A 57,671-nucleotide genomic window follows, 5' to 3' on the forward strand; every position below is an offset into this window, starting at 1 on the left:
CTCGACAAGTACGCCGACGTCGTGATCAGGCCGAATCTGGCCGCGATGAGCGGCAGCGATTTCTCGCAGCGCAACGCAGCGATCCTGGCCGGCGAGGAAGCCGTGGCGAAGATGATGCCCGAGTTGCAACGCAAGATGGCCGCGAGCCGCGCCGCGGTGTAACCCGGCAGGATCGAGCCGGTTATACCGGCCGGGGCGCGGGAGCTGCAGTTGTCGTCACGCACGCAGCGCCTACCCAACCCGGCGTGCCACGCGGAAGATTCCGTGCCATATCGGTCAGCGCCCAAACGCAAAAAGCCTGCTTCGAACGAAGCAGGCTTTTTTGTCGCACCAAAACCGCCGGTGCGGGCTGAATCAGTTACTGGTTGCCGCCGATCGACGCATTCACGCGCTTACGCAGATCTTCGCCTTCCTGATAGGACGTCTCGATCCGGCGTGCACCAGTAAAGCGCTTTTCCCAATACCCGCTATCCATATCGTCGACGCGGATCGTGCTGCCCGTGGAAGGCGAATGCACAAACTTGTTGTCACCGATGTAGATGCCGACGTGCGAGAACGTGCGGCGCATCGTATTGAAGAACACCAGATCGCCCGGCTTCAGGTCGCTGACGCGAACCTTTTCGCCGACGCGGCTCATTTCCTCGGCGCGACGCGGCAGCGCCATACCGAGCGTGTCCTGGAACACGTAGCGAACGAAGCCGCTGCAATCGAGCCCCGAATCGGGCGTATTACCACCCCAACGGTAGCGAACGCCGATCATGTTCAGCGCGCCGACCACCACGTCGCCCGCTTTGCCGGCCATGCCGGACAGGAACGATTTGGCGCTGCCGTCGCTGTCAGGAGCGGCCGATTGCGAATTGAGGGGGGACAAAGAATTCGACCCGCTGGGGGTCGAATATGAGGCATTCTGATTAAAACTGCTTACTTCGTCGGCGAACGCGCCGGGAGCTGCTGCCATCAAGACGCCAATGAACATCCCGGCGACGACGCGCGTGCAAGCCTGGGTTAGGTTTCTGTGCTGCATTGGTCGGTATTTTTTGCCTAAAAATCAGTGGGCTACGGAAAAAAGTTTGGTCGATACTAGCCAGTAAGTATTCACGTGTCAAAACAAATAGAAAAATACAATCGAGACACGCACCCAATTGGTGAAAGAGTGCAAAATCAGTGATCAAGCGCCGCTTTCAGCAGCTTTCGGGTGTAAGGGTGCGCCGGTGTCGCAAAAATCTGCTCAACGTCGCCGCTTTCGACGATCGATCCATTTTGCATGACCGCGACACGATGCGCCATCGCCCCGATCACGGCCAGATCATGACTGATGAAAACGAAGCCGAGGTTGTACTTCTGTTGCAACCCGGCGAGCAGTTTCAGCACCTGCTGCTGGATCGACACGTCGAGCGCGCTGGTCGGTTCGTCGAGTATCAGGATGCGTGGTTCCAGCACCAGAGCGCGCGCGATCGCAATCCGCTGACGCTGGCCGCCGGAAAATTCATGGGGATAGCGGTACAGCACCGTGCGGTCCAAACCGACTTCGCGCAGGACCGACACCACCTTGTCGCGCTGCGCCTCCTGGCTCATTTGCGGCCGGTGCAGCGCAAGTCCTTCGCCGACGATCCGCTCGATGGTTTGCCGCGGCGAAAGCGAGCTGAACGGGTCCTGAAAGACAACTTGCATATTCGAGCGTAAGGCGGTTTGTTCGGCGCCGCGATAGCTGCCGAGCGCCCTGCCCTGAAACTCGATCTCGCCGTGCACCGTGCGTTGCAGACCGAGCAGGGCCATTGCCAACGTCGATTTACCCGAACCCGATTCGCCGACGATCCCCAGTGTCTCGCCCTGGCGCACCGACACGTTCGCATCGGCAACCGCGTGGAAGTGTCCCGAGCGAAACCAGCCGCTCACGCCCGGAAGTTTCGTTTTGAAATCGACCGAGACGTCGCGCGCTTCGAGCAGGACGGGCGAGATCGGCAGCACGGGGACCACCGTGCGCTGCGGGCGGCTCGCCAGCAGACGTTGCGTGTACGGATGCTGCGGCGACTCGAACACCTGCTCGACCGACCCGCTTTCCACGAGTACGCCCTGCTCCATCACCGCGATGCGTTGCGCGAAATGGCGCACCAGATTCAGGTCGTGCGTGATCAGCAGCACGGCCATACCGCGCTTCTCGGCTTCGTCGCGTTGCAGCTCCAACAGCAGCTCGACGATCTGCGCGCGGATCGTCACGTCGAGTGCCGTCGTCGGCTCATCAGCCAGCAACAGGCGTGGACGGCACGCGAGCGCCATCGCGATCATCGCGCGCTGCCGCTGACCGCCCGAGAGCTGATGCGGATAGCTGTTCACACGCTTGCCGGGCTCGGCAATGCCCGTGCGCCCTAGCAACGCCACTGCGCGCTTACGCGCCTCGTTCGCCGTGACGCCGTCGTGTACGACGATCGTCTCCGCAATCTGGTCACCGACCGTATAGAGCGGATTAAGGGCCGTCATCGGCTCCTGGAAGATCATCGCGATGTCCGAGCCGCGCATGCCGCGCATCTCACGCTCGCTTTTCGCAAGCAGGTCCTGGCCATCGAAACGAATCGCCCCGCTCACCTGCGCGTCGCTCAACAGACGCAGGATCGAGAGCGCGGTCACGCTCTTGCCCGAACCCGATTCGCCGACCAGCGCGACCCGCTCGCCGCGTTGAATCGCGAGCGTCACGTCGTTCACCGCGACCGTGTCACCGAAGGTCACGTGCAGACGATCGAGTTCCAGCAGCGGCTGCGTTATAGCCGGTTTTGCGTCGTTCTCCACCATGGCGCTCACTGGTTGCCTCCTGCACGCATGGCATCGGAAATGCGGGTGTCCAGCGCGTTGCGCAGGGCATCGCCCATGAACGTCAGCAGCAACAGCATCGCAACCAGCACGCCGAATGTGGACAACGAGATCCACCATGCGTCGAGATTCGCTTTGCCTTGCGCGAGCAGTTCGCCGAGACTTGGGGTCGGCGACGGCACGCCGAGGCCGAGAAAGTCGAGGCTGGTGAGCGCGAGAATCGCGCCACTCATGCGGAACGGCAGAAACGTGATCACCGGCGTCAGACTGTTGGGCAAGACGTGCCGCCACATGATCTGCCAGTTCGAGAGGCCCATCGCTCGTGCCGCACGCACATAATCCTGGTGGCGGTTGCGCAGAAACTCCGCGCGTACGTAATCGGACAAGCCAATCCAGCCGAACAGCGACAGCAGCACAATCAGCAGAATGAACCCCGGCTCGAAGATCGACGAGAAAATGATCAACAGGTAAAGCTCCGGCATGGCGCTCCAGATTTCGATCAGGCGCTGCCCGATGATGTCGATACGTCCTCCGAAGTAACCCTGCACGGCGCCCGCGGCAATCCCAAGCACGGTGCCGATCAAGGTCAGCACCAGCGCGAATTCCACCGACACGCGAAAACCGTACAGAAGACGCGCGAAGAGATCGCGACCACGGTCGTCGGTGCCGAACCAGTTATCGCGCGACGGCGGCGCCGGGTTCGGTGCCTTCGAGAAGTAATTCAGCGTGTCGTAGTAGTACCGGTTCGGCGGATACACGGCGAAGTTGCCCGGCGTGTCGAAACGATGCTTGATATACGGATCGAGATAGTCGGCGGGCGTCGGGAAGTCGCCGCCGAAAGTGGTCTCCGCATAGGTCTTGAACATCGGAAAATACAACTGCCCTTCATAACGCACCACAAGCGGCTTGTCGTTCGACCACAACGGCCCGGCGAGGCTCGCTGCAAAAGCCACGACGAAGATGATCAGACTCCAGTAGCCAAGACGCTGCTGGCGAAAACGCTGCCAGACGCGACGCGCGGGCGTGGGTGACACGAACGCGCGAGCCGGTTCGGTGCGCGCCGCCGCATCGGCTGAAAGACGGGCTCGATTCATCAGCGCTCCAGTTGTTCGAATTGGATGCGGGGATCGACCCACACATAGCAGAGATCGGAAATCAGCTTGGTCGCAAGACCGATCAGCGTGAACAGATAAAGCGTGCCGAGCACGACCGGATAGTCCCGCCGCACCACCGATTCGTACGACAGCAGGCCGAGTCCGTCGAGCGAAAACAGTGTCTCGATCAGCAGACTGCCGGTGAAAAACGCACCGATGAATGCCGCCGGGAAACCGACGATCAACGGCAGCAACGCGTTACGAAACACATGCTTCCACAGCACGCGCTTTTCCGACAAACCTTTGGCGCGCGCGGTCAGCACGTATTGCTTGCGAATCTCGTCGAGGAAGGCGTTTTTCGTCAGCATCGTGACGACCGCGAAACTGCCCACCACCGAGGCCGTGATCGGCAACGTGATGTGCCACAGATAGTCGACGATCTTGCCGCCAAAACTCAATTGCGCCCAGTTGTCTGAGGTGAGATTGCGCAGCGGGAACAACTGCAGGAAACTGCCGCCGCCAAACAGCACCAGCAACAGCACGCCCAATACAAAGCCCGGAATCGCATAGCCGACCAGCACGACGAGGCTCGTCGCGATATCGAAGCGCGAACCGTTGCGCACCGCTTTGGCGATGCCCAAGGGCACCGATATCAGATACGTCAGAAAGAACGTCCATAAGCCGATGCTGATCGACACCGGCAACTTCGAAACGATCAGCGACCACACGCTCTGGTGGCGGAAATAGCTCTGACCAAGGTCGAACGTCGAGAAGCGTTTGAGCATCAGGCCATAGCGTTCGAGCGGCGGTTTGTCGAAGCCATACAGCACTTTCAGTTGCGCGATCTGCTGCGCGTCGACACCGGTATGCGCGCGCAGGCCGAACGGCGCGCCATTCTCCGCGCCTTTGCGCAGCTCGTGCTGCATCTGCTCGACCGGGCCGCCCGGAACAAACTGGATCACGACGAAGGTCAGCGTCAACACGCCGAGCAAGGTCGGGATCATCAACAGCAGGCGTTTGAGGATGTAGCTCCACATGGCGTCGTTTCCGGTGCGAAGGCGGTGAATGAATGGACGCGTTCAGTGCGACGGTGCTTGCGGCGGTTGCGGCGGTTGCGGCTGGGCATACCACCACATCGACGTGATCCAGCCTTCCGCGCCATAGTACAGAGGCAGCGTCTTCGGCCAGGCGAGACCGCGCTTGAACGCCACCCGGTGCGAAGCGCTGTACCACTGCGGAATCACATAGTAGCCATGCATCAGCACGCGGTCGAGCGCGTGCGTAGCGTCGATCAGCTGCGCGCGCGTCTGCGCATGCACGAGCGCGCTCAGGATCGCGTCGACGGCCGGCGACTTTATCCCGATCACATTGTCCGAACCGTTGGTGTCCGCAGCCTTGCTACCAAAACGGTCGATCTGCTCCGAACCGGGCACCTGCACGTCTCCCATACGAATCGTGGTCGCATCGAAGTCGAATGCGTCGAGTCGCTTCTGATAGACCGCGAAGTCGGACGCTCGAAACCTCGCGGTGATGCCGAGCTTCTGCAGATTACGGACGAGGGTCGCGACGATCGGCTCAAACTGCGCGGACGAGCCGGAGTCGTCGAGTATCTCGAACTCGAATGGCTCACCTTTGGCATTACGCAGTGCATTGTCGCGATAGGTCCACCCCGCCTGCTGCAACAACGCGCGCGCTTGCAGCAGATTGGCGCGCAGCGAGCCTGGCGGATCGGTGTCGGGCTGCTTCGGCGGCAGACCGAACAAAGCCGGATCAAGTTTGGCGCGCCACGGGTCGAGCAGCGCCAACTCGCCAGGCGTTGGCATACCCTTCGCCTGCAATTCTGTATTGGCGAAGAAACTGTCGATGCGCGTGTACTGATTGAAGAACAGTTGCCGGTTCAGCCACTGAAAGTCGAGTGCGAGATCGAGCGCCTTGCGCACGCGGACGTCCTGAAACAATGGCCGCCGTGTATTGAGCACGAAGCCTTGCATGCCAATGCCGTTATGTTGCGGGAATTCGCGTTTGATCAACTCACCGCTATCGAACTTCTTGCCGACGTCGCGCCGCACCCAATTGCGCGCGATATATTCGACCAGTGCGTCGTACTCGCCCGCCTTGAATGCCTCGAGCCGCGCTGTGCTATCCGAATACAGCTTGTAGACGATCCGATCGAAATTGTTCATGCCGACCCGCACCGGCAACGTCGCACCCCAATAATTCGGATCGCGTCGATAGGCAATCGTGCGACCGTTCTCATACTGATCGATCAGATAAGGCCCGCTGGCGATCGGCTTCTCGAACGCCAACTGGTCGAACGCGATGCGGCTGCCGTCCGGCTTCATCCCCCACTTGCGCGAAAACACCGGCATGCCGCCCGCGAGCAGCGGCAACTCGCGATTGCGTTGATGAAACTCGAAGCGGATCGTATGCGGATCAACAACGACTGCGCGTGTGATCTCGCCAAAAAACGACGCGAATTGCGGCGCGGCCTGCGGGCTTTTCAGCGTGTCGAGCGAAAACTTGACGTCGTCCGCAGTAACCGGATCGCCGTTCGAAAAGCGCGCGCGCGGGTTGATGTGAAAAGTGGTCGACAGGCCGTCGGGCGCGATCTTGATGTCGTCCGCGAGCAGGCCATAGGCGGACGCCACTTCGTCGCTGCTGCCGATGGTCAGACTCTCGAACATCAGGTCGACGCCCGGTGCGGTGTTACCGCGCAGTGTGAACGGATTGAATTTATCGAAGCTGGTGAGCCGGCTCGGATTGGCCAGCACCAGCGTGCCACCCTTCGGCGCATCCGGGTTGACGTAGTCGAAGTGCTTGAAATCCGCGGGATATTTCGGCTCGCCGTATTGCGCGATCGCATAGACCGCCTGGGCCTCGGGCGCCGCGAGCAAACCGGCGAGAAGTGACACGCCGCACAGCGCAACAGCGCACGCCGAGCGCGAGGAGCGCGGCACAACCGGTAGACCGACACGCGATAGCCTATGAATCACGCTGCACCAAAGTGCACGAGGCGTTTGAACCCATCGCGAGCCAGTTGTCATAGGGGCCTTGTTGGTCAGTGGGCAATTGCGGCGTGAGGGAATTCTACCCAATAAACCCGCGCAGTCCGCACATCTCATCTGCAAGACATTCACGCGCGTGGTGCGCAAACCTCATTGGGAGAATTCATGGGCGTCCTCGCTGGCAAACGCATCCTGCTGACCGGCTTGCTCTGTTGACTCGGCGTTTTCAGCCCAGCCCGCAGGTTTCGCGAGCGCAATAACAAAACCGCCCTTTTTGGGGCGGTTTTTTCAACGCGGCAACTGCGTCAACTGTGGCTTTTTGATGGCTTAGTGCCAGCCACGACGATTGTCGTAGTGGTCACGGCCGTAATCGTAGCGGCCAGGGGGATGACGGCGATACCAGTCGTCACGCGCCCAGTAGCGGCGGCCGTCCCAGTAGCGGTCGCCGTGCCAGCCGATCACGATCGCCGGGCCGCCGTAGTACACGGGAGCCGGTTGATAGACGACGGGCGGCGGCGGGGGCGGCGGCGGTGCGTAGACCGGAGCCGGCGCCACGTAGACCGGCGCGGGAATGCCGATGTTGACACCAATGTTGAGCCCGCCGGCCATTGCAGCACCCGACGCAGCCAACCCGAGAACCCCGATCAGAAGTGGAACAAGACGTGCGGACTTCATTGATCACCCTTTTGAAGAATGTGTGTTGTTGGCCGAAATATAGCGCACGGCAGCCATCCGCGTATTTCAACTTTGTAATAACTGATGCACAAGATCGCATGGGTGCTCGCCTCGTTACGTCTCGTTACATTGGACGAAGGTTTGGTGAAAAAGTAGTGGCGGCGTAATCGAGCCGCCTTGTTGTTAGTCGCCCATCTGTCGGCAAGTTGCTCATCTTTCACCGCCCTCGCCGCGGCAGGGCGACTCTGGCCGCCGCTTTCGCACGCACCTGGTAATCCGGTCGCCGGCTTCACGATCCGCCTTGTGGCTGCGGCAATGGCGGCGCACTCAAATCAGTAGGATGTCGAAGCATTCTTGCGGCACGTAGCGGGCCTAACCTGACTGCAAAAACCGTCCGCTCCATTCGCCTCAATCGCCACTGCCTTCCCGTGCGTTCGCGCTGCGCCAGCAGGTGATTCATATCGGATCGCAAGAAGACAACGCGGCGCTGCCAAGCGTCGCCTCTCATCTCAGCAACCTCGCCACCTCTCCGCCGCGATAACCGCAGATCAACCACGCTCATTCGCATCGGCCGCCAAAACGAACATCGAATGTTCGAAAGAACATTCAAATAATATCCAGAAGTCACCGGTCGTCCGACCTCATCACCTTAAAAGCATGGTGCAAAGGCCAAATTCAATAGATATTTCAAGCAACTCAACCACTTAATCCATGGTTTTCCCTAGTATCCGGCCTCGCTACCAGTGATACGATGACTGACACTAAACGAAGATAAATGTTCGAATTCGCGCATGCCTGCCGTCCAGCGGCCAGTCAGCGGACACATTGGGTACGGAGACAGATTTTGAAAACAATCATTGGTTTGCGCTGGTGGATCATCGCGCTCGTATGCGTCGGGACGATCGTCAACTATCTGTCGCGCAACGCCCTCGGTGTGATGGCGCCTCAGTTGACGCAGTTGCTGCACATGAGCACCAAGCAGTACTCGTACGTAGTCGGTGCGTTCCAGGTCGGCTACACGATCATGCAGCCGGTATGCGGCCTGATCATCGACCTGATCGGCCTGAGGCTCGGCTTTGCGCTGTTCGCCTGCCTCTGGTCGCTGACGGGCGTGCTGCACGGTTTCGCGACTGGCTGGCTTTCGCTCGCAGCCTTGCGCGGACTCATGGGGTTGACTGAGGCCGTCGCCATCCCGGCAGGCATGAAGGTGGTCGCCGAATGGTTTCCCAATCGCGAGAAGTCCGTGGCCGTGGGCTACTTCAATGCAGGCACGTCGCTCGGTTCGCTGCTCGCCCCGCCGCTCGTCGTCTTCCTGTCGCTGAGATATGGCTGGCAAAGCGCGTTTGCGGTGACCGGTGCGCTCGGCTTCGTGTGGGCCGCCGCCTGGTATGTGCTGTATCGCTCGCCGGCCGATCACGCGCGCATCAGCGCGGCCGAGCGCGAGACAATCGTCAGCGGACAAACCCCTGGTGCGCCACAACGGCGCAGCATCCGCGAAGTGCTCCGCACGCGCCGCTTCTGGGCGATCGCACAAGCGCGCTTCTTCGCCGAGCCGGCGTGGCAAACGTTCAGCTTCTGGATTCCGCTTTACCTCGCAACGCAACGTCACATGGATCTGAAGCAGATCGCGCTGTTTGCGTGGCTGCCGTTTCTTGCCGCCGACCTCGGCGGCCTCTTCGGCGGCTACCTGTCACCGTTCCTGATGAAGCACTTGCGCATCCCGCTGATCGGCTCGCGCATCGCAGGTGTCGTGCTCGGCGCTTTCATGATGCTCGGACCGGCCTGTATCGGCCTCGTCGCGTCACCGTATCAGGCGATCGCGCTCTTCTGCGTGGGCGGCTTCGCGCATCAGATGATCTCGGCGCTCGTCAATACTCTTGCGGCCGACGTATTCGACCCCAGCGAAGTCGGCACCGTCGCCGGATTTGCCGGGATGTCCGCGTGGATCGGCGGCCTGGGCTTTTCGCTGCTTGTCGGCGCGCTGGCCGATACGATCGGCTACACGCCGCTCTTCGGCGCCCTCGGCGCGTTCGATCTCATCGGCGCCACGCTGCTGATCATTCTGATGCGCGGCGTCAAACGCGACGCACGTCCGCATCAAGTCGACAACAACGCCAGCCCTGCTGCGTGACCTCACTCGAAGACCCATCATGCGTTCACTGACGAATCTGAAGCACCCGCCGCTTTTTTCACTGTCTTCCCATGCCGGCAACCACGTCGTTCTTGCCGCGCAGGAAAACTGCCGGATCGAACTGTTCGTTCTCGCCGACGACATCATCCGCGTACTCGTGCTGCCGGACGGCGAAACGCGAGGTCCGCGTACCTGGTCTCTCGCGCCGGGCGCTGACGACGTTCCGCTCGAAGGCCGCGATCGCCGTGACATGAGCGGCTTTACGCCACCACCGTTCACGCTTTCAAGCGACGCCGGGCACGTCGTGGTCGAAACAGCGCGCATCCGTTTGACGGTCACGCTGGATGGCGGATTCTGCGCGTGGGACATCCTGCACGACTCGGCCTGGCATCGCGTGATGAGCGATCGGAAGACGCAGGCGTATAACTTCGGCTGGTGGGACGAGCGCGTGTACCACTACATCGAGCGTCGCAAGGACGAAATGTATGTGGGCCTGGGCGAGCGCGCCGGTTCGCTGAATCGCGCGGACCAGTCCTACGAAATGCGCAATATCGACGCGATGGGTTATAGCGCACGCACGACCGATCCGCTCTACAAGCACATCCCCTTCTACGTGACCTGGCAGCCGGAAAGCGCCACAGGATTCGGCCTGTTCTACGACACGCTCGCCGACTGCCGCTTCGATATGGGCCGCGAGCTCGACAACTATCACGGGCACTACCGGCACTTTGTCGCCGAGCATGGCGATCTCGACTATTACTTCATCGCATCGACGGGCACGCCCTTGCATGCAGTGCGCCGCTTTACGTGGCTGACCGGGCGTCCGGCCTGGATGCCGAAATGGGGACTCGGCTACTCCGGCTCGACGATGAGCTACACCGACGCGCCCGACGCGCAGCAGCGCATGGGCGAATTCATCGATCGATGCAGCGAGCACGACGTGCTGTGCGATTCGTTCCACTTGTCGTCGGGCTATACCTCGATCGGTCCGAAGCGCTACGTGTTCAACTGGAACCACGAGAAGTTTCCGGACATCGACGGCTTCGTGCGTGGCTATCTCGGGCATGGCGTGCGTCTGTGCGCGAATATCAAACCGTGCCTGTTGCAGGATCATCCGGCCTTCGACGAAGTGGCGCGCGCCGGTTTGCTGATCGCGTCGAGTGACGGCGATCCGGCGTGGGTACAGTTCTGGGACGAAGTCGGCGCATATCTGGACTTCACGAATCCCGCCACCATCGACTGGTGGAAAGCCCGCGTGAAAGACAGCCTGTTGAAACACGGTATCGCCGCAACCTGGAACGACAACAACGAATTCGAAATCTGGTCGCCCGACGCGATTGCCCAGGGCTTCGGCCAACCGTCTCCCGCACGCGAGGCGAAGGTGCTGCAAACGCAGTTGATGATGCGCGCGTCGCACGACGCACAGCGCGAATACGCGCCGGACCGCCGGCCATTTCTCGTGTCCCGCTCAGGCGGCGTCGGTATGCAACGCTATGTGCAAACCTGGTCCGGCGACAACTACACCTCGTGGGAAACGCTGCGTTTCAATCTGAAGATGGGCCTCGGACTCGCGATGTCCGGCGTGTCGAACAGCGGCCACGATATCGGCGGATTCTCGGGTCCGGCGCCGGGTCCGGAGTTGTTCGTCCGCTGGGTCGCCTTCGGCATCTTCCTGCCGCGCTTCAGCATTCATTCCTGGAACGACGACGGCACGGTCAATGAGCCGTGGATGTATCCCGAAGTCACGCAGCAGGTCGCGGCGCTGATCAAACTGCGCTACCGGCTGATTCCCTACCTGTACGAGTTGCTATGGCAATCGCACAGCGCGTACGAACCGGTATTGCGTCCGATGTTCGCGGAGTTTCCGCACGATCCGCGTTGCCTCGCGGATGGCGACGACATGATGCTGGGCTCGTCGATGCTGGTTGCACCGGTGGTGGAGGCGGGCCAGTCGACGCGCGACATCTATCTGCCGACCGGTGCACGTTGGGCGTCGTACTGGAGCGGCGAGGTGTTCGAAGGCGGCCAGACGGTGACGCTGCCTGCCCCATTCGAGCAGCCCGTGACCTTGCTTCGCGAGGGCAGCGTAATTCCGCTGAACATCGCTGAACAACACTTCGGCCGTCCCGCCGACGAACGTGCGTTCATTGCCGTGCCACACGTCGGCACAGGCATCGCTCGCGGCGGCTGCGTCGAAGACGACGGCGAAAGCGAAGCCTGGCGCACAGGCGCGCAAGGCCACTGGCAGGTCACGATTACAAGCGATGCGAGCACGCTGCGCATTTCGATCGTGCGGGAAGGCTGGGTCCAGCAGCCGCAGCAGGAAATTCGACTGTTCGTGCCGGCCAGCGAGGTGCGCGCGGTCGTCTGCCTCGACGGCGCGCTGGTGGCCGACCACACCGCCGACGGCTGGCGATGCCTGTCGATTGCCATCGCCCCCTAACCCAGCATGCATCACCGACCTGAAGACCAACGACCACCTATCCAATCCGGAGACCCGTTAGCCATGAACTCATTGAAGCGCGCGCGTACACGCGCACTCGTCCTCTCGTGCCTGCCGTTTGCGGGCATCGTGCTGTCAAGCGGCGCGTCGGCGCAAAGCAGCGTGACGCTGTACGGCGTCGTCGACAACGCGTTCACCTATGTCAGCAACCAGAAGGGACACTCCAACTTCTACATGAGCCAGGGCAACCTGCAGGCGAGCAAGTTCGGCCTGCTCGGTGCTGAAGACATTGGCGGCGGCACGAAGGTGATTTTCAGGCTTGAAAGCGGCTTTAACTCGCTGACCGGCGCACAGAGTAGCGCAGGCTTCATTTTCAATCGGCAAGCGTACGTCGGGCTCAACAACGACCGATACGGAACGGTGACACTCGGCCGCCAGTACACGCCCTACTTCCAGATGGTCGGCGCACTAGGGCCGACAGGCGTATTGACGGGCGCGACAGGTGCGCATCCGGGCGACCTCGACGCGCTCGACACCACGTTACGCCTCAACAATTCGGTTACCTATCTTTCGCCGAACCTCGCCGGTTTGCAATTCAGCGCGCAGTACGGCCTGGGCGGTGTGCCGGGCAGCGTGGCCAACGGCAGCCAATTCAGCGCGGCGGCCCGCTACGACTACCAGCCGATTGCGATCGCGGTGGGCTACGTGAAACTGAAAGACATCGCGACGAGCCAGGCGCTCGGCACCTACGCGGTCAACTCACCGGTCAACAGCGGCTATGCGACGGCACGCAGCGCGCAGTTGTTCGCCGCAGCGGCTCGCTACACCCACCAGGGCCTGATGGTCGGCGTGAACTATTCGAACGTACAGTACGCGCCTGGCTCCGGTTCGCTGTTCACCGGCGAAGGCGTGTTCAATACGTACGGCGTGATTTCCACATACCGGATCACGCCGGCCGTGACGGTCGGCGCCGGCTACAGCTACACGCAAGCGAGCAAAGCGAATGGCATCAGCGATGCAGCGCGCTATCAGCAGGTCTCGCTCGAGCAGACGTACAACCTCTCCGCCCGCACGACGCTATACGCACTGGAGGCCTATCAGCATGCGAGAGGCAAGACGCTGGTCGCGTCGGGCAGCACGGGCACGAGTATTACTGACGCAGTGGCTGTGGTCGGCGACTCGCAGAATACGACGCCGTCGTCAGGGCCGTCACAATTCGTCGGCATGGTGGGGTTGCGGCACGCGTTTTGATGCGGTCAGCGTGTTGCCTCACGCAAACCACGCACACGGTAGGCGGAAACCGGCTCAGTCTGCCCGTTCCCCCAGCTATGCCGGATGTACGTAACGACGTCAGCGACTTCCTGGTCACTGAGTGTCCCACGATAGGCAGGCATCGGATACGGCGCCGGCACCCCCTGAATCTTCAACGCACCGGTTCCGTTCAGGACGACGTTGATCAGCGAAGACGGATCCTTCTCCAGTGCGTTCGGATTGCCAGCCAGTGGCGCCAGCAGCGGAGCATAGCCTCGTCCCGTCACTCCGTGACAGTGCAGGCAGTAGGTCGCGTACGTCGCCGCCCCAAGCTGGCCTCCGGCCATCGCATGCGCCATTGCTCCCGTCGTACTGCCGTCGTAAGGTGCGCCATCACCAGAGCTGCGCGTTGGCCCAAGCGACTTCAGATAGTGCGCCATCGCGGCCCGATCCGCATCGCTCAGATACTGCGTGCTGTGATTGATCACATCGGTCATTGGACCAAATGCAGTCGCATGCCGGTTGGCACCGGTCCTCAGGAACAAGGCCACGTCTTCCTCGCTCCAGCGGCCAAGCCCGGTGTTGCTGTCGCCCGTCAGGTTCGACGCGAACCACCCGTCGAGCGCAGCACCGCCAAGGAATGCCGTACCGCGCTCATTGAGCGCCTTCTCCTGGAACGCGATCCCACGCGCGGTATGGCATGCACCGCAGTGGCCGAGCGTCTGGACGAGATAAGCCCCACGATTCCACTGCGCATCCTTGCCGGGGACTTCCTGATAGGGCGCATCGTCGACGAACAGCAGATTCCAGAACTTCAGCGGCCAGCGCGCATTCAGCGGCCACGGAATATCCGGCTTGCGGTTCGGTTGACTCACCGGCTGCACGCCGCGCATGAAATACGCGTACAGCGCATGGATGTCGGCGTCGCTCGTCCTCGCGTACGACGGGTACGGCATCGCCGGATAGAGATTGTGACCGTCCTTTGCGACACCCTTGCGCATCGCAGCGGCAAAATCCGCTTCCGAATAACGGGCGATGCCGGTCTCGGCGTCCGGTGTGATGTTGGTCGAATAGATCCGCCCCATCGGCGTGTTCATCGGCAGGCCGCCCGAGAACGGCTTGCCGCGTGCCGCGGTGTGGCAGGCAATGCAGTCGCCGGCCTTCGCGAGATACGCACCGCGCGCGATCAGATCGGCGTCGGCGGCTGGAGCCGCACTGGCCGAAACGGATAGCGCCAGCAGCGCGGCCCCTACCGCGATGGAGGCAAGACGGGACACACCCGTAGCAGGAATCGAACGCTTCACGATCATGCCCCTCATGCCGCGTTGAGCTGGTTGCCGACCGGCAGCGTACGCAGACGCTTGCCGGTCGCCGCGAAAATCGCATTGGTCACCGCCGGTGCCACCACCGCGGTACCCGGCTCGCCGATACCGCCCGACGCTTCGGTACTTTTCACGATGTGCACCTCGATCTTCGGTGCCTCGTGTATCCGCAGCATCCGGTAGTCGTTGAAGTTCCCCTGCTCGACCCGCCCGTCCTTGAGGGTGATCTCACCATGCAGCGCCGCGGTGATCCCGAAGATCAGACCGCCCTGCATCTGCGCCTCGATTGTGTCGGGGTTGATCACCTGTCCGCAGTCGACCACGCAGACCACACGATCGACGCCGACCTTGCCGTCGATCACGGTGACCTCCGCCACCGCGCAGAAAAAGCTGCCGAATGCGCTCATCACCGACACGCCCCGCCCAGCGTGAGTGCCCAGCGGCCGACCCCAGCCCGACACCCGTTGCGCCACCTCCAGCACGTTCTTCGTGCGTGGAGACTTGCCGAGCAGCGCGAGCCGATAGGCGACAGGGTCCACCTTCGCCAGCCCCGCCAGTTCGTCGATGAAACTTTCGGTCACGAACGTGCTGCGCATCGGGCCGACACCACGCCAGAAACCGGTCTGTACACCGCGCGGCTCCTGCCGCACGTAGTCCACCTTCTGATTCGGCAGGTCGTACGGAAGGTCCGACGCGACTTCAATCGCGTCGAAATCCAGGTTGTTCCTGAAGAGCGGCGGAGCGAAGCGCGCAACGACCGACGAGCCGACCACACGATGCGTCCATGCCACGGGTTTCCCATGACCGTCCAGGCCGGCCGAGATCCGGTCGTAGTAGCACGGCCGGTACAGGTCGTGCTGGATGTCCTGTTCGCGTGTCCACGTCATCTTGACCGGTGCGTCGACGTGCCGGCCGATGAGCAGTGCCTGCGCGATCGTATCCGGTTCAAGCCGGCGCCCGAAGCCACCTCCGAGCAGATGGTTGTGCAGTGTGATCTTCTCCGCCGGCAGGCCGGTGACGGCCATCGCCGCACCCATCGCCCGCGTCGGGCTCTGGGTGCCGACCCAGATATCGCATGCGTCAGCGCGCACGTGAACCGTGCAGTTCATCGGCTCCATCGGCGCATGCGCAAGGAACGGTTGCCGGTAGACGGCATCCAGCTTCTTTGCCGCGCCACGAAACGCCTGTTCGACGTCACCCTGATGGCGCGCAACCGCGCCGTCGCGATGCGACGCGCGCTCAAGGTCATCGAACAGCATTTGCGACGACAGGTCTGCATTTGCGCCCTCGTTCCATTCAATCTCAAGCGCGGCCGCACCGCGCATCGCCGCCCACGTATGATCGCCAATTACCGCTACCGCATTGTCGAGTTGCACCACCTCGCGCACACCGGACATGCGACGGGTGGCCGCGTCATCGACATGAGCGACCTTGCCGCCAACAACTGGACAGTTCACGACTGCGGCATACAGCATCCCCGGCACCTGGACGTCAATGCCGAACTTCGCCGTACCGTTGGTCTTCTCAACAGAATCCAGCCGATGCGCCCTCGTCCCGATGAGTCTGAAATCCTGAGGTTTTTTCAGCGTGACACCCGACACCAGTGCGTCGGTCACCGGCTCCTTCGCTGCCGCGTCGACGAGCGCACCATAGGCGAGCCGGCGACCGCTTGCAGGGTGGATGACCATACCCGCTTCTGCACGACACGACGCCGGGTCCACGCTCCATTGCCGCGCCGCCGCGTTGACCAGCAGCGTGCGCGCGACCGCGCCAGCCCGGCGCATGCGCTCCGAACTTGAGCGCACCGACATCGACAGACCAGTGGTCTGTTCGTGCATCAGCGGATCGGTATAGAGATCGGGATTGGCTGGTGCATGTTCGAGCGTGACCTGTGACAGCGGCACCTCCAGCTCTTCCGCGATCAGCATCGGAAACGCGGTGTAGATGCCCTGCCCCATCTCCACCTTCATCATCACGAGCCGGACCTGGCCTGCCTGGTCGATACGCACGAAGGCGTTCGGCGTGAATCCGCTGTCGTGCGGCACCCGTTGCACGGCCTTGCCCGCTCGCCGCTCCTCGCCATGGCCGCTCACGCTGAAGCCGAGCAGCAGCCCGCCCCCGGCAACCGCACTCACGGCAAGGCCCAGCTTCAGGAACTGGCGGCGTGCCAGCGGATCCCTGTCCCGTAGCGCCGGTTGCAGGCGCTCGTCCAATGATTGACGCGTCATCTCATACCTCCCGCGCCGCGCGATGGATTGCTGCACGAACCCGCACGTAGGTGCCACAGCGACAGACGTTACCTGCCATCGCAGCGTCGATGTCGCCATCGGTCGGATTCGGGTTCGCCGCGATCAGCGCCGCCGCGGCCATCACCTGGCCCGACTGGCAGTAGCCGCACTGCACGACGTCAAGATCCACCCATGCCTGCTGGACCTTCCGGCCCGCCGACGTTGCGCCGATCGCCTCGATTGTCGTGACGCGGCGGGTGCCCACCTGGGCCACCGGCGTCACACACGCGCGCGCCGGCTCACCGTCGAGATGCACCGTGCACGCGCCGCACTGCGCGATCCCGCAGCCAAACTTCGTTCCAGTCAAGCCGACGGTATCCCGTAGCACCCACAGCAGTGGCATGTCCGGGGGAGCGTCGACCATGTGATCCTGTCCATTGATATTGAGCGTGATCATCTGTCGATTCTTGTTGGAAAATCAGGTGTGGGGAATTCGCTGCGGGGAGCAGCGGTACGGGCATACGAGCCAAAACAGGGGCTGCAAACCAGCCGGCCGCGGCGTGTAAAGCCGGGCGTTCATCGGGACTGAAACACCATTCGCAGTCCTGAGCCAGACGACCCGCCGGTTCTACCGACGGGCCATCCTCAAACGATCAACCGTTGAGCTTCGGCGAAAGCAGGTCCTGCAGACCGATCGCGTAGTACATCTCGCGGCGCATCCGGTCCGCCACGCCATTGACGATCTCCGCGCCGTCCTGCGACGGATCCACGTGCACGCGGAACGGCCGCTTGCCGAACGGCAAACCCACTACGCGAACGATCTCCGCGGCGACCTCCGCCGGATCCGCATCCGCCGGCTCCAGGCTTGCCAGCCCCTTCAGCGCCTGATCCGTCACGCCAGCATACGGGCCGTTTTCGTATTCGGCCGCGACATGCGCATCGGCCGGCTTGCCCGAGTGCGCGAAGTGGTTCGTGCCCTTGGTGAACGCGCCCGGCACCATGATCGTCGTCTCGATGCCCCAGCGCGCCAGCTCCGTCGAGTACGACACCGCAAGCGCATCCATCGCCGCCTTCGCCGCGAAATACGGTGCGAGGAACGGCGGCGTGCCGCCGCGCGTGGACGACGAGCCGACCCACACCAGCAGCCCCTTGCCCTGCTTGCGCAGATACGGCAGCGCCGCACGGTTCACCCGCTGCGCGCCGAGCACGTTGACGTCGTACTGCTGGATCATTTGCTCGGGCGTAAACGCCTCGGCCGGGCCGAACACCATGTGACCGGCGTTGTGCACGATCACATCGAGACGACCGGAGTCCTTCAGGATGTGCGCAATGGCGTCGGCAACCGACGCCTCGGACTGCACATCCAGTTCGGCCGTGCGCAAATCGAGCGATTTTTCCTTCGACCACTGTGCGATTTCCGCGACGCGAGGCGCGTTGCGGCCCTGCGTTTCGCGCATCGACGCGTAGACGGTATGGCCCGCTTCGGCCAGCGCACGGGCCGTCATTAAACCGAAACCGGATGATGCGCCAGTCACGAGAATGGTGTACGTCATGAGTTATCTCCTGGATTCAATGTCCGACTACGGGTTGCGAAGGCTGGACCACCCGGACCCGGCCTGTTCCGGTGCGATCGCCGAAAATCGACCGGTAGAGGTCAATCCCGCTATCCAGATGTGTGCGGAATCCGAACTGCTGATCCAGCATTGCCAACATGTCGGCACGCTCAATGCGCATCACATAGCTGTGCTCGTTCGTCACAAACACACACGATTCGCCGTGCGCCTCAGCAGCACTGAACCACTTGCCCGGGTCCGCATGGCCACTTCTTACGGTGCGTCCGGCATGCTCGACCTGCCAACCACCGTCGAGCAGGATCCAGTACGGCGCATCCGGCTCGACACCGTGATCGCACGTTGCGATCACGGCACCGGCATCCGCTTCCCACTCGCGTGAGTGGTCGATCACCCACCGGAGCTGCGCCGTAGACAGTGCAGTGAAAAACGGCGTATGTCGCAGAAGGTGCAAATACGTAACAGAGGGTCTCATCGTCATCTTCTGTGCAGCGTCCGGCTCCCGCTTTCCGCCGCATGATGCCAATCCCAATACTGCGATCAGCGTCAGGATGGAGGTGGAGAGACGCAGGCGCCAACGCGCCGCGCCTCCCGGAGCCTGAAAGGTCACCATGTCAGGTTCCACTATCGGCTCGCCGGTACGTCAGGCAATGCCGCCGTTGGCACGCAGCACCTGGCCGTTCACCCATGCACCATCCGGGCCGGCAAGGAACGCCACCGCGTTCGCGATGTCTTCCGGTTGGCCCAGACGTTCGAGCGGCGGCATCTTCGAGAACTGTGCGATCTGCTCGTCGGTCTTGCCGTTCAGGAACAGGTCCGTTGCCACCGGACCCGGCGCCACGCAGTTCACCGTAATGCGACGGCCGCGCAGTTCCTTCGCGAACACGCGCGAGAACGCTTCCACCGCCGCCTTCGTGCCGTTGTAAATCGAGTAGCCCGGCAGGTTCAGCGCGAGCGTCGTGCTCGACAGATTGATGATCCGCCCACCATCGTTCAGGCGCGTCGCTGCCTCGCGCAGCATGTTGAACACGCCGCCAACGTTGATCGCAAACGTCTGCGCGAACACCTCGTCGGTGGTCTGCGCGAGCGGCACCGTCTTCAGGATGCCGGCGTTGTTCACCACCACGTCGATCTTGCCGAGTTGCTGCTCGACCGTTTCGAACAGACGGCGCACGTCTTCGACCTTCGAGACGTCGCCCTGAACCGCCACCGCCTTGCCACCGGCCTGTGCCAGCTCGGCGACGAGCTTGTCCGCCTCGGCGGAGCTCGACGCATAGTTGACCGCGACCGCGAAACCGTCACGGACGAGGCGACGCGCGATGGTTGCGCCGATGCCACGGGAAGCGCCGGTCACGATCGCGACGCCGGATTGATTTGCTGCACTCATCGAAAATCTCCTATTCAGGTTGAAACCTGAGCAGGATATTGACCGACATCGCGACAAAGATAATTAGCTATGTTTTGCCATCACTGTTTCATTTGCTTTAACTATTGACAAAGGAATCATACCGGTAAACACCGATACAAAAAACCCGTATTTTGATAATAATTGACAGTATGTGATTGTCCGATTAGCACAATTAGAGAAATATAGAATGACGCACTTCGTTACCGTCTCCACGGCGACGATCCCACCCGAAGGGCAGGCAGCCGAATGGGCTCGCACAATTAGTGAGCGCTTCAGCGAATGCTTCGATAAACAGCGTCGCCGTACCGCCAGCGGCGAACCCTTTACCGGCAGGATCGGTTACGCACGTATTGGACAGATCCAGTTATGCCGACTTGCCGCGCAAGGACATCAGGTAGAAAACGCGCCGCGAAGCAGCAGTATTCACGCCAGCCACTACAAGATCACCCTCCAGCTTGAGGGTCACTCTGACTTTGAGCAGGATGGGTTGAGGGCGAGACTGTCCCCCGGACAGTGGGCCATCTACGATACGGCGAGACCGTATCTGATGAGCGCGCCACATTCCATTCACGTGGCCATCGCAACCATTCCGAAGGAACTCGTTCGCCTCACGCTCGCCGAGCGTTGTGCGCTCGTGCAGCCCCTGACTTCCCTTAGCGGCGCAGGCCGTCAACTTCGACAGTACATCGTTGATCGCCTGGACGAACTCGAAATCTCGGCGGGATGTGACGCGGTCGAAACCGCCCCGTCAATTGAATGGGAACTGGCAAGCCAGATCAAGGTTGCCCTGCAGGACCAGATTGCCGAAACGAGAAGGAACCTGCACCCGAGGATGCTACGGGCTCGCATCGTGGAATACATCGAACAGAACCTGTCCGATCCGGAACTCACCGTTGACCGGATCGCACACGACCTGCACTGTTCGAAACGTTATCTGCACACGGTATTCGATACCGCGGACAACACGCTCGGGCGCTACATTCTGCAACTGCGACTCACGAACGTCTGTCGTGCCTTCAGCAATCCATCGCTGCAACAGTGCTCGATCACCGAGCTTGCGATGAAGTGGGGCTTCGTCAGCCCCGGCCATTTCAGCCGAACCTTCAAGGAAACGTTCGGCATCACGCCCCGCGACTACAGGGCGAGCGTGGCTCAGTCGATACCCGCCTGCTGACACAGGATATGTGCCGCCATCCCGCCGTCGCACGGGATGTTCACCCCGCGTATCCAGCGACTCCCCTCGCCGCAAAGAAACACCACGAGAGGAGCAATATCCTCCGCTTGTCCCGCGCGCTCCAGGAGCCGCATATCCTCCTCGGCACGCTCGCCGAGTGTCTGCAGGAAATCCTGGTGAATCGGCGTTTCCACCGGCCCGGGGCTGACGGCATTCATGCGGATCCCACGCGCGCGCCACTGCCAGCGCCTCTGCAGCGTCCACGTGATCAAGGCTTCCTTCGACAGGAAATATGCGCGCGCATCGTCGACCCCGTGCTGCGTGCAGAACGTCGCGACATCGTCGAGGCTGTCGACGTCGAGCAAGGCGCGCACCTGGTCGACCTGCTCGGCCCAGCCGAAACCGGCCAGTGAGCCCAGATTGACGATCGACGCGCCGTCGTTGAGCTTCGGCAGCAGCGACAGCGTCAAACGACGCAGGCCGACGAAATTCACCTGCAACACCAGCGCGCCGCCCCTGGTCGGCGGCAGACCCGCGATATTGCACAGTGCGTCCACGCCGCCCTGAATTTCTCCCGCGACCGCATCGATCGAATCCGCGCGCGAGAGATCGGCGCGGATGAACTGATCACACAAACCTGCCGTCGGTTCGTTGCGATCGACCGCGATCACTTTCGCACCCAACGACTTCGCTTCTGCGGCGCACGCTGCGCCAATTCCCGAAGCTGCCCCAGTTATCACTATGGTTTTACCTTGCAACGACATGCTCGTCATCTCCTTGAGTTGTCTCCCTGGCACCAACTCTGCGGCACCGGATGGCCCAACTCTATTCGCAGAACAACGCTTACGTCTTGCCTGAAAGTGCAGTGTTGGCCCGGCAGCAAATCTCCCTGGCGAAATTGCACTGTCAGGCAAGAGATCTCGCTGCCGTTCCCGTACATTCGGCGCCACAGTGTATTTCCAATGGAGACATTTAACTTGAGATCTGTCCAGTTGCTCATTGGGGGACGTGCGCAGCCGGCCGCGTCCGGCGCCACATTCGCGCGCATCAACCCGCAATCGAATCAGGCCGTCACGGAAGCATCCGCAGCCTGCGCAGAAGGCGCCCGGCTTGCCGCGGATGCGGCAGAAGCCGCCTTTGCCCAATGGTCCCAGACCGGCCCGTCCGAGCGTCGCGCCAGGCTCTTGCGTGCCGCAGACCTGATGGAACAGCAGGAAGGCCAATTCGTCGAGATCATGCAGGCGGAAACCGGCGCGACGCGCGTCTGGGCCGAGCACAACGTGTTCGCCGCGGCCGCGATCCTGCGTGAAGCCGCGAGCATGACTACCCAGATCAGCGGCGAAGTCATTCCCTCCGATGAAGGCCGCCTGTCGTTCGCGGTGCGCCAGCCCGCCGGCGTGGTGCTCGGCATCGCGCCGTGGAACGCACCGATCGTGCTCGGCACGCGAGCCATCGCGATGCCGCTCGCCTGCGGCAACACGGTGGTACTGAAGGCCTCAGAACTGTGCCCGGCAACCCACGCGAAAATCGCCGAGGTGCTGGTCGAGGCCGGCCTCGGCAATGGCGTGGTCAACCTGATCACCCATGCACCCGCCGCAGCACGTGAAGTGGTCGGCGCGCTGATCGAGCATCCGGCCGTGCGGCGCATCAACTTCACGGGTTCCACCCGCGTCGGCCAGTTGATCGCCGAGCAGGCCGCGCGTGTGCTCAAGCCGGTCCTGCTCGAACTGGGCGGGAAGTCCCCGCTGATCGTGCTCGACGATGCCGACCTGGAACGCGCCGTTCAAGCCGCGGCATTCGGTGCGTTCTTCAATCAAGGGCAGATCTGCATGTCGACCGAGCGGATTGTCGTTACGCCCGGCATCGCCGCCGCGTTTGTGCGACGCCTTGGCGACAAGGCCAATAGCATCGCCGTCGGTGATCCGCGCGTGAGCGACGCGCCGCTCGGCGCACTGGCCAGCGCCGCGGCCGGCGCGCGCATCAACGAACTGATCGACGATGCACTGAGCAAGGGTGCCGCCCTGGTGGCGGGCGGCAAGGCCGAAGGCGTGTTTATGCCGGCAACGGTGCTCGACGGCGTCACCGCGGACATGCATATCTACCGTGAAGAGACCTTCGGCCCGATCGTCTGCGTGCTGCACGCCGACCACGACGACCACGCGGTGACGCTAGCCAACGACACGGAATTCGGCCTGTCCGCCGCCGTCTTCAGCCAGAACATCGAGCGCGCGTTCTCAGTCACGAAGCGCATCCGCTCGGGTATCTGCCACATCAACGGCGCGACCGTCAGCGACGAACCGCAGATGCCGTTTGGCGGCACCGGCCGCAGTGGTTACGGCCGCTTTGGCGGCAAGGCCGGGATCGCGGAGTTCACCGAGCTGCGCTGGATAACGGTGGCATCCGATGCACCGCACTTCCCGATCTGATCAGCGAATCGCCAGCGGGCGAGCGCCATCAAGCGTTCGCCCGATACAAAAATCAAGCAAGGAGATAAACATGAGTATTCACGCAACCGACGCACGGGCGCACGCGCTGCAGGCGGGATGGACCCGCTTCGATCACGGCGCCTTCGAATGCACGGTCGTCACCGATGGTCTCCTGCATCTCGGGCCGCCACGCACCACGTTTCCGGAGGCCGACGTCGAGGAACTCGACGATCTGCTGATCCGTGCCTTCCTGCCCACCGAATCGATTGCGCTCGATCAGAACGTCCTGCTCGTCAACACCGGCGAACAACTGATCCTGTTCGACACCGGCGTCGGCATCAATGCCGATCTCGGCGTCAAGACCTTCGGACCGCTGACCGGCCAGGTGATCGCCAACATGCGCGCCGCCGGCATCGAACCCGAGGCAATCGACATAGTGGCGCTCACCCATACGCACCCGGACCATTGCTGGGGACTCGTCGATGACGACGACCGCAAGCTGTTTCCGAACGCGCGCATCGTGGTGAGCCGTGCCGACGTCGACTACTGGACCAATCTCGACAATATCCGACCGTCGATGTCCGACCACATGAAGGATCACTTCTACGGCGCGCACAAGAACCTCGCGCCCTACCGCGATGTAATCAGCTTCATTGAGGATGGCCAGGAAATCGTGCCGGGCATCCGCGCGCATGCCACGCCGGGCCACAGCCCCGGCCATACGATCTATGAAATTTCCAGCGAAGGCCAGACGCTCGTTTGCTGGGGCGATCTGTGCCATCACCAGGTGCTGCTGCTGCAACGCCCCGACTGGGCATTCCTGTTCGACTACGACAGTTCAGCCGCCGCGGCGACCCGCGTGAAGGTCCTCGACTGGATCGAGAAGAGTGAATACCAGGTGCTGTCGTATCACTTTCCTTTCCCGGGACGCGGCCATCTGCGGCGCAACGGCGGTGGCTACGACTGGTTGCCCTCGCCAATCCAGCTCGAACGCGCCTGAGCGCACCCTCATCCACATTACGGTCATCGCATCATGAACACACCCTACCGTTGCACCTGCGGCCTGATCGACGTACACGCCCACTGCCTGCCGCCCGCCTACCGCAAGGCGCTCGACGCAGCCGGCCTCGCCACGCTCGACGGCGGTTATCCGGTTCCCGAATGGACGCCGGAAAAAGCCACCGCAGTGATGGCGGAAAACGGCATCGATACCATGATGCTGTCGGTGTCCTCGCCGAGCGTCAGTTTCCTGCCCACGCGGGAAGCGCGCGTGCGTCTCGCGCGCACCATCAACGAAGATATCGCGCAGTTGCGGCGCGATCATCCCGGCAGCTTTGGCGGCTTCATGACCTTGCCGCTGCCGTACGTCGCCGAATCGCTGGCCGAGATCGACTACGCCTTCGACGAGCTCGATCTCGACGGCATCGTCATCGAAACCAATAGCGACGGCAAATATCTCGGCGACCCGTCGCTCGCGCCGATCTTCGACCGGCTCAACGAACGAAAGGCCACCATCTTCCTGCATCCGACCGCGCCGGCCTGCTTCTCGGCGGTCGGCCTGGGACGACCTGCGCCGCTCTTCGAATTCCCGTGCGACACGGCACGTACGGTGATCGACCTGGTGTTCTCGAACACCTTCAAGCGCTGCCCCGACATCAAGCTGATCCTGCCGCACGCGGGCGGCGTCCTGCCTGCGATCGCACACCGGATCGCACTGCTGTCACCCATGCCCGTGATGAAACCGCAGCCCAAGGCATCGGAAGAAGTGATTGCCGAATTCAAGGGTCTGTATTACGACCTCGCGATGTCCGCGAATCAGCCGGGTTTCGACGTGCTGCGCACGCTCGCGCCGATCTCGCAGATCCTCGTCGGCACGGATTTCCCGTTCCAGCCGGCCGCCAACGTGGCACGGAATATTGACAGCTTCCGCCGCCTCGAAGGCATCGATGCAGACGAGCACGAGGCGATCGCGCGCAATAACGCACTGCGCCTGTTTCCGCATTTCGCCGCGCGCCCGGCGAGCTGACGCGTTGCGTTCTTAAGCCATATCCGTCGTTCCTTGAAGTTGACGTATCCGCGGCGCCTGGATCGCTCCTGGCGTAGCGGAGGGTTTGTCGCGCCCGCGGCAGCCCGACACCGTACGAATGACGTCCCTCGGCGCGCCATTCGCACAGCAGAAAAAAGCGGCACCGATAGCCGACCCAGACACATAGGAGACAAACATGAATACCGTACTGGTAGACGATCTCATTGACGAGCGGCCCTTCGGCCTGTTCCAGGCCAGCATCTTCGCCATCTGCTTCCTGATCGCCCTGATGGACGGCGCCAACGTCCAGGTCATGGGTCTGAGCGCGCCCCTCATGGCCGTCGATCTGAAACTCACGCCGGCCCAGCTCGGCCCGCTCTTCGCCGGCTCCGAATTCGGCTTCATGATGGGCGCGCTGCTGCTCGGTCCGCTCGCAGATCGGATCGGCCGCAAGACCGTACTGGTTGCGTGTGCCTGGCTGTTCGGGCTGGCCTCGCTCGGCACCGTTGCCGCACCCGGCTTCGCGGCGCTGCTCACATTGCGCGTCGTGACCGGCATCGGACTCGGTGGCGCGGCGCCATGCCTCGTGAGCCTCGCAACCGAATACGTGTCGCAGCGCTACCGCGGACGGGTAGCTTCGCTGCTCTGGGCCGCGATGCCGGCCGGCGGCGTCATTGCCGGCTTCGCGGCAAGCGTCGTGATTCCTCAGTACGGCTGGAAGTCGATGTTCTACCTGAGCGGCATCGTGCCCATCGTCGCCGCGATCCTGGTGCTGCTCTTCGTTCCCGAATCGGTGCGGCTGCTGATCCTGTCCAACGCGCCGCAGCAGCGCATCGAGCGCATCATCAGGCGGCTCGCTCCGTCGCGTTCGTTCGGAGACGCGGTGCGTTACGCCACGCACGAGCATCAGGAAAAGGGGCTGCCGGTCAAACATCTCTTCATGGACGGCCGCGCGCCGTTCACCGCATTGCTCTGGCTCGCCTTCTTCCTCAACTTCCTCGCCTTGATCGCGACCCTGGCCTGGACCAGCACGCTGCTGCGCAGCGCTGCCATGCCGGTGGCAGACGCAGCGACGGTGATTGGCTGGAACAACGTGGGCGGAACCATAGGCGTTGCGATAGCCGGCGCTGTGATGGAACGGCTCGGCACCTATCGCTTCCTTGCACTGATCTACACCGTCGGCGCGATCGCGCTGGCCTTGACCGGCATCTGCGCGCCGCACACTGCTTCGGTCGCGCTGTGCTCGGGTCTGACCGGCCTGTTCGTGGGCGGCGCCACCTCGGGTCTGATCGCGATCGCGACGATCGCCTATCCGACCGCGATCCGCTCGACCGGTGTGGGCTGGGGACTCGCGGCCGGACGTTTCGGTGGCGCATCCGGTCCGGTCGTGGTCGGAGCTCTCGTCGCCGCCGGGTTCCCGGTCGCCCAGACCTTCATCGTGATCGCAGCTCCTGTGCTCGGTGCAGCACTGGTGATGCTGATGATGGGACGCCTCAACACCGTGCATGCAACGGATCGCGCCGAATTTGCCGCGCATTGAATCAAGGCCAGGGGACGAAGCCCCTGGCCAGCACCGATCAAACAAAAACAAGCGATATCCAGGAGACAAACATGTTCAAGCGAACGCTACTCATCTGCACCGCGCTGCTCGCATGCGACCAGGCATCGGCACAGGGCAGCATGACCATCTTCGGCATGATGGATGCCGGCATCACGTACGTGAACAATTCAGGCGGAAAGAACAAGTTCTTCTTCGACGACGGCAACTATTATCCCAACATGCTGGGCTTCCTCGGGCAGGAAGATCTTGGTGGTGGAACCAAAGCCGTGTTCGAACTCGTGAACCAGTTTTCACTCGCCAACGGCTCGACCATTCCTGACGCAGACGGGCTCTTCAACAGGACAGCCTACGTTGGCCTCGACAGCGGCACGCTCGGACGATTGACGTTCGGTACCCAGTATGACTTCATGAAGGACCAATTGCTCGAGTACGACGCGTCGCTCTATACAGGCGGTTTCTACAATTTTCGCGACGGCCCGTTTCAGGCGCTGAAGATCCCCAGCAACGCGACCGGATCATGGGATTTCGATCGCGTCGGCGGATCGTCGCGCGTGTCCAACTCCGTCAGGTACCGGTCTATCGACTATGGCGGATTTTCATTTGGCCTGATGTACGGCTTCGGCAACGTAGCCGGCGCCGTATCGACCGATAACACGGTCAGTGCAGCGCTGGAGTATAAGCGTGGCGGGTTCGGCATCGCCGCGGCCTACACCGACGTCAAATACCCGCAAATGGATAACGGCCATGAGGGGATTCGCAACTGGGGAGTCGGCACCAAGTACGACATCGGCAAAGTCCTCGCCAATGTCCTCTACACCAATACCCGAAACACCCTCACGGGTGCGGAGATCAATGCGATACAGCTCGGGGCAAACTGGCGTATCACCCCGGAATGGTCACTCGGTGGGAATTACCAATACATGAAGGGAAACGCCGAACTCTCCAGCAACAAGGCCCATGAAGTCACAGCATCGGTGATGTACTGGCTGTCGAAGCGGACAACCCTTTACGCGGAGGGCATCTACCAGCGCGCGATCGGCGGCAACGGTCCGGCAACGGCGTGGATCAACGGATTGCTCGCACCCTCCAGCACCGGTTCACAGATCCTGGCGCGAATCGGAATGGCGACCACTTTCTAGCCACCCGGGGCCATGCGCCCCGCCAGGCGCTAGAGCCAGCCCGCAGTCCGCGGGCCGCTGCGCACCGACACACGACCATCACGCATGACCCCATGAACAGAACGACCGTCGCCGATCCAGACCTTACCCAGGCGTGCCTGAACGGGCAGCACACCCTCACGGGCAGCGGGGGGCGAGGTCTGCGCACCCTCCTCGCCGCCTCGGGGCCTGCCGTCATCGCCTCCGTGGCCTACCTGGACCCAGGCAACATCATCACCAACCTGCAGGCAGGCGCACGATACGGCGACACCCTCCTGTGGGTCGTCCTCCTTGCCAGTATCGTTGCAATGCTGTTCCAGTCCATGTCAGCCAGGCTCGGAATCGCCACAGGACGCAATCTTGCCGAGATCTGTCGCGATGCGCTGCCGCGCCGCTACGCCATTGCCCTGTGGTTGTTCTGCGAAGCGGCCGCCATGGCCACGGATCTCGCCGAGGTACTCGGTGGCGCCATCGGCATATCTCTGCTTCTGCACATAACGCTGTTCGACGGGATGGTGATCACGATCATCGCGACCTATGCCCTCCTGCAACTCGAAAAGCGCGGATTCCGCCCGCTAGAACTCGTGATCGCCGGTTTCGTTGGCGTCATAGGGATGGCATACCTGGCCGAACTGACGATCATGCCGGTGAACTGGTCGTCCGTCTGGCGGCACTCCTTGCCTTCGCGCTTCGCCGATCACGGCGCGCTCAACCCTGCGGTCGGCATCGTCGGGGCCAGACAACGGCCCGTGCCACAGGGCTCACTTGAATACAGGATCCAGGTTAAGTGCAATGCTGTCGCCGAACGATTCAACCTGCCACCGGCCAAGATAGTCGTTATAGCTCACATGTACCAGTTGCACCGGCGAATTGGCCACCTTGACCCAGTAAGGACCGGCAAGGCCCGGTAGTGTGTCACGCCAGGCTTGTGCTCCCGCACCTCGTTGGGGTGCGGCCGCAAAGACTGTGTTCATATCCGTCATTTCCACCTCATTTCATTCATCGGGGCGATTGCGCCCTATCTCACCCAGCAAGACATCCCGGCACGCCAGCAACCTCTCCACGATTCGTGGTCGTCCGGCTGCCGCGACACGGACTGCCGGAGCCGGAACGGATACCGCAAAGCGCCCGAGGATGGTATCAACGCCGACAGCAAGGGACACAACACCGGGCGTCGTTTCGTTGTCGTCGACCGCATAGCCGATGCGCCTCACACGCTTCAGTTCCTTCAGTAGTTCGCCGCTGTCCGTCCCCTTGGCGTCTGGCAGTTGAAGCAGCATCAACGCCTCCTCGTCCGCACCGAGCGCCAGTAACGCCCTCCCGCCCGCCGTGGTCGCGAGCGGCAGGTTCGCCCCGACACGCGGCACCACACGCAGTTCCTGCTCGGCTACCACCACGTGAATGAACGCCAGCTCGCGGCCGCTGATCCGGCCGAGCGCCACCGTTTCACCAATATCGTCGCTCAGCGACTGCAGGTGCGGGGCCGCCACGGCTACCACGTCGGTATGCGGTTTGCCGACAAGCCGCAGGAACGCCGGCCCGAGCCGCACGCCATCAGCGCGCCCGGTGCGCACGAGCTCCTCGTCAGCCAGCGCCTTCACGATGCGCTGGATCGTGGAACGGGTAGATCACCCGCCTTCGCGATCGGCCCGACGCTCAGCCTGCCGGTCTTCGAAGGCGGACGACTGCGTGCCCAACTGAAGCTGCGTGAGGCACAGCAGCAGGAGGCCGCGCTCGCGTATCAGCGTACGGTGCTTGGCGCTTGGAACGAGATCGACAACACGCTCTCCGCGCTCTCGACGGAGCAGCAGCGGCGCACGAGTCTCGCGGCGAACGTTGCGCAAAGCGACCATGCCTTGCAGCTCTCGACGTCGCGCTACCAGGCCGGCGCCGACACCCGGCTCGATGCGCTCGCAGCGCAGCGAACCCTGCTCGCGGCAAAGCTCGAATGGATACGCAGCGATGCGGACGTATCGCTGAACGCAATACGTCTGTACAAGGCGCTTGGCGGTGGTTGGGAAGGTGCGGGCGACACCCCGCTCGCCGCGCGCTGACGAATCACGCTGTTGCGTCACATCACCGATGCAACAGCTCGCCTTTCCTTGATCGACCGAGGGGTATCGCACGATTGCTGCTCTAATTTTCCCGACCAGAACAGGGATGGGTCTGCCATGGGAGACGGACTTACCAGGAAATCCGTGATGGGCTAGCTGATGGGCTGAAAAAGAAAAAGCCCCGTAAGTCGTTGAACTTACGGGGCCTTGTCACCGCTTTTGGCGGAGACGGAGGGATTCGAACCCTCGATCCAGGTTTTGGCCCAGATGCTCCCTTAGCAGGGGAGTGCCTTCGACCTCTCGGCCACGTCTCCCAAACTTTCGGTTGCGCAGGGAGTCAGCGCAACGAAGCCAAGATAATAGCGGGCCGAACCGCGAAGGTCAATGTCTGCCGCACATTTTTTGTGCCAGCTTTGTCACTGACGACGCAATTAATTGACATTAACTTGCGTCACATTAGCCGGGCGTACCGCACACATTCAGAGATGAGGTGCTCTTGTACACCCCACCCCGCACAGCAAATTACGCTTGATCCAGTTCGAACGCCTTATGCAGCGCGCGCACGGCGAGCTCCATGTACTTCTCGTCGATCAGCACCGAAATCTTGATTTCGGAGGTCGAGATCATCTGGATGTTGATGCCCTCTTCCGACAACGTGCGGAACATCGTGCTCGCGATACCCACGTGCGAACGCATGCCGACGCCGACCACCGATACCTTCGACACCTTCGGATCGCCCAGCACCTGCTCAGCCTGCACATGGCCCTTCACCTGGCCGGTGAGGATGTCCATGGCGCGCTGATAATCGCCGCGGCCGACCGTGAACGTAAAGGCCGTTTTGCCTTCGACGCTCTGGTTCTGGATGATCATGTCGACGTCGATATTCGCGTCCGCCACCGGGCCGAGAATCTGATACGCGATGCCCGGCTTGTCGGGCACACCCATCACGGCGATACGAGCTTCGTCGCGCTGAAACGCGATGCCTGAGATGACTGCTTTTTCCATGGTCTCGTCTTCTTCAAAAGTAATCAGGGTGCCCGACTTCATTTCAGTGTCGAGCGGGATCAGCGGATCGGTCAGGCTCGACAGCACACGCGTCTTCACCTGATATTTGCCGGCGAATTCCACCGAGCGGATCTGCAGCACCTTGGAACCCAGGCTTGCCATTTCCAGCATTTCTTCAAACGTCACGCGATCGAGGCGGCGTGCTTCTTCCACCACGCGCGGGTCGGTCGTGTAGACGCCGTCGACGTCCGTGTAAATCAGGCACTCGTCGGCCTTCAATGCGGCAGCGACTGCAACAGCCGACGTATCCGAACCGCCGCGGCCGAGCGTGGTGATGTGGCCGTCAGGGTCGATACCCTGGAAGCCGGTGATCACCACTACTTTGCCCGCTTCGAGATCGCGCAGCACGCGCTCGCCGTCGATTTCGCTGATGCGCGCTTTCGTGAACGCGCTATCCGTTTTGACCGGCACTTGCCAGCCGGCATAGCTGACCGCGTCGACGCCGGCTTCCTGCAGCGCGATGGCCAGCAGTCCCGAGCTGACCTGCTCGCCGGTAGCGGCAATCATGTCGAGTTCGCGCGGGCTCGGCTGGCTCGTGATTTCTTTCGCGAGACCGAGCAAGCGGTTGGTTTCGCCGGACATTGCCGACGGCACGACGACCATCTTGTGGCCGGCCTTATGCCATTTCGCGACGCGCTTGGCGACGTTCTTGATGCGCTCGACCGAGCCCATCGAGGTGCCGCCGTATTTATGTACGATGAGTGCCATTGTCGTTCTGAACTGGAGGAGAAAACGCGCTGGCGCGCTGGAGACGACCGCACAAAAGCACAGGAGCGCAACGTCTTGTGAACGACGGCAAAGTGTGTGGCGGCGTAGATGCAGCGCGCGTGTAACACGCGCGGATTTGCCCGGGAATGATCGCTAGTGGCTTACCGGAAACGACGGATCACGCACGGAAACCGCAAAAGCGACGGCGAAATCGGGTCGGGCAAACAAGTTAAATTACCCGATCGAGCGCAAAAAGACAAGCCGAAATGGCCGTCGAATGATCCATATTACCGGCTGAAAAGGCGTATCCGGCGCGGTTTTGCGCCCTATTCCGGAGATTCACCGGATAGATAACCCGCCTGTCCGACTGGTCGGTCAGGCGATCAGCAGGTCGTCGCGCCAGATGATCCTGACACGCGGCTCGGCCGCATCGACCTGCTCGGGCAACGCTGTGCGGTTCAGGCCGAGCAAGGGCACGAACAGCAGGTCGCCGCCTACGTAAAGCAGCGGCACGTCACGCTTCCATGCCGGAATGCCGCGCTCCTGGAACAGGTTCTTCAGCGTGCGGCTCGGGCTGCCTGGTGCAGCGCTCGTACGCATCCGTTCGCCGCCACTGCGCGAACGCGCGCTTAGCAATGCCCGGCGCAGAACGCTGACGGGAAGCGTATCGTGATCGTCTGACGCTCCATCGACAATGCCGGAGGCATCGCCATCGGCAGCGGAATCGACATCAGAAGCGGCGGCGACAGCGACTGCGACAAACACAAAGGTGCCCCGCCATTGCGGCAAACGCCAGATCGCTTCACCCTGCCATGCGAGTTCGCTCACTGCGCGCTCAGCGAGCGCGGTTTCATCGGCGGGCTCACTGCTATCGCCCGCTTCCCAGTAGATCAAGCCGCGATAACTGCGCAACGCTTGCCCTGCATGATCGATACGCAGGCTATGGCCCTCGCCGGCTTCCCCGACTTCGCGCAACTGCCGCAAAACGTCGGTCAGACGCGCGGTCGATGCAGCAGCCAGACCCAGTGTGCGCATCCAGTAGCGCAGCAGGTTGAGCGCGCGATCGTCGTCGAGGGCGAGCAGCACATCATGCGATAGCGCGCGGCCATCATCGCGCACGGCTTCGTCCAGATCGATGCGCGCGAGATCGTCGAGCAGACGCTGCGCCGATGCCGCATGCGCGGCGGTGCGCGCGAGTGCGTCGCGAAAACCAGGAAAGTGGACGGCCAGCGCCGGTGTCACCTCGTGACGCAATGCGTTGCGCGCGTAACGGGTGTCCGCGTTCGATTCGTCGTCGATCCAGCGCAGATTCCGGGCGCTCGCATACTGCTCGAGTTGCGCTCGCAGCAGATGCAGCAAAGGCCTCACGCGCACCGAGGAGGCGCCTGCCGGCAAGTACTCGGGCGCCATCGCCGCAAGTCCCGCGAGGCCCGCGCCGCGCAGCAATTGCAATAGCACCGTCTCCGCCTGGTCATCCGCATGTTGCGCGAGCCATAGCGTGGGAACGGCGCGTGCTGCGCACATTGCGTCCAGCGCACGGTAACGCGCATCGCGCGCCGCGGCCTCGACACTCACACCCGCGTCACGCGGCACCTCGACACGCTGTGCCGCGAATTCAACGCCACGTTCCTGCGCAAATGCTTCGCAATGCGCGAGCCACTCGTCGGCATGCGCGCTGAGTCCATGATGCACATGCAGCGCGACACAACGCGACGCCCCCGCGACACGCACCACCGCATCCAGCAGCACACTCGAATCGACGCCACCGCTGAACGCCACCGCAATGCGCGCATTCGCAGGCAACGCGGACAGCGCAACGCCGACCGCCTCGAGAACGAGGCGGTCGGCGGGCGATTCGGCGGTGGGAGTCACGTCGCTAGCGCGTTACGCGCTGAAGGACGAAAGAGAACGCGCGCGGGCTTACGCACCCGGCGTCGTTTCCTTGAACTTGCCGTACGACATCAACCGTTCGAAACGGCGTTGACGCAGGTCGTTGATGCTCATGCCCTGGAACTGGCGCAGCGAGTCGGCGAGTGCACGGCGCAGCATCGCGGCCATGCCCTTCGGATCGCGATGCGCGCCACCGAGCGGCTCGTTGACGATCTTGTCGATCAGGCCGAGCGCCTTGAGACGATGCGCGGTCAGGCCGAGCGCTTCCGCGGCTTCCGGCGCTTTCGCTGCGCTCTTCCACAGGATCGACGCGCACCCTTCCGGCGAAATCACCGAATAGGTCGAGAACTGCAGCATCAGCACGCTGTCGCCGACGGCAATCGCAAGCGCGCCGCCCGAACCGCCTTCACCGATGATCGTGGCGATCAGCGGCGTCTTGAGTTCAGCCATCACGTACAGATTGCGACCGATCGCTTCCGACTGGCCGCGCTCTTCCGCGCCGATGCCCGGATAGGCGCCCGGCGTGTCGATGAACGTGAAGATCGGCAAGCCGAACTTCTCGGCGAGACGCATCAGGCGTTCGGCCTTGCGATAGCCTTCCGGACGCGGCATGCCGAAGTTGCGCAGCGCGCGCTCCTTCGTATCACGACCCTTCTGATGGCCGATCACCATGCACGCCTGGCCGTTGAAACGCGCGAGGCCGCCGACGATCGACAGGTCGTCCGCATAGTTGCGGTCGCCGTGCAGCTCGTGGAAATCGGTGAACAGCTCGTTCACGTAATCGAACGTGTACGGGCGTTGGGGGTGACGGGCGATTTGCGAAACCTGCCACGGGGTGAGGTTCGCGTACAGATCTTTGGTGAGCTGTTGACTCTTCTTGGACAGCCGCTCGATCTCTTCCGAAATATCGACGGCCGAATCGTCCTGCACGAAGCGCAATTCTTCGATCTTCGCTTCGAGTTCAGCGATCGGCTGTTCGAAATCCAGAAAGGTGGTCTTCATTGGTTGTAATCCTTGGACTTACCGGCAGCGCGTATTCTAACCGCGCTCGCCGATGTCAAAACCATTTCTCAACTATCGATTTTTAACAATTGATAGCTTTTCAAACGGCATCGCTTCTTTTGCTTTAGTAGTCGACCGGCAACGGATCGAGACTACGCCACATATACCAGGTGGCGACAGTGCGCCACGGCTCCCAGTTTGCCGCGACCTCACGCGCTTCACTGCGCGTAACCGGTTCGCCGCTGAAGTAATTGACGCTGATCGCGCGGATCAGGCCGAGATCGTCAAGCGGCAGCACGTCCGGGCGCGACAGATTGAAGATCAGGAACATTTCCGCGGTCCAGCGGCCAATGCCGCGGATCTGCGTGAGTTCGGCGATCACCGCCTCGTCGTCCATCGAGGTCCACTTGCCGACGTGCAACGCGCCCGACACGAAGTGCTGCGCGAGATCGAGGACGTATTCGGCCTTGCGCCTGGACAACCCGCACGCGGTCAGCTTGTCCTGACCGAGCTTGATGAACTGCTGCGGCACGAGCTTCGGACACGCCGCCTCGACTTTCGCCCAGACCGCCTGCGCGGACGCTACCGAAATCTGCTGCCCGACCACCGAACGCGCGAGCGTGACGAACGGATCGCCACGGCTTAGCAGATGCACCGGGCCGAACTTCGGGATCAGTTTCTTCAGGATACGGTCGCGCTTGACGAGGTCCGCGCACGCCTTGTCCCAATACGCCGGACGGGTGACTTCAGGCGTGAGGCCGCCGATCTGCGCCGGCACCGCGAGTTCAGCAACATCCGCGGCTTCCCCGCCCGCACTCGATGACGCGCGCGTCTTGCGAACGACTTCGCCTTCGTGAGTATCTCGCGCGAATTCTCGCACGTCGCCTGCGAGTTCGGCAGGCAACGCGCCATTGCTTTTTGCACGCGAGGTTTTGGCACGCGTCGAAACAGGCGCGTGCGCCGACGAGCCGTTCAGCGCGCGCTTGACGGTGGTCTTCTTCGCCGCCCCGGTCGTTGCCGTTGCTGCTGCACCCGCCGCGGCACGCGCGCCTGCCTTCGCCGCCACCCCGGCGGCTTTCGATGATGCATTCTTTACCGCGCTGCCGCCCGCGCGAGCCGACGTTCGTGTCGACTTTACCGCGGTTGCCGCGTTTGTTTGAGACGTGGCTCGTTTAGCCGGCGTCTTCGTGGCCGTTGCCATCCTGCCTCCTGCCTGGCGAGTCGATCAGAGGGAAGTACGAGGTGCGCTCACACGCGCCGCCACTCGGTCAACCCGCCGGGTTTGTCTTCAAGTGCAACGCCGGCCTCGAGCAATTCTGCCCGGATCCGGTCTGCTGCTGCATAGTCTTTCGCCTGCTTGGCGGCCACGCGCGCGGCGATCTTCGCTTCGATCGCGGCGGCGTCGAGCGCGCCTTCCGCGGCGGCGCCCGCAGCCCGCTGCAGGTATGCACGCGGCTCCCGGCCGAGCAAGCCGATCACAGCGCTCAGCGAGCGCAATTGACGGGCCAGCGCGGGATCGCGCGTGCGGTTCACTTCAGTTGCCAACTCGAACAACACCGACACTGCAACCGGCGTGTTGAAGTCGTCGTTCATTGCTGCCTGGAAACGCTGCGCATGCGCTTCGTTCCAGTCGAGTTCCGCACCGTCCGGCGTGACGTCTTTCAGCGCGGTGTACAAACGCGTCAGCGCACTGCGGGCGTCGTCGATATGCACGTCGCTGTAATTCAACGGCGAGCGATAGTGTGCGCGCGCGATGAAAAAACGCACGACCTCGGCATCGTACTGCGCCAATACTTCGCGAATCGTAAAGAAGTTGTTCAACGACTTCGACATCTTCTCATTGTCGATCTGTACGTAGCCGTTGTGCATCCAGTAATTGACGAAGGTTTGTCCGGTCGCAGCTTCGCTTTGCGCAATCTCGTTCTCGTGGTGCGGAAACTGCAGGTCCTGACCGCCGCCGTGAATGTCGAAATGCTCGCCGAGCAACGTGCAGCCCATTGCCGAGCATTCGATATGCCAGCCGGGGCGGCCGCGCCCGTACTTCGACTCCCAGCCAGTGTCGGCCGGTTCGTCCGGCTTCGCCTGTTTCCACAGCACGAAGTCGAGCGGGTCCTGCTTCGACTCGTTCGCGGCGACGCGTTCGCCGGCGCGCAGATCTTCGAGCGACTTGCCCGACAGCTTGCCGTAGCCCGCGAACTTGCGCACCGCATAGTTCACGTCGCCGTCGGCCGCCTGATAGGCGTAACCGTTCACCTCGAGCTTCTCGATCATGCCGAGCATCTGCGGGATGAAATCGGTGGCGCGTGGTTCCAGATCGGGCCGCTCGATACCGAGCGCATCCGCATCTTCATGCAAGGCTTTGATGAAGCGATCGGTCAACGATTTGATCGTTTCGCCGTTCTCCACTGCGCGCCGGATGATCTTGTCGTCGATATCCGTGATGTTGCGCACGTAGGTGACGTCGTAGCCGAGCGTGCGCAACCACCGCTGCACGATGTCGAACACGACCATCACCCGTGCATGACCGACGTGACAATAGTCGTACACGGTCATCCCGCAGACGTACATCCGCACGACGCCATCCTGCAGCGGCACGAAAGTTTGCTTGTCACGCGCGAGCGTGTTGTAGATGCGCAGTGATTCCATAGAGAACGGTGCGTGGGCCGAAAGAAATCCGCAATGTGTTTCGTGCTGTTTCGTGCATGAGGCGCCCCGCGAGAAGACGGCGGGTGCGTTCTGTGTACTGCAACACGCACAGCAGCAAACCGGTGCACCTGGTGCGGCGGTCAGGCTGCGTTCAAGGCGGAGACGACCACGAGTGGCGAAAAGACAGTTTGCGGTTCGACGGAACGCGCAGACCTTTTGTTAGAATGGGTCGGAGTATAACATCCAGACCCGAGCCTATGAAACCTTCCAGCGGCCGCGCGCGCAGCGCTGCGACCCTCGCCGCGACGGCATTCTGCGCCGTCGCCCTCACGGTCTTGCCGGGTGCTGCCGCGTACGCGCAGAAAGGCGCCGCGACCATGCCGCAGGGCCCCGCCGTGCGTGACAACACGCCGGAAATCGACGCGTCGATTGCGCAGAAGAACTGGGAAGCCTCGCTCACCCAGCTCGACGCGCGCATCGCCTCGAATCCGCACGACGCGCAAGCCAGGTTCAAGCGCGCCACCGTGCTCGCCCACCTGAATCGCGACGACGAAGCCATCACCGCGTTCACCGAACTCACGCAGCTGTATCCGGAACTGCCCGAACCGTATAACAACCTGGCCGCGCTCTATGCGAAGCACGGCCGTTATGCCGAGGCACGCGCCGCGCTCGAAACCGCGACCAAGGTGAATCCTGGCTACGGTCTCGCGTACGAGAATCTCGGCGATCTGTATCTGCGCATGGCGAACGAAGCCTACCGTCGCGCCCAGGGCCTCGGCAAAGCAAGCGCCACGACCACGCAGCGCCTCGCCGACATCCAGAAGATCGTTTCGCCGCCCAAGGGCAGCGCGCCGGCGAAAAAAGCCGCGGCGCCTGCCGAGGCCAGCGCCGCGCGCCCCACCGCGGACATGACACAAACACCGAGCTTCCAGTACGGCGGCGCAAATGGCTCGCTCGCCATGCCGCCCTACATGGCGCCGTCGCAGTAACACCGTCACCGTTTTCGGCAACACGTTTTTTCCAACCCTGAGGATCTTCATGAAATGGTTGATGTTGGCGCTCGGCAGCGCCGCCCTGATCGCAAACGCCCCCGCCTTTGCCCAGTCCGGTTCGCAGGCCGCGCACCCGTCCGTCCTCTTCAAGACCACGGAAGGCGACATCCGCGTCGAGTTGTATCCTGAGAAGGCGCCGAAAACGGTCGCCAACTTCCTCGACTACGTGAAGTCCGGCCAGTACAGCGGCACGATTTTCCATCGCGTGATTCGCGGCTTCATGATTCAGGGCGGCGGTTATACGCAGAGCTTCGCTGAGAAGCCCACGCGCGCGCCGATTCCGCTCGAAAGCCGCAACGGTCTGAAGAACGCCGCCGGCACGCTCGCCATGGCGCGCACCAGCGATCCGAATTCGGCCACGGCGCAGTTCTTCATCAACACGGTGGATAACGCCGGCCTCGACTATCCGAATCCGGACGGCAACGGCTACGCGGTGTTCGGCAAGGTCACGAGCGGCATGGACGTCGTGAAGAAGATCGAAGGCACGGCCACCACCACACGCGGCCCGATGAGCGACGTGCCGCAAAAACCGATCGTGATCGAATCGGCCACGGTGGTCGGCAAGTAAGCAATAGAGCAGGAAGCAGCACCAGGCACGCTGCACAGGAAATCAACCCAATCTACGCCCCCGGCGCGGCCCGTCGTCATCTCACTTCATGACGAACGGCCGCGCCTTTTACCCACCCCGTTCATCAAAGGATTCCATCATGGTTGAACTGCATACAAACCACGGCGTCATCAAACTCGAACTGGACGCTGAAAAGGCGCCGAAGTCGGTTGAGAACTTCCTCAACTACGTGAAGGCCGGTCACTACGACAACACGGTGTTCCACCGCGTGATCGACGGCTTCATGATTCAGGGCGGCGGTTTCGAACCCGGCATGAAGCAGAAGCCGACGGCTGAGCCGATCACCAACGAAGCGAACAACGGCCTGAAGAATGTCAACGGCTCGATCGCGATGGCTCGCACGAACGACCCGCACTCGGCAACCGCGCAATTCTTCATCAACGTGAACGACAACGACTTCCTGAACCACTCGTCGCCGACGCCGCAGGGCTGGGGCTATGCGGTGTTCGGCAAGGTGGTCGACGGCATGGACATCGTCGAGAAGATCAAGAAGGTCAAGACGGGTTCGAAGGGCTTCCATCAGGACGTGCCGGCCGACGACGTCGTGATCGAAAAAGCAGTGATCGTCGACTAAGCGTCCGATAAGGGCCAACGCGTTTGAACTGACATCAGGCACCTTCAATGCTGCAAGAAACACCGCTGCGAAGCGTCGCCGCGGGCGTGCCTGGCGAGGGCAAACGCCCGCACGCCGCACGCCCGTTTTTTCTCCTCTCCGATATTCATCTGAGCGAGGCGATTCCGCACACGGTCGCCGCGTTCGAACACTTCGTCCGCGTCACGGCCGAGCAGGCGGATTCGGTTTTCATTCTCGGCGATCTGTTCGAGTACTGGATCGGCGACGACATGCTCGTCGAGCCGTTCGTCGCGCGGATGGCGGCGTTGCTGCATACGCTGTCGGAACGCGGTATCGCGCTCTACATCATGCACGGCAATCGCGATTTTCTGCTCGGCAAGCGCTTCATGAAAGCGGCCGGCGCGATCTGGTTGCCCGATCCGTTCGTGATCACCGCGTTCGGCACGCGGATCGTGCTCGCGCACGGTGACGGCCTCTGCACCGCGGATCGCGGCTATCAATTTTTCCGGCGCTTTGCGCGCATCCGTTTCGCGCAGATGCTGTTTCTCGCGTGGCCGTTTCGCTGGCGTCAGGCGCTTGCGGAAAACATGCGCTCGAAAAGCGAGCAAGGCCGTTCGCGTCCGGTTTCGCCAAAGTATGACGTGACGCCGAAAGCCGTCGCTGCGTTATTCAAGTCGTCGAAAACGGCCACGATCATTCATGGGCATACGCATCGTCCGGCGCGGCATCGCGAGCCGGGCGGCACGCGCTGGGTGTTGCCGGATTGGGATCTCGATCACGGCGAGCGCCGTGGCGGTTATCTGCGGATCGATGCGGAAGGGATTCGGGCGTTGCCGCTGAACTGACTAGCGCTCCGCCACCGCGCCTTCCACCTTTCCTGCAATCGCGGCCGACAGGCGCCGCAGATCGAGCAGCGCCGCGTCGGCGCCTTGCAAGCCTTCCAGACTGGTTCCCAGCCGCTCCAGCGCGTCGACGATTTCGTCGATACGCTTCGATTGCGTGGCAGCGTGGTCGATCAGACCGTGAATCGCCAGCGATACCGGATCGTCCGCATTCGGCGTGATGCCGTAGGCGCAGAATGCGCTCTTTTCCGACACTGCCTTCGACTCACGCGCTGCGCCATTTGCCGATGCGCTCGCCGTGGCTACCACGGCGGCGGCTGCCGGGACAATGATCCGCGCCGGATTACCCACCGCCGTGCCACGCGCCGGCACAGGCTTCGTGACCACTGCATTCGAGCCGATCTTCGCGTCCGCGCCGATCGTAAAACCGCCAAGCACCTTCGCCCCGGCACCGACGATCACCCCGCGTTCAAGCGTGGGATGCCGTTTCGCCCCCCGCGTGAGCGACGTGCCGCCAAGCGTCACGCCCTGATAGATCGTGCAGTCGTCGCCGACTTGCGCCGTCTCGCCAATCACGACGCCCATGCCGTGATCGATGAACACACGGCGGCCCAGCGTAGCGCCCGGATGGATTTCGATGCCGGTCATGAAACGCGCCATCTGCGAGATGAAACGCGCGAGCCAGCGGCGTTTAGCCTGCCAGCATGCGTGCGCGAGCCGGTGCAGCACGAGCGCGTGCAGACCCGGATAACACGTGATGACTTCCCAGGCGCTGCGGGCGGCGGGATCGCGCTCGCGGATCGTGGCGATGTCTTCGCGGAGTCTCGTGAACATGGCAGGGACTAGGTTGTGGGGAAAAAGACCGCCTGCGTGAAACACCACGCACGGCGGATGCTTGCCGCATAGCAGATCGGCAGCTTTGCTTAGAACGGTTCGAGCGATTGTAGGGCGATTGCGCGAAACCTGCCGGAAGCCCACGCTGCCGGCAAGGTCGTAGATTGATGGGCACGCAGCCCTTAGGACGCGTCGTCGCCCGGCGGTTTGGTCTTCAGCAGAATATGCTTGGCGATGCCGCGCACGATATTCACTTCCTCGCGCTCCAGACCGGAACGCGCGAACAGGCGCCGCAAGCGGGACATCAATTTCTTCGGATTGGCCGGATCGAGAAACTCGAGCGCGACCAGCGCGCTTTCCAGATGCGCGTACATGCTTTCGATTTCGTCGCTTGCCGCCCGCGTGCCGACCGGCTCGCCCTGCCCGGCGACCGCTTGAGCCACCGCGGATGCTGCAGCCGTTGCCTCGCCCGCGGACAGATACGCCGTGCGCAATTCATACGCCAACACCTGCACGGCCTGCGCAAGATTGAGCGAACTGTAGGCGGGATTGGCCGGAATATGCGCGAGCGCGCTGCAGCGCTCGACATCCTCGTTCGACAGGCCCGTGCGCTCGTTGCCGAACACCAGCGCGATCTCGCCATGTATTGCCTGCTCGCGCGCGGCGCCCGCCGCGGCACGCGGCGTCCATTGCGGCGGCCCGTATTCGCGCAGCCGGGCGGTCAGTGCAATCGACCAATGCACGCCGCTCAACGCATCGGCAAGCGTCGGTACGACGTGCGCGGACGCCAGCACGTCGTCAGCGCCGCTCGCCATGGCGATGGCTTCCGGATCGCTTTGCACGTGCGGCACACGTGGCGACACCAGCACGAGGCGCGAGAAACCCATGGTTTTCAGCGCGCGCGCCGCGGCGCCGACGTTGCCGGGATGGCTGGGCTCGACGAGCACAAAGCGCGTCGACGTAAAACCGCCGCGCAGGTCCGCCACGGCGGGATCGGAAGAATGGTGGGTGTGGTCCACGATGAAACTCGGCAAGCTAAAGAACGCGTATGGTAGCGCCAACAGTGCATCGGCTCCGAATTGCGCGTGTCCGCCGCGCTAAAGCCGCGCAACTGGCCCGTCGCACGCCATGCCGGGGCAGCAAGCGCTGCCGCGGCGCCCCGACTCAGGTAAAATACCAATATTCGCGCCAGGTTTTCTCCTGTGAAAGGTCCGGCGCCTCGTTCTTATCCAATTCGTCTCCGTCGGCGGAATGCGCACCCGGTCCTTTACCGGACGTGCGTTCCGTGCTGTTTCCGCGCCCTTTGATGGCGCTCAATTAGCGCTCATCCCGCGCTCATTTACCGGTAAGCAGCCGTGCTGCCCCGGCACAAGGATCCAGTCTCATGCATCCCATGCTCAATATTGCTGTGAAGGCCGCGCGCCGCGCAGCCCAGATCATCAACCGCGCGTCGCTCGACCTCGATCTGCTCCAGGTCAGCAAGAAACAGCACAACGATTTCGTCACGGAGGTCGACAAAGCGTCTGAAGCAGCGATCATCGATACGCTCAAGACAGCCTACCCCGATCACGCCATCCTCGCCGAAGAATCCGGCAAGTCGGACAACGACTCCGAATATCAGTGGATCATCGATCCGCTCGACGGCACCACCAATTTCATCCACGGCTTCCCGTACTACTGCGTGTCGATCGCACTTGCGCACAAGGGCATCGTGACGCAGTCGGTGGTCTACGATCCGACCCGCAACGACCTGTTCACCGCCTCGCGCGGCCGCGGCGCGTTCCTGAACGACCGCCGCATCCGCGTCGCCAAGCGCGACCGCCTGGCTGACGGCCTGATCGGCACCGGCTTCCCGTTCCGCGAAAAGGACGGCCTCGAAGCGTACGGCCGCCAGTTCGCTGAAATGACCGAAGCCTGTGCCGGCCTGCGCCGCCCGGGCGCCGCCGCGCTCGATCTGGCGAATGTTGCCGCGGGCCGTATGGACGGCTTCTTCGAGCAAGGCCTGAATCCGTGGGACGTCGCCGCAGGCAGCCTGCTGATCACGGAAGCCGGCGGTCTGGTCGGCAATTACACGGGCGACTCGGACTTCCTGCACGTCGGCGAAATCGTCGCGGGCAATCCGAAGGTCTACGCGCAGATGATCCCGATCCTGTCGCGCTACAGCCGCACGCGCCAGCAATCGGCTTAAGGTTCAGGTCTCAGGTCTGGACTGGCCGGCTCGGTGCCGGCATCGGTAATACAGCATCGGTAATACCTAAAGCGGCTTCGGCCGCTTTTTCGTTGGCCCGCCTGCACCCGGCGGGCGTTCGTGCTACAAAGCGGAAGGCCGCGCCGGCACGCACGATCGCCGGCTGCGTTTTGCGCGCTTCTTGCAGCGCCCTGCTTCGCGTCAGATTTCCGCGCAGCTTCCGATCCGCTTCATGAAAAAAGGCTTCTACACAATCATCGCGGCGCAGTTCATTTCGTCGCTCGCGGACAATGCCCTGCTGATCGCCGCCATCGCCCTGCTATCGGTGATCCGTTCGGCCGCCTGGGTCACGCCGCTGCTGCAGATGTTCTTCACTATCTCCTACGTGTTGCTCGCCCCCTTCGTCGGCGCGTTCGCCGACGCGTTGCAAAAGCGGCACGTCATGTTCGTCTCCAACGCGCTCAAGGCGAGCGGTTGCCTGATGATGATCGCCGGCGTCCATCCGATGATTGCGTACGGCGTGGTCGGCTTTGGCGCGGCCGCGTATTCGCCGGCCAAGTACGGCATTCTCACCGAGCTCCTGCCCGCGGACAAACTCGTCAAGGCGAACGCGTGGCTCGAATCGGCCACCGTCCTGTCGACCATTGTCGGCACGATGGTCGGCGGCGCATTGATCAGCACCCTCGCCGACCGGTTCGTCGCGCATGCGCATCTGCCGCTGATCCGCTCTTCCGCCGATCTGGCGATGTTCGCGGTGATGGTCACGTATGCCATCGCGGCGGCGGTCAACATCTTCATTCCCGACACCGGCGCGCGTTATCCGAACCGTTTGAACGAGCCGAAGGAACTGGTCGGCGACTTCTATCATTGCTTCAACGTGTTGTGGGCCGACAAGCTCGCGCAGATCGCGCTGTGGGTCACGACGCTGATGTGGGGTGGCGCGGTCACGCTGCAATTGCTGGTGCTCAAGTGGGCGAACGTGAACCTTGGCCTGTCGCTGTCGAAGGCGGCGGTGATGCAAGGCGTGACGGGGCTCGGCATCGCCGTCGGCGCGGCGGCCGCGGCGGCGCTGATTCCATTGCGCAATTCGCTGCGCGTGCTGCCGATCGGCATCCTCACCGGCGCGGTCGCGATCGCTGTGGCGTTCTACAACCGGGACCTGTTTCCGGCGGGCGCCGGCATCCGTATCGGCTCATACGTGCTGCCGATCTACATCCTGCTCGCCTATCCGCTGATGATCCTGCTCGGCGCGCTCTCCGGCTTTTTTATCGTGCCGATGAACGCGATCCTCCAGCATCGTGGCGCGACCTTGCTCTCCGCGGGGCATTCGATCGCGGTGCAGAATTTCAACCAGAATCTGGCCGTGCTGCTGATGCTCGGGGCCTACGCGATACTGCTCACCGCGAAGATGCCCGCGCAATGGATCATTGTGGTGTTCGGCAGCTTCATCACGTTCATGATGTGGCTCGCAAAGCGGCGCAGCGCTGTGAATGAGCGCACGGTGGATATGCGGGCGCTCGTTGAAGAATGATGGCATGGCGAGAATCAGAATCGCCCGGGTGGCGTGAGAATCCGCATTGCGACACGTAAGCTGCTTTGTGGATTGGCCATCCGGCCAGGGTCCGCTCGCCGCGCTGGCGGGTTAAACTCACGCCCTGAACAGCTAACGCAAAAAGACACCGAGGATGGGCATTCAAACCGCAGCGGCCAATGACGTCGCACAACACACGCCGATGATGCAGCAGTATCTCCGCATCAAGGCGGATCATCCGGGCACGCTGGTGTTCTACCGGATGGGCGACTTCTACGAGCTCTTTTTCGAAGACGCGGAAAAGGCCGCGCGTCTGCTCGATTTAACACTTACGCAGCGCGGCGCGTCGGCGGGCAATCCGATCAAGATGGCAGGCGTGCCGCATCACGCGGTCGAACAGTATCTGGCCAAGCTGGTGAAGCTCGGCGAATCCGTCGCGATTTGCGAACAGATCGGCGACCCGGCCACGTCGAAAGGGCCCGTCGAGCGCAAAGTGATGCGCGTGGTCACGCCGGGCACCTTGACTGATGCAGCCCTGCTGTCCGACAAGAGCGACGTCTACCTGATGGCGCTGTGTGTCGCGCATAACCGTCGCGGCGTCGCAACGAGCGTCGGGCTCGCGTGGTTGAATCTGGCGAGCGGCGCACTGCGCCTCGCCGAAGTGGCGCCCGACCAGGTGGCCGCCGCGCTCGAACGGATTCGTCCCGCGGAAATTCTGGTGGCCGACGCGCCCGCCGACTCCGCGAGCTGGACGCCGCCGGTCAACGCCGGCGCCCTCACCCGCGTGCCGGTCTGGCACTTCGATATCGCCTCGGGCACGCAGCGTCTGTGCGATCAACTGGAAGTGGCCGGCCTCGACGGCTTCGGCGCGCACTCGCTGACAGCGGCATGCGGCGCGGCCGGCGCGCTGCTGCTGTATGCCGCGGCCACGCAAGGCCAGCAATTGCGTCACGTGCGCAGCCTGAAGGTCGAGTACGAGTCCGAATATATCGGGCTCGACCCCGCCACGCGCCGCAATCTTGAACTCACGGAAACGCTGCGCGGCACCGAATCGCCCACGCTGTGTTCACTGCTCGACACCTGCTGCACGACGATGGGTAGCCGCCTGTTGCGTCACTGGCTGCATCATCCCCCGCGCGAAGCTGCTGTGGCGCAAGCACGTCAGCAGGCCATCGGCGCATTGCTCGACGCACCGCTGGGCGCAGGCGTCGACACGCTGCGCGGCGCGTTGCGGCAAATCTCCGACATCGAGCGGATCACCGGGCGTCTCGCGCTGCTGTCGGCGCGGCCCCGCGATCTGTCGAGCCTGCGCGATACGTTCATCGCCTTGCCGGAGTTGCGCACGCAACTCGCGGCCGTTTCGTCCAATGCGGATTCGCTTGCGCGTATCGACGCGTCGCTGGAACCGCCGCAAGCCTGCGTCGAACTGCTCAAGCGCGCGGTCGCGCAGGAGCCAGCCGCGATGGTGCGCGACGGCGGCGTGATCGCCCGCGGCTACGATGCGGAACTCGACGAGTTGCGAGATATTTCGGAGAACTGCGGGCAGTTCCTGATCGACCTCGAAACGCGCGAACGCGCACGCACCGGCATCGGCAATCTGCGTGTCGAGTACAACAAGGTGCATGGCTTCTATATCGAAGTCACGCGCGGCCAGACTGATAAGGTGCCGGACGACTACCGCCGCCGTCAGACGCTGAAAAACGCCGAGCGTTACATCACGCCGGAGCTGAAGACGTTCGAAGACAAGGCGCTGTCCGCGCAGGAACGCGCGCTGGCCCGCGAACGCTCGCTTTACGACGCGTTACTGCAAGCGCTGCTGCCTTTTATCCCGGACTGCCAGCGCGTCGCGGCGGCACTCGCCGAACTCGATCTGCTGGCTGCGTTCGCCGAACGCGCCCGCGCACTCGATTGGGTCGCGCCGACGTTTTCACCGGATACCGGCATCGAAATCGAACAGGGCCGGCATCCGGTTGTCGAGGCGCAGGTCGAGCAATTCATCGCTAACGACTGCACGCTCACACCCGAGCGCAAACTGTTGCTGATCACCGGCCCGAACATGGGCGGTAAATCGACCTTCATGCGGCAGACCGCGCTGATCGCGTTGCTGGCATACGTCGGCAGCTATGTGCCCGCACGCCGCGCGGCATTCGGTCCGATCGATCGCATCTTCACGCGAATCGGGGCAGCGGACGATCTGGCCGGCGGCCGCTCGACCTTCATGGTAGAGATGACGGAAGCGGCGGCGATCCTGAACGACGCAACGCCGCAAAGTCTCGTGCTGATGGACGAGATCGGGCGCGGCACGTCGACGTTCGACGGCCTCGCGCTGGCGTGGGCCATCGCGAGGCACCTGCTCTCGCACAACGGCTGTCATACGCTATTCGCCACCCACTACTTCGAATTGACGCAGTTGCCCGCCGAGTTTCCACACGCGGCCAATGTGCACCTGTCGGCAGTCGAGCATGGGCACGGCATCGTGTTCCTGCATGCGGTCAGCGAAGGGCCGGCGAATCAGAGCTATGGTTTGCAGGTCGCGCAACTGGCCGGTGTGCCGAACGCGGTGATTCGCGCGGCCCGCAAGCATCTTGCGCATCTCGAACAGCAATCGGCGGCGCAACCCGCTCCGCAACTCGATCTGTTCGCCGCGCCCATGCCCATGCTGCTTGAAGACGCCGACGACGAACCCGGTCGCAAGCAAGCAGCAGCGGCGGCGTCGCCGGCCATGCAGGCACTTGTCGAACGTCTGCGCGCAATCGATCCGAACGATCTGCGGCCACGCGAAGCGCTCGATCTGCTGTACGAACTGCACGACCTGGCCGCCGCGCCGGATGCAGATCATTGACGCACACAGGCCCTCGCAGCGCCCGCGCAAACTTTGCGCGGCGCTGACCAACGCCCTCACGGTCACGGGCGGCCTCGTGTCGCTAGCGTCGCTTATGGTGCTCGTGGTGACTGCCCCGCTCGCGCACGCCGAAGCACCGCGCTTTGCCTTCGCGGTCATCGCCAGCACGATGCAAAGCCCCGCCGACGAAGCGCCCACGCAACGTCTGATCGATGCAATCGGCCGTGACCGCGACGTATCGTTCGTCGTCTACGACGGCAATCTGAAGGGCGCGAAAGAAGCCTGCCGCGATGCGCTATACGAACGGCGCCACGCGCTGCTCGAAACGTCGCGGCCCGCCCTCTTCTTCATTCCAGGCCAGCACGACTGGGCCGACTGCGGCACGGCTGAGGCCGGCGGCTTCGACCCGGTCGAGCGGCTCGATCAGCTCCGCCAAACCCTGTTCATCGACTCCACGTCGATGGGTCAGAACCCGATCGCATTGACGCGCGAGAGCGAAGTGTCGCGCTTTCGCCCGTTCCGGGAGAACGTGCGCTGGCAAGTCGGCGATACCGTGTTTGTCGGTCTGAACGCGCCGAGCCCGAACAATCATTATCTGACTGCGGGCGGCCGCAATGGCGAGTTCGAAGATCGCGTGATTGCCAATGCATTCTGGCTCGAACATGCCGGCGAATACGCGAAACGCCGCGACGCGCGCGCGATTGTCGTGTTCATTCAGGGCGACCCCGATCCGGAGCGCTACGAACGGCCCGACCGTTTCGCGTGGCTGCGCTTTGCGCGTAACACGCGCCGCGACGGTTTTCTGGAATTCAAACGCAGCCTCGTCAAACTCGCGCAGATTTTCCGCGGACCGGTGCTGGTGATTCATTGCGACGACGAACGCGCGAGCGCCGGCTTCGTGATCGATCAGCCGCTACGCAATGACAAGGGAATGCTGGTGACGAACCTCACACGTGTCGAGCTTGCGCCGCATGATCGTCTTAACCAGTGGATTCAGATTGAAGCGGATCTCGGCAAGAAACCGCCGTTCCGCGTGAGCGTGCGCGACGTGCCGAGGCAAATGCCAATGCCGACAGCGGCACCGGTGCCGCAGCGCGAAGAGCCAGCCGCTTCGATGCCGGCCGTACCGGCCTTAGGCCCCGCTTCCGAGTTGCCGCCGCTGTTGCAGACACCCGGGCAGCAGCAACCCGACCAACAGCAACACAGACCGACGGATGACGGCAACGGCGAGTATGGGCCTGCCATGTCCGGCCCGCCCGCCTCGACCGTTTTGCCACATGCACCGGGTGCGCCATCAGGCGCTCCCGGCACGCCCGCAAGCTCAGTGCAGCGTGGGCCCTGATTTGTCGTCTTCGGCTTCGTCGTCATCGTCATCGAGGACTTCGAGGCCGTCGGCGCCATGTGCGTGTTCGTGCTGGATTTCGTCTTCCGTAGCCGGACGCACGTCCTTGACGGTCAGCGCGAAACGCAGCGCCATGCCGGCGAGCGGATGGTTGCCGTCGAGCACGACTTTGTCTTCCGCCACGTCGGTCACCACGTAGACGAGCGAATCGAGGTCATCATCGCCTTCCTCCGGCGTGCCTTCGAATTGCATGCCGACTTCGAGCGGTTCCGGGAAGCGATCGCGCGGCTCGATCTTCACGAGATCGGGATCGTACTCGCCGAACGCGTCTTGCGGCTCGAGCTGGATCTGAGTCTCGAAGCCGGCCTCGTGGCCGTCGAGCTCTTCCTCGATCTTGGGGAACGTGCCATCATAGCCGCCGTGCAGATAGACCATCGGCTCGTCGCTTTCTTCAATCAGATTGCCCTGCGCATCCGATAGCTTGTAAGCGACCGACACGACGGTGTTCTTTGCGATTTTCATTCGATTCTCCAGAATACAACTCACATTATACGATGCCCAAGCGGCCCACTGACCACCCGGCCGACGCAGCGTCGGCACGGAATTCCTCACCGGCTTCAACGCCGGCTCGCCCTATTCTCCCGCCCTCGCCCGACACGCCCACGCCCTTGCTCGGCAATCTGACACCGTCCCAATTCATGCGCCGGTACTGGCAAAAGAAGCCACTGCTGATCCGCCAGGCGATCCCGAACGTAGAGGCGCCGCTGTCGCGCGAGGAGTTTTTCGAGCTGGCCGATCAGGACGAAGTCGAAGCGCGTCTGATCACGCACTTTCGCAACAAATGGCAACTGGAGCACGGCCCGTTCGCGCCGGATGAACTGCCGTCGGTCAAGCAGCGCGCCTGGACGCTGCTCGTGCAAGGCGTGGACCTTTACGACGATCGCACGCGTGCCTTGCTCGACCGCTTCCGCTTCGTGCCGGACGCGCGTCTGGACGACCTGATGATTTCGTATGCGAGCGATGGCGGTGGCGTCGGCCCCCACTTCGATTCCTACGATGTGTTTCTTTTGCAAGTAAAGGGCAAGCGGCGGTGGCGAATCAGTGCGCAGAAAGATCTGACACTCCAACCGGGTTTGCCGTTGAAAGTTTTACAGCATTTCGAGGCGGAAGAGGAATGGCTGCTGGAGCCAGGTGACATGCTGTACCTGCCGCCGCATATCGCGCATGACGGTGTCGCCGAAGGCGAATGCATGACCTGCTCAATCGGTTTTCGCGCCCCCTCAGCGGGCGAGTTGACCGCGCAGTTCCTCTATCATCTGGCCGAACGCGGCGACTCTGCCGCGCGGCCCGATGCGCTTTATCGCGATCCTCAACAACCCGCTGTCGACCGTCCGGCAGAGCTGCCCGCCGCATTGATTGAGCGGGTTGGTTCGATCCTTGCTGGCGTCAAGTGGAGTGAGCAGGACATTGCGTCGTTCCTTGGCACGTACCTCAGCGAACCGAAGCCGAGCGTCGTGTTTGATCCGCCGCAACGACCGCTCAATGAAGCCCGTTTCATCAGTCAGGCATCCAAGTCTGGCATTCGACTGGACCGCAAGACTAATTTGTTGTACAACCGCCGTTTTTTCTTCGTAAATGGAGAGGAAACGCCGTTTAATGGGGCCAAAAAGTGGTTGTTTGACCTCGCTGACCATCGGTGTTTGAGTGCGAAACGCTTTGTAACACTCTCAGACGATTCGTCGGTGACAGCACTGCTTCACGAGTGGTATTGTGCGGGCTGGATACAAGTGGGCGAGCTTGCGTAACTCTGCCCGCCTGTTATACCGTACTGTGAAATTTTGTATGAGAAAGACAACGTATTGACCCCGGATTTATGGATTGTCAGTACGAAAGTGCATATAATTTCCGCCCAAGCCGTAGGGAAGATTCTAGCTCGTCAAAAGAGCGTCTCCACCAGCGGCCCAGGTCGGTGTTGGAGCACATTACCGGTATTATTTTGCGCTGTTGCTTACCTTTAACCATAAAAGGACGTGATCATGAAGAAATCCCTCCTCGTAGCATCCCTGTTGGCAGCTGTGGCACTGGCTGCATGCAACAAGAGCAACGATCAAGCCGCTGCACCGGCTGCTAGCGACGCTGCTGCCGCTTCGGCACCGGCTGCTGCAGCTTCGGATTCGGCTGCTGCTGCTTCGGGTGCGGCTGCTGCTGCGAGCGATGCTGCTGCTTCGGCTACGGCCGCTGCTTCGGACGCAGGCGCTGCTGCTTCGGCTGCTGCTCCGGCTTCGGGCGCAAGCCAGTAAGCTGTCGCATAGGGTTCGCCTCTGGGCGAAAACTGCTCCAGGAAATCACCTCGATTTCCTGGACAGTAAAGCAAAACGCCACGGATTCAAATCCGTGGCGTTTTGTCATTTAAGCGCCGGTTTTTACAACGGCATTCACTTAATCGCCTGCTATTCAGCCGGCGTTGCGTTCTCTTCGAAGAATTCGCGCACGACTTCGATCTCACGTGTGCGTTTGAACGGCGGCAGGCTCTGCCATATACGGCGCCCATACGGTTTGTCGACGAGGCGCGTGTCGCAGATCATCAGCACGCCGCGATCGGTCTCGGCGCGAATCAGACGGCCTGCGCCCTGCTTGAGGGTAATCACAGCCTGCGGCAACTGATGGACGGCGAACGGGCTCAAACCCTTCTTCGTCAGCGCATCGAGACGCGCCGACAGCACTGGGTCATCAGGCGGCGCAAACGGCAGCTTGTCGATCACGACCAGCGAGAGCGCATCGCCACGCACATCCACGCCCTCCCAGAAGCTCTGGCTGCCCACCAGAATCGCATTGCCGTACGTACGGAAGCGATCGAGCAACTCGGTGCGGCTCGCGTCACCCTGCACGAGCAATGGATAGTCCCAGCCGCGTGCCTCAATGGTGTCGCGCAGTTTGGCCGAGATGCGGTCCACCGCGCGCAACGTCGTGCACAACATGAATACGCCGCCGCCCGATGCTTCGATCGCGGGCAATGCAGCGTCGAACACGGCGTCGGTGAACATCGGCGACGAAGGCTGCGGCAAATTGCGCGGCACGTACAGAAGCCCTTGCGTCGGATAGTCGAAGGGGCTCGGCAGCGTCATCGAGCGTTTTGCGTTCAGACCCATCTGCGCCGCGTAGTGCGTGAAGTCGCCGCGCACCGACAACGTCGCCGAAGTGAAGATCCACGCGCGCGGCACACCGGCGCGCTGCTTCGCGAAGATTGGCGCGACCGACAGCGGCGTTTCGTGCAACTGCACCGTATGCGCGAACACTTCGATCCAGCGCACCTTTTCGTTCGGATCGGCACGTTCGGCCTTGGCGTCCGCCGCGGCGGCGTCAGCGGCTGCGCGTTCGGTCTCAGTGGGCGGCGTGGTCCAGCCCGCGAGCACGCCTTGCAACTCACGTGCGCGGCGCAAACACGCCCCGATCGATTCGGCTCGCTCGGCCTGACTGGACAACGCGGACGTCAGTGCGTCGAGCTCGGCTTCCAGCGTTTCGAGCGCGGGGAATAGAGGATGATCGTCGGGCAACTGACCGATCGACAAGCGCACCGAGTCTTCCTTGAAAGCGAGCCGCACGTCACGCGCCGCGCGTTCGAGTGTCGAGCCGAGCTTCACCCAGTCGACCGATTCACGCGCATGACCCAGGCCCTCCGCCACGGAATCGCGCGCGAGCTCGAGAAATTGCGTGGTGGAAAGCGTCTCGCCGAAAAACAGCGTCGCGGTTTCCGGCAGTTGATGCGCTTCGTCGAAGATGACGGTGTTCGCCGTAGGCAGCAATTCAGCCATGCCGGTATCGCGCAACATGATGTCGGCGAAAAACAGATGGTGATTGACCACCACGATGTCGGCCTGCTGCGCCTCGCGGCGCGCCTGCATCACGAAGCACTCCTTGTAATGCGGGCACTCCTGGCCAAGACAGTTCTCACGCGTGGACGTGACCATCGACCACACTGCCGCCGTTTCCGGCACGCTCGCGAGTTCGGCCTTGTCGCCGGTGCGCGTGATCTTGGCAAAGCGAATGATGTCCTGCAGATACGAGGTTTCCTGGCGCGACGGCAGACGGCCGTTGTCCGCTGTGCGCTGCAGGTAGTAATGGCACAGGTAGTTCGCGCGGCCCTTGAGCATCGCCACCGATACCGGCACAGCGAGCGCGTCGCGCACGGTCGGAATGTCGCGCTGAAAGAGCTGATCCTGCAAATGCTTGGTGCCGGTGGAGACGATCACCTTGCCGCCCCACAACATGGCCGGCACGAGATACGCATAGGTCTTGCCGGTGCCGGTGCCCGCTTCCACGATCAGCGTGTTTTCGCTGCCGTCGAGACCGTTCGATTCGTCGTTTTCGGGGGCAACAGTTGCAGCCTCCGCGCCTGGCGATTGCAGACGCCGCGCCGGACGCTTTTGCGCCTCGAACATTGCGGGCTCGGGCATCGCGCGGCCCGACGCTTCCATGGCCGCCGCGACGGCGCGCGACATCTCGATCTGCGACGCGCGCGAACGATAGCCGTCAATCTGACGGGCGAGCAGGCCGTTGTCGGCGAAGATATCGTCCAGTTCGGCGACGCGGCGTGGATTCAACGACGCGGAGAGCGCGGACGCGGAAGGACGCGGCGCCGGTGTGCCGGCCACCGGAGCGCCGGCCGGAGCGTCCTCGCCCGCCGTGGCGCGTGGTGAAGTTTCAAGCGGTGAATTCAAGGCAAGCGTTTCCTGCAAAGTCCGGCGCGCGCGGCGCGACCCGGCACCTGCCAGGGCGCGAACTCAGGCGCGTGCGTCCGGTTCGAGCTGCAATTGCAGCAAGATGATGGTGTCCTTGACTTTGAGTTTGCGCTTTTTCAGGCGCTGCAACTCGAAGTCGTCGATGCCGGGCTCTTCCGACATTCGGTCGATCAAGCGATCGAGCCCACTATGCTCCGATTCCAGTTGCAGAATACGGTCGCGCAATGTGTCTGCGGTGATGACGTGATGTTGATCGCGCATGCTCGCCTCCGCTCGTAAGCGGCACGGGCTGCGTGTGCAGCCCGATGCCTGAGGTTGCTGTCCGGCTTAAAACGCGTTACGGCGACTACTGCCTGGCTACTACCCTACCAGAACCCGCTACAGCACACCTACTGTTGTTCCTGTTGCTGCTTTCGCTGTTCTTCAAGTTGCTGTTGCTCTTTCAACTGGTCCTGACGTTTCTGCTCGGCTTTCTCGGCCGCCTGCTTCTGACGAGCCTCGACGTCGGCCTTGTGTTGCGCCGCGTCGGCCTGCTTCTTCTCGAAGGTCTGCTGCTTCTCCACCCGCTCCTGCGCCTTTTGCGCGCCCTGCTGACGCGCCTGGTCGAGCTTGCGCTGGAAGTCGCCCTGCTTCTGATCGTATGCCTGGCTGTTGGCTGCGGCTTGCGACGGACTGATGCCGCGCTGCGCCTGATCCAGCGCGTGCTGTTGTTGCTTCTGCTGATAGGCTTGCGCGTTGGCGCTGCGTTGCGGCGCCTCGGCCGCGCGCTGCGCCTGGTCGAGCTGGTGTTGGCGCTGCTTGTCTTCGTAGGCTTGAGCGTTACGCGCGTCGTCAGCGGCACGCTGCGGCGCGCTGGCTTCGTCCTGGGCGCGTTTGAGCGCTGCCTGCTCGTCACGCTGGCGGGCGCGCTGGACACGCTGTTCGCCGTCTAGCGCGAGCTGTTCCTTGCGAATATCGGCCTGCACCGAACGCATGCTGTCGCGCGCCTTGTTCAGACAGTGGTTGACAAAGAACTTACTGTAGCAATCGTGTTCGGCGACCGCGTAACGGTAGTTGTTTTCCTCAGTGCGCTGATCGAGAACTTTCTGCCGCGCTTCGAATGCGCTGTCAGACGATGCCGCGTTATCGGCATTGTCCGCGCCCGTGGCGTTCAGGGTGCTCGTTGTGCCCGAAGCGGCTGCCGGCGCCAGACTGCTGGCGGCCACAAGCGGCGCTGCGGATTGCGCTACGGCCGGCGCGGACACCGCCAGCGAAGCTGCCATGACGCACGACGCGCACGAAGCGAAAAACATCCCATTGGACGGAAGCGCAGACCTGAACAGCGACCGCAACGCCGACATGAGCGATGTAAGCGGCGAGCGCGACAAACGCGGCGTCAGAAAAAGCGGTAATTGTGACAAGCGAGAGACCAAGCGGGAGTCCAGGCGGTTGAGGGACAAGGAGGTTGGCAACGTCGTAATTGGTCAACGGAACATGCCCGAAATTCTATCACCCTGCGGTTGAGCCCTTTTGCATTTATGGCAAAATGCCCCGCTCCAGCAACCTGGTCGCAGCGCGCACGCCCAGCGTGCACCGGCGTGCCCGACGTGGGCCCGGCGCGCGTCTGGCATGTACTTGGCATGTGCCGCTACCGCGCGACCTTTGATTGAGCAGCAGGAACACCAAGACCTTATGACGGAAACCGTAGCACTCAAGATCGTACAGCGCATCGCCGCCGAACTGTCCGTCCAGCCGCGCCAGGTCGCGGCCGCGGTGCAACTTCTCGACGAAGGAGCGACTGTTCCGTTCATCGCCCGCTACCGGAAGGAAGTGACCGACAATCTCGACGACACGCAACTGCGTAATCTCGAGGAGCGCCTGCTGTACCTGCGCGAGCTGGAAGACCGGCGCGCCACGATCATTGCGAGCATCGACGAACAGGGCAAGCTCACCGACGAACTGCGCGCCGCGATAGAAGGCGCCGACAGCAAGCAGGTGCTGGAAGACCTGTATCTCCCCTACAAGCCGAAGCGCCGCACGCGCGCGCAGATCGCCCGCGAAGCCGGTCTGCAGCCGCTCGCCGACGCGCTGCTGGCCAATCCCCTGCTCGACCCGCAAACCGAAGCCGCCACCTACGTGGACGCCGAGAAAGGCGTCGCCGACATCAAGGCCGCGCTCGACGGCGCGCGCGACATTCTCTCCGAACAGTTCGGCGAAACCGCGGATCTGCTCGGCAAGCTGCGCGATTACCTGTTCAACCAGGGCGTGGTGTCGTCGAAAGTGGTCGAGGGCAAGGAAAACGCGGAAGAAGAAAAATTCCGCGATTACTACGATTATGCGGAAACCATCCGGACCGTGCCGTCGCATCGCGCGCTGGCTTTGTTCCGCGGCCGCAATGCAGGCGTGCTGATGGTCAAACTGGGTCTCGGCGAAGAACTCGACGCGCAGGTGCCGCACCCGGGCGAAGCGTTGATCGCCCGCCACTTCGGCATCGCCAATCAGAACCGCCCGGGCGACAAGTGGCTCGCCGACGTGTGCCGCTGGTGCTGGCGCGTGAAGGTGCAGCCGCATATCGAAAACGAACTGCTGACCAATCTGCGCGACGAAGCCGAACATGAAGCGATTCGCGTGTTCGCGCGCAACCTGAAGGACTTGCTGCTGGCAGCACCCGCAGGACCGAAGGCCGTGATCGGGCTCGATCCGGGCATGCGCACCGGCGTGAAAGTCGCGGTGGTCGATCGGACCGGCAAGGTGCTCGCCACCGACGTGATTTATCCCCACGAGCCGCGTCGCGACTGGGATGGCTCGATTGCGAAACTGGCGCGCATCTGTGCACAGACGCAGGCTGAGTTGATCAGTATCGGCAACGGCACGGCGTCGCGGGAAACGGACAAGCTTGCGAGCGAACTGATCGCGCGTCATCCGGAGTTCAAGCTGCAGAAGATCGTCGTCTCGGAAGCCGGCGCGTCGGTGTATTCGGCCTCCGAACTCGCGGCGAAGGAATTTCCGGACATGGACGTGTCGCTGCGCGGCGCCGTGTCGATTGCGCGCCGTCTGCAGGATCCGCTCGCGGAATTGGTGAAGATCGAGCCGAAGGCAATCGGCGTCGGCCAGTACCAGCATGACGTGAATCAGCGCGAACTGGCCCGCTCGCTCGACGCGGTGGTCGAGGATTGCGTGAACGCGGTCGGCGTGGATGCCAATACGGCGTCGGTCGCGTTGCTCGCGCGCGTGTCGGGTTTGAACGCGACGCTGGCTCGCAACATCGTCGACTATCGCGATGCAAACGGCCCGTTCCCGTCGCGCGAACATCTGCGCAAGGTGCCGCGTCTGGGCGACAAAACCTTCGAACAGGCCGCCGGTTTCCTGCGCATCAACAACGGCGAGAACCCGCTCGACCGCTCGTCGGTTCACCCGGAAGCGTATCCCGTCGTGGAACGCATGCTCGCGAAGATCAGCAAGCACGTCGGCGAAGTGC

Annotated in this window: 50 protein-coding genes and 1 tRNA gene (2 of these 51 cut by a window edge); 24 read left to right on the forward strand and 27 right to left on the reverse strand. The window is 62.6% G+C overall.

Translation table 11 applies throughout. The features are described from left to right. Positions 1-162, forward strand: the 3' portion of a protein-coding gene (locus M0D67_RS01725; protein ID WP_154566967.1) for a patatin-like phospholipase family protein. The gene continues 789 nt to the left of window position 1, outside the view; 162 of the gene's 951 nt are visible here — the last part of the coding sequence; its start codon lies beyond the left edge, outside the window; it ends in the stop codon at positions 160-162. A gap of 196 nt (positions 163-358) precedes the next feature. Here M0D67_RS01725 and M0D67_RS01730 read toward each other — a convergent pair whose 3' ends face one another. The 6 genes from M0D67_RS01730 to M0D67_RS01755 form a co-directional block, all read right to left on the reverse strand. Further along, entirely contained in the window at positions 359-1,024 is a 666-nt protein-coding gene (locus M0D67_RS01730; protein WP_154566955.1) for a C40 family peptidase, read from the reverse strand. A gap of 137 nt (positions 1,025-1,161) precedes the next feature. After that, positions 1,162-2,787 (reverse strand): ABC transporter ATP-binding protein, encoded by a 1,626-nt coding sequence (locus M0D67_RS01735; protein WP_266237200.1) that lies wholly within the window; start codon positions 2,785-2,787, stop codon positions 1,162-1,164. Between the two features lie 5 nt (positions 2,788-2,792). Further along, complete coding sequence (locus M0D67_RS01740; protein ID WP_093633378.1) at positions 2,793-3,899, reverse strand: ABC transporter permease; 1,107 nt, start codon at positions 3,897-3,899, stop codon at positions 2,793-2,795. After that, entirely contained in the window at positions 3,899-4,936 is a 1,038-nt protein-coding gene (locus M0D67_RS01745) for a microcin C ABC transporter permease YejB (protein WP_154566954.1), read from the reverse strand. The genes M0D67_RS01740 and M0D67_RS01745 overlap by 1 nt, the downstream gene beginning before the upstream one ends. A 42-nt stretch (positions 4,937-4,978) precedes the next feature. Continuing rightward, a complete protein-coding gene (locus M0D67_RS01750) occupies positions 4,979-6,943 on the reverse strand; it encodes an extracellular solute-binding protein (RefSeq protein WP_154566953.1) in 1,965 nt (654 codons plus the stop codon). A 288-nt stretch (positions 6,944-7,231) separates the two neighbouring features. After that, positions 7,232-7,579 (reverse strand): hypothetical protein, encoded by a 348-nt coding sequence (locus M0D67_RS01755; RefSeq protein ID WP_171925499.1) that lies wholly within the window; start codon positions 7,577-7,579, stop codon positions 7,232-7,234. A gap of 844 nt (positions 7,580-8,423) precedes the next feature. Between M0D67_RS01755 and M0D67_RS01760 the strand changes: the two genes are divergently transcribed. From M0D67_RS01760 to M0D67_RS01770, 3 genes are all read left to right on the forward strand, one after another. Next, positions 8,424-9,710, forward strand: coding sequence for an MFS transporter (locus M0D67_RS01760; protein WP_171925498.1), 1,287 nt, complete (start codon positions 8,424-8,426; stop codon positions 9,708-9,710). A gap of 19 nt (positions 9,711-9,729) precedes the next feature. Continuing rightward, positions 9,730-12,153, forward strand: coding sequence for a glycoside hydrolase family 31 protein (locus M0D67_RS01765; RefSeq protein ID WP_171925497.1), 2,424 nt, complete (start codon positions 9,730-9,732; stop codon positions 12,151-12,153). Between the two features lie 63 nt (positions 12,154-12,216). Further along, positions 12,217-13,404, forward strand: coding sequence for a porin (locus M0D67_RS01770; protein WP_266237010.1), 1,188 nt, complete (start codon positions 12,217-12,219; stop codon positions 13,402-13,404). Between the two features lie 5 nt (positions 13,405-13,409). On the opposite strand, the gene M0D67_RS01775 is transcribed toward M0D67_RS01770, so the two are convergent. From M0D67_RS01775 to M0D67_RS01800, 6 genes are all read right to left on the reverse strand, one after another. Continuing rightward, positions 13,410-14,663 carry a cytochrome c gene (locus M0D67_RS01775; protein WP_233465373.1) on the reverse strand — a complete coding sequence of 418 codons (1,254 nt, stop codon included), beginning with the start codon at positions 14,661-14,663 and terminating at the stop codon, positions 13,410-13,412. Between the two features lie 56 nt (positions 14,664-14,719). Beyond that, the gene (locus M0D67_RS01780; RefSeq protein ID WP_266237012.1) at positions 14,720-16,954 is read right to left on the reverse strand and encodes a xanthine dehydrogenase family protein molybdopterin-binding subunit; all 2,235 of its coding nucleotides are present in this window, start codon (positions 16,952-16,954) and stop codon (positions 14,720-14,722) included. A gap of 1 nt (position 16,955) precedes the next feature. Next, positions 16,956-17,411, reverse strand: coding sequence for a (2Fe-2S)-binding protein (locus tag M0D67_RS01785; protein WP_154567378.1), 456 nt, complete (start codon positions 17,409-17,411; stop codon positions 16,956-16,958). Positions 17,412-17,607: 196 nt separating this feature from the next. After that, on the reverse strand, positions 17,608-18,507 hold the full coding sequence (locus tag M0D67_RS01790) for an SDR family oxidoreductase (protein WP_154567379.1): 900 nt from the start codon (positions 18,505-18,507) through the stop codon (positions 17,608-17,610). Positions 18,508-18,523: 16 nt separating this feature from the next. Next, positions 18,524-19,138: a hypothetical protein gene (locus M0D67_RS01795; RefSeq protein WP_266237016.1), complete on the reverse strand. Its 615-nt coding sequence runs from the start codon at positions 19,136-19,138 to the stop codon at positions 18,524-18,526. 30 nt (positions 19,139-19,168) lie between these two features. Continuing rightward, entirely contained in the window at positions 19,169-19,912 is a 744-nt protein-coding gene (locus M0D67_RS01800) for an SDR family oxidoreductase (RefSeq protein WP_154567381.1), read from the reverse strand. 208 nt (positions 19,913-20,120) lie between these two features. Between M0D67_RS01800 and M0D67_RS01805 the strand changes: the two genes are divergently transcribed. Next, positions 20,121-21,107, forward strand: coding sequence for an AraC family transcriptional regulator (locus M0D67_RS01805; RefSeq protein WP_154567382.1), 987 nt, complete (start codon positions 20,121-20,123; stop codon positions 21,105-21,107). Here M0D67_RS01805 and M0D67_RS01810 read toward each other — a convergent pair. Further along, entirely contained in the window at positions 21,086-21,871 is a 786-nt protein-coding gene (locus M0D67_RS01810; protein ID WP_154567383.1) for a coniferyl-alcohol dehydrogenase, read from the reverse strand. The genes M0D67_RS01805 and M0D67_RS01810 overlap by 22 nt on opposite strands. A gap of 213 nt (positions 21,872-22,084) precedes the next feature. Between M0D67_RS01810 and M0D67_RS01815 the strand changes: the two genes are divergently transcribed. From M0D67_RS01815 to M0D67_RS01840, 6 genes are all read left to right on the forward strand, one after another. Beyond that, positions 22,085-23,533 carry an aldehyde dehydrogenase gene (locus tag M0D67_RS01815; protein WP_216674136.1) on the forward strand — a complete coding sequence of 483 codons (1,449 nt, stop codon included), beginning with the start codon at positions 22,085-22,087 and terminating at the stop codon, positions 23,531-23,533. 70 nt (positions 23,534-23,603) lie between these two features. Beyond that, positions 23,604-24,533: an MBL fold metallo-hydrolase gene (locus tag M0D67_RS01820; RefSeq protein WP_154565089.1), complete on the forward strand. Its 930-nt coding sequence runs from the start codon at positions 23,604-23,606 to the stop codon at positions 24,531-24,533. Positions 24,534-24,566: 33 nt separating this feature from the next. Further along, positions 24,567-25,559: an amidohydrolase family protein gene (locus tag M0D67_RS01825; protein ID WP_154565091.1), complete on the forward strand. Its 993-nt coding sequence runs from the start codon at positions 24,567-24,569 to the stop codon at positions 25,557-25,559. A gap of 196 nt (positions 25,560-25,755) precedes the next feature. Then, a complete protein-coding gene (locus M0D67_RS01830; protein WP_154565093.1) occupies positions 25,756-27,099 on the forward strand; it encodes an MFS transporter in 1,344 nt (447 codons plus the stop codon). Next, positions 27,096-28,259 carry a porin gene (locus M0D67_RS01835; protein WP_266237024.1) on the forward strand — a complete coding sequence of 388 codons (1,164 nt, stop codon included), beginning with the start codon at positions 27,096-27,098 and terminating at the stop codon, positions 28,257-28,259. Before M0D67_RS01830 ends, M0D67_RS01835 begins: the two co-directional genes overlap by 4 nt. A 92-nt stretch (positions 28,260-28,351) precedes the next feature. Next, complete coding sequence (locus M0D67_RS01840) at positions 28,352-29,188, forward strand: Nramp family divalent metal transporter (RefSeq protein ID WP_154565095.1); 837 nt, start codon at positions 28,352-28,354, stop codon at positions 29,186-29,188. A gap of 84 nt (positions 29,189-29,272) precedes the next feature. Here the strand turns inward: M0D67_RS01840 and M0D67_RS01845 are convergent, their stop codons facing one another. Then, positions 29,273-29,767, reverse strand: coding sequence for an IclR family transcriptional regulator C-terminal domain-containing protein (locus M0D67_RS01845; RefSeq protein WP_166618270.1), 495 nt, complete (start codon positions 29,765-29,767; stop codon positions 29,273-29,275). A gap of 15 nt (positions 29,768-29,782) precedes the next feature. Here M0D67_RS01845 and M0D67_RS01850 point away from each other — a divergent pair, with 15 nt between their 5' ends. Then, positions 29,783-30,331, forward strand: coding sequence for a TolC family protein (locus M0D67_RS01850; protein WP_154565099.1), 549 nt, complete (start codon positions 29,783-29,785; stop codon positions 30,329-30,331). Positions 30,332-30,551: 220 nt separating this feature from the next. Here M0D67_RS01850 and M0D67_RS01855 read toward each other — a convergent pair. The 6 genes from M0D67_RS01855 to cysS all read right to left on the reverse strand — a co-directional run bounded on the left by M0D67_RS01855 (position 30,552) and on the right by cysS (position 37,642). Beyond that, positions 30,552-30,645: transfer RNA gene (locus M0D67_RS01855), tRNA-Ser, on the reverse strand. A gap of 208 nt (positions 30,646-30,853) precedes the next feature. Beyond that, positions 30,854-32,104 carry an aspartate kinase gene (locus tag M0D67_RS01860; RefSeq protein WP_154565101.1) on the reverse strand — a complete coding sequence of 417 codons (1,251 nt, stop codon included), beginning with the start codon at positions 32,102-32,104 and terminating at the stop codon, positions 30,854-30,856. Between the two features lie 375 nt (positions 32,105-32,479). Continuing rightward, positions 32,480-33,976, reverse strand: coding sequence for a tRNA lysidine(34) synthetase TilS (gene tilS, locus M0D67_RS01865; protein ID WP_168435888.1), 1,497 nt, complete (start codon positions 33,974-33,976; stop codon positions 32,480-32,482). 48 nt (positions 33,977-34,024) lie between these two features. After that, complete coding sequence (locus M0D67_RS01870; protein ID WP_007181378.1) at positions 34,025-34,996, reverse strand: acetyl-CoA carboxylase carboxyltransferase subunit alpha; 972 nt, start codon at positions 34,994-34,996, stop codon at positions 34,025-34,027. Positions 34,997-35,120: 124 nt separating this feature from the next. Further along, positions 35,121-36,197 (reverse strand): DNA-3-methyladenine glycosylase, encoded by a 1,077-nt coding sequence (locus M0D67_RS01875; RefSeq protein ID WP_154565103.1) that lies wholly within the window; start codon positions 36,195-36,197, stop codon positions 35,121-35,123. A 47-nt stretch (positions 36,198-36,244) separates the two neighbouring features. Next, the gene (cysS, locus tag M0D67_RS01880; RefSeq protein ID WP_154565105.1) at positions 36,245-37,642 is read right to left on the reverse strand and encodes a cysteine--tRNA ligase; all 1,398 of its coding nucleotides are present in this window, start codon (positions 37,640-37,642) and stop codon (positions 36,245-36,247) included. 257 nt (positions 37,643-37,899) lie between these two features. On the opposite strand from cysS, the gene M0D67_RS01885 reads away from it, so the two are divergent. The 4 genes from M0D67_RS01885 (at position 37,900) to M0D67_RS01900 (ending at position 40,741) form a co-directional block, all read left to right on the forward strand. Then, the gene (locus M0D67_RS01885; protein ID WP_154565107.1) at positions 37,900-38,631 is read left to right on the forward strand and encodes a tetratricopeptide repeat protein; all 732 of its coding nucleotides are present in this window, start codon (positions 37,900-37,902) and stop codon (positions 38,629-38,631) included. A 49-nt stretch (positions 38,632-38,680) separates the two neighbouring features. Then, positions 38,681-39,262, forward strand: a complete 582-nt coding sequence (locus tag M0D67_RS01890) for a peptidylprolyl isomerase (protein ID WP_097389655.1) — start codon at positions 38,681-38,683, stop codon at positions 39,260-39,262. A 139-nt stretch (positions 39,263-39,401) separates the two neighbouring features. Beyond that, a complete protein-coding gene (locus tag M0D67_RS01895; protein WP_054041841.1) occupies positions 39,402-39,896 on the forward strand; it encodes a peptidylprolyl isomerase in 495 nt (164 codons plus the stop codon). Positions 39,897-39,943: 47 nt separating this feature from the next. Continuing rightward, on the forward strand, positions 39,944-40,741 hold the full coding sequence (locus M0D67_RS01900; RefSeq protein WP_154565109.1) for a UDP-2,3-diacylglucosamine diphosphatase: 798 nt from the start codon (positions 39,944-39,946) through the stop codon (positions 40,739-40,741). Here M0D67_RS01900 and cysE read toward each other — a convergent pair whose 3' ends face one another. From cysE to M0D67_RS01915, 3 genes are all read right to left on the reverse strand, one after another. Continuing rightward, complete coding sequence (gene cysE / locus M0D67_RS01905) at positions 40,742-41,572, reverse strand: serine O-acetyltransferase (protein WP_171925487.1); 831 nt, start codon at positions 41,570-41,572, stop codon at positions 40,742-40,744. Between the two features lie 182 nt (positions 41,573-41,754). Next, on the reverse strand, positions 41,755-42,591 hold the full coding sequence (locus tag M0D67_RS01910; RefSeq protein WP_168435889.1) for an RNA methyltransferase: 837 nt from the start codon (positions 42,589-42,591) through the stop codon (positions 41,755-41,757). A gap of 145 nt (positions 42,592-42,736) precedes the next feature. Next, complete coding sequence (locus M0D67_RS01915) at positions 42,737-42,889, reverse strand: hypothetical protein (protein ID WP_154565113.1); 153 nt, start codon at positions 42,887-42,889, stop codon at positions 42,737-42,739. A 67-nt stretch (positions 42,890-42,956) separates the two neighbouring features. Between M0D67_RS01915 and M0D67_RS01920 the strand changes: the two genes are divergently transcribed. The 4 genes from M0D67_RS01920 (at position 42,957) to M0D67_RS01935 (ending at position 49,475) form a co-directional block, all read left to right on the forward strand. Next, the gene (locus M0D67_RS01920; protein ID WP_154565115.1) at positions 42,957-43,760 is read left to right on the forward strand and encodes an inositol monophosphatase family protein; all 804 of its coding nucleotides are present in this window, start codon (positions 42,957-42,959) and stop codon (positions 43,758-43,760) included. 232 nt (positions 43,761-43,992) lie between these two features. Then, positions 43,993-45,291, forward strand: coding sequence for a lysophospholipid transporter LplT (lplT, locus tag M0D67_RS01925; protein ID WP_154565117.1), 1,299 nt, complete (start codon positions 43,993-43,995; stop codon positions 45,289-45,291). Between the two features lie 154 nt (positions 45,292-45,445). Beyond that, positions 45,446-48,133: a DNA mismatch repair protein MutS gene (gene mutS, locus M0D67_RS01930; protein ID WP_154565119.1), complete on the forward strand. Its 2,688-nt coding sequence runs from the start codon at positions 45,446-45,448 to the stop codon at positions 48,131-48,133. Then, a complete protein-coding gene (locus M0D67_RS01935; protein WP_154565121.1) occupies positions 48,120-49,475 on the forward strand; it encodes a hypothetical protein in 1,356 nt (451 codons plus the stop codon). The genes mutS and M0D67_RS01935 overlap by 14 nt, the downstream gene beginning before the upstream one ends. Here the strand turns inward: M0D67_RS01935 and M0D67_RS01940 are convergent. Beyond that, positions 49,455-49,997 (reverse strand): peptidylprolyl isomerase, encoded by a 543-nt coding sequence (locus M0D67_RS01940; protein WP_154565123.1) that lies wholly within the window; start codon positions 49,995-49,997, stop codon positions 49,455-49,457. The genes M0D67_RS01935 and M0D67_RS01940 overlap by 21 nt on opposite strands. A gap of 32 nt (positions 49,998-50,029) precedes the next feature. On the opposite strand from M0D67_RS01940, the gene M0D67_RS01945 reads away from it, so the two are divergent. Then, positions 50,030-51,280: a cupin domain-containing protein gene (locus M0D67_RS01945; protein ID WP_154565125.1), complete on the forward strand. Its 1,251-nt coding sequence runs from the start codon at positions 50,030-50,032 to the stop codon at positions 51,278-51,280. A gap of 231 nt (positions 51,281-51,511) precedes the next feature. After that, on the forward strand, positions 51,512-51,775 hold the full coding sequence (locus tag M0D67_RS01950) for a hypothetical protein (protein ID WP_054041874.1): 264 nt from the start codon (positions 51,512-51,514) through the stop codon (positions 51,773-51,775). A gap of 150 nt (positions 51,776-51,925) precedes the next feature. On the opposite strand, the gene M0D67_RS01955 is transcribed toward M0D67_RS01950, so the two are convergent. The 3 genes from M0D67_RS01955 to M0D67_RS01965 all read right to left on the reverse strand — a co-directional run bounded on the left by M0D67_RS01955 (position 51,926) and on the right by M0D67_RS01965 (position 55,506). Beyond that, complete coding sequence (locus tag M0D67_RS01955; protein WP_154565127.1) at positions 51,926-54,193, reverse strand: ATP-dependent DNA helicase; 2,268 nt, start codon at positions 54,191-54,193, stop codon at positions 51,926-51,928. A gap of 63 nt (positions 54,194-54,256) precedes the next feature. Continuing rightward, a complete protein-coding gene (locus M0D67_RS01960; RefSeq protein ID WP_093633515.1) occupies positions 54,257-54,475 on the reverse strand; it encodes a DUF465 domain-containing protein in 219 nt (72 codons plus the stop codon). A gap of 128 nt (positions 54,476-54,603) precedes the next feature. After that, positions 54,604-55,506 carry a hypothetical protein gene (locus M0D67_RS01965; RefSeq protein ID WP_154565129.1) on the reverse strand — a complete coding sequence of 301 codons (903 nt, stop codon included), beginning with the start codon at positions 55,504-55,506 and terminating at the stop codon, positions 54,604-54,606. On the opposite strand from M0D67_RS01965, the gene M0D67_RS01970 reads away from it, so the two are divergent. Both M0D67_RS01970 and M0D67_RS01975 read left to right on the forward strand, forming a co-directional pair. Next, positions 55,475-55,717, forward strand: a complete 243-nt coding sequence (locus M0D67_RS01970; protein WP_166618268.1) for a hypothetical protein — start codon at positions 55,475-55,477, stop codon at positions 55,715-55,717. The genes M0D67_RS01965 and M0D67_RS01970 overlap by 32 nt on opposite strands. A 168-nt stretch (positions 55,718-55,885) precedes the next feature. Then, on the forward strand, positions 55,886-57,671 hold the 5' portion of the coding sequence (locus tag M0D67_RS01975; protein WP_154565131.1) for a Tex family protein. Its footprint extends 569 nt past the window's final position; only the first 1,786 of its 2,355 coding nucleotides appear in the window; the start codon lies at positions 55,886-55,888; its stop codon lies beyond the right edge, outside the window.

It is taken from the genome of Paraburkholderia sp. SECH4, assembly GCF_030511745.1.
GTDB lineage: Bacteria > Pseudomonadota > Gammaproteobacteria > Burkholderiales > Burkholderiaceae > Paraburkholderia > Paraburkholderia madseniana.

What these genes read in the sequence shown, in the direction of transcription:
- M0D67_RS01730 (WP_154566955.1), bottom strand. Translation starts at nt 1,024, where the DNA reads ATGCAGCACAGAAACCTAACCCAGGCTTGCACGCGCGTCGTCGCCGGG.
- M0D67_RS01735 (WP_266237200.1), bottom strand. Translation starts at nt 2,787, where the DNA reads ATGGTGGAGAACGACGCAAAACCGGCTATAACGCAGCCGCTGCTGGAA.
- M0D67_RS01740 (WP_093633378.1), bottom strand. Translation starts at nt 3,899, where the DNA reads ATGAATCGAGCCCGTCTTTCAGCCGATGCGGCGGCGCGCACCGAACCG.
- M0D67_RS01745 (WP_154566954.1), bottom strand. Translation starts at nt 4,936, where the DNA reads ATGTGGAGCTACATCCTCAAACGCCTGCTGTTGATGATCCCGACCTTG.
- M0D67_RS01750 (WP_154566953.1), bottom strand. Translation starts at nt 6,943, where the DNA reads ATGACAACTGGCTCGCGATGGGTTCAAACGCCTCGTGCACTTTGGTGC.
- M0D67_RS01755 (WP_171925499.1), bottom strand. Translation starts at nt 7,579, where the DNA reads ATGAAGTCCGCACGTCTTGTTCCACTTCTGATCGGGGTTCTCGGGTTG.
- M0D67_RS01765 (WP_171925497.1), top strand. Translation starts at nt 9,730, where the DNA reads ATGCGTTCACTGACGAATCTGAAGCACCCGCCGCTTTTTTCACTGTCT.
- M0D67_RS01770 (WP_266237010.1), top strand. Translation starts at nt 12,217, where the DNA reads ATGAACTCATTGAAGCGCGCGCGTACACGCGCACTCGTCCTCTCGTGC.
- M0D67_RS01780 (WP_266237012.1), bottom strand. Translation starts at nt 16,954, where the DNA reads ATGACGCGTCAATCATTGGACGAGCGCCTGCAACCGGCGCTACGGGAC.
- M0D67_RS01785 (WP_154567378.1), bottom strand. Translation starts at nt 17,411, where the DNA reads ATGATCACGCTCAATATCAATGGACAGGATCACATGGTCGACGCTCCC.
- M0D67_RS01790 (WP_154567379.1), bottom strand. Translation starts at nt 18,507, where the DNA reads ATGACGTACACCATTCTCGTGACTGGCGCATCATCCGGTTTCGGTTTA.
- M0D67_RS01795 (WP_266237016.1), bottom strand. Translation starts at nt 19,138, where the DNA reads ATGGTGACCTTTCAGGCTCCGGGAGGCGCGGCGCGTTGGCGCCTGCGT.
- M0D67_RS01800 (WP_154567381.1), bottom strand. Translation starts at nt 19,912, where the DNA reads ATGAGTGCAGCAAATCAATCCGGCGTCGCGATCGTGACCGGCGCTTCC.
- M0D67_RS01805 (WP_154567382.1), top strand. Translation starts at nt 20,121, where the DNA reads ATGACGCACTTCGTTACCGTCTCCACGGCGACGATCCCACCCGAAGGG.
- M0D67_RS01810 (WP_154567383.1), bottom strand. Translation starts at nt 21,871, where the DNA reads ATGTCGTTGCAAGGTAAAACCATAGTGATAACTGGGGCAGCTTCGGGA.
- M0D67_RS01820 (WP_154565089.1), top strand. Translation starts at nt 23,604, where the DNA reads ATGAGTATTCACGCAACCGACGCACGGGCGCACGCGCTGCAGGCGGGA.
- M0D67_RS01825 (WP_154565091.1), top strand. Translation starts at nt 24,567, where the DNA reads ATGAACACACCCTACCGTTGCACCTGCGGCCTGATCGACGTACACGCC.
- M0D67_RS01830 (WP_154565093.1), top strand. Translation starts at nt 25,756, where the DNA reads ATGAATACCGTACTGGTAGACGATCTCATTGACGAGCGGCCCTTCGGC.
- M0D67_RS01840 (WP_154565095.1), top strand. Translation starts at nt 28,352, where the DNA reads ATGAACAGAACGACCGTCGCCGATCCAGACCTTACCCAGGCGTGCCTG.
- M0D67_RS01850 (WP_154565099.1), top strand. Translation starts at nt 29,783, where the DNA reads ATGCGGTTTGCCGACAAGCCGCAGGAACGCCGGCCCGAGCCGCACGCC.
- M0D67_RS01860 (WP_154565101.1), bottom strand. Translation starts at nt 32,104, where the DNA reads ATGGCACTCATCGTACATAAATACGGCGGCACCTCGATGGGCTCGGTC.
- M0D67_RS01870 (WP_007181378.1), bottom strand. Translation starts at nt 34,996, where the DNA reads ATGAAGACCACCTTTCTGGATTTCGAACAGCCGATCGCTGAACTCGAA.
- M0D67_RS01875 (WP_154565103.1), bottom strand. Translation starts at nt 36,197, where the DNA reads ATGGCAACGGCCACGAAGACGCCGGCTAAACGAGCCACGTCTCAAACA.
- cysS (WP_154565105.1), bottom strand. Translation starts at nt 37,642, where the DNA reads ATGGAATCACTGCGCATCTACAACACGCTCGCGCGTGACAAGCAAACT.
- M0D67_RS01885 (WP_154565107.1), top strand. Translation starts at nt 37,900, where the DNA reads ATGAAACCTTCCAGCGGCCGCGCGCGCAGCGCTGCGACCCTCGCCGCG.
- M0D67_RS01890 (WP_097389655.1), top strand. Translation starts at nt 38,681, where the DNA reads ATGAAATGGTTGATGTTGGCGCTCGGCAGCGCCGCCCTGATCGCAAAC.
- M0D67_RS01895 (WP_054041841.1), top strand. Translation starts at nt 39,402, where the DNA reads ATGGTTGAACTGCATACAAACCACGGCGTCATCAAACTCGAACTGGAC.
- M0D67_RS01900 (WP_154565109.1), top strand. Translation starts at nt 39,944, where the DNA reads ATGCTGCAAGAAACACCGCTGCGAAGCGTCGCCGCGGGCGTGCCTGGC.
- cysE (WP_171925487.1), bottom strand. Translation starts at nt 41,572, where the DNA reads ATGTTCACGAGACTCCGCGAAGACATCGCCACGATCCGCGAGCGCGAT.
- M0D67_RS01920 (WP_154565115.1), top strand. Translation starts at nt 42,957, where the DNA reads ATGCATCCCATGCTCAATATTGCTGTGAAGGCCGCGCGCCGCGCAGCC.
- lplT (WP_154565117.1), top strand. Translation starts at nt 43,993, where the DNA reads ATGAAAAAAGGCTTCTACACAATCATCGCGGCGCAGTTCATTTCGTCG.
- mutS (WP_154565119.1), top strand. Translation starts at nt 45,446, where the DNA reads ATGGGCATTCAAACCGCAGCGGCCAATGACGTCGCACAACACACGCCG.
- M0D67_RS01935 (WP_154565121.1), top strand. Translation starts at nt 48,120, where the DNA reads ATGCAGATCATTGACGCACACAGGCCCTCGCAGCGCCCGCGCAAACTT.
- M0D67_RS01940 (WP_154565123.1), bottom strand. Translation starts at nt 49,997, where the DNA reads ATGAAAATCGCAAAGAACACCGTCGTGTCGGTCGCTTACAAGCTATCG.
- M0D67_RS01945 (WP_154565125.1), top strand. Translation starts at nt 50,030, where the DNA reads ATGCCCAAGCGGCCCACTGACCACCCGGCCGACGCAGCGTCGGCACGG.
- M0D67_RS01950 (WP_054041874.1), top strand. Translation starts at nt 51,512, where the DNA reads ATGAAGAAATCCCTCCTCGTAGCATCCCTGTTGGCAGCTGTGGCACTG.
- M0D67_RS01960 (WP_093633515.1), bottom strand. Translation starts at nt 54,475, where the DNA reads ATGCGCGATCAACATCACGTCATCACCGCAGACACATTGCGCGACCGT.
- M0D67_RS01970 (WP_166618268.1), top strand. Translation starts at nt 55,475, where the DNA reads ATGACGCACGACGCGCACGAAGCGAAAAACATCCCATTGGACGGAAGC.
- M0D67_RS01965 (WP_154565129.1), bottom strand. Translation starts at nt 55,506, where the DNA reads ATGTTTTTCGCTTCGTGCGCGTCGTGCGTCATGGCAGCTTCGCTGGCG.